We start from the raw sequence: 46,294 nt of genomic DNA, 5'->3' as shown, positions 1-46,294 counted from the left end.
CGCGGTGACGCCGCCGGCGGGCTGAGCGGCGGTGGTACGAGCGCGGGCGGGCGCCGCCCGCGCCGGAGGCGGAGCCCGAGACGGAGCTGGAGCCCGGAGCCCGGAGCCCGGAGCCCCAGCCGAAACCCCAGCCCGAGCCTCAGTCGTGCGTCAGGGCACGGTCCAGCAGTGGGAGCAGCCGGTCCCAGTGCCGCTGGAGCGCGGCGGGGTCGAAGGCGTCGGTGTCGGACATGGTGAAGCCGTGGATGGCGCCGGGATAGGTCTCGACGGTGTGGTCGACGCCCGCGGCGTCCAGGGCCCGGACGAGTTCCTCGCGGTCCTCGGCCGACAGGTCGCCCTCGGCGAGGCCGAAGTGGGCCCGGGCGGTGAGCTGGTGCACGAGCCGGTGGGGGCTGTCGGCGGCGTCGGTGACCAGGAAGCCCGGATGGAAACCGGCGACGGCCGCCACCCGGTCGGGGTGGGCGGTCGCGGTGCGCAGAGCGAGCGCGGCGCCCACGCAGTAGCCGAGCACCCCGACCGGCCCGGCGCCGACCTCGGGCCGGGTGGTGAGGAAGTCGAGATAGGCGTCGGCGTCGCGCAGGACGCGTGCGGTGGTGTGCTCCTCGATCCGGGGCAGCAGCCGGCCGACGAGCTCGGGACGGACGTCCTCGCCGATGTGCTCGGGGAGTTCGACCACCGGTGCCGGACCGTGCCGGTGGAAGAGGTTGGGGACGAGCACGTAGTACCCGTGGTCCGCCAGCTCGTGGGCCCGCTCCCGCAACTCGGACCGCACGCCGAAGATGTCGGTGTACAACAGCACTCCCGGGTGCCGCTCCTCGCGGTCCGGGAAGGCGGCGAAGGCGTCGGCGTGGCCGTCCGGGGTGGGGATACGCAGATTCTCGGTGGGCATCGGTGATCATCCTCGCGCGCTCCGGGCGGACGCACAAGGGCGTCCGCCGAGCGCCCGGACCGAGCGGACGAGCGGCTCTGACCGAGCGTCGCTCAGCCGCCCAGGGCGCGCAGTTGGGCCAGGAACCACTCGCTCGGCGGCAGCGCGGTCGCCGCCGCCGCCAGCCTTTCCGTGCGGGCCGTACGCACCTCCGGACCCATCACCAGCCCCTCGTGCAGCGCCCGCGCGGTGGCCCGTACGTCGTACGGGTTGACCGTGAGCGCGTCCCCGGCCAACTCCACGTGGGCGCCCGCCTCTCGGGAGAGCACCAGCGCGCATCCGGCGTCCGAGACCACCGGCACCTCCTTGGCCACCAGGTTCATGCCGTCCCGGATCGGGTTGACCAGCGCGACGTCCGCGAGCCGGTACGCGGCCAGGGAGCGTGCGAAATCGTCCTGGACGTGCAGCACGACGGGGGTCCAGTCCGGGGTGCCGAAGTCCGCGTTGATCCGCTCCGCCACCCGGCCGACCTCGGCGGTGTAGTCCCGGTAGACGGTCAGGTCCTGGCGGGAGGGGTAGGCCAGCGCCAGGTGCACCACCCGCCCGCGCCACTCGGGCCACTCGGTGAGCAGGCAGCGGTACGCCTCCAGTCCCCGCACGATGTTCTTGGACAGCTCGGTGCGATCCACCCGTACGATCGTGCGGCGCTCGTCGCCTCCGATCTCGGCGCGCAGCCGGGACAACCGGTCGGTGACGTCCGCCCGGTGGGCGCGCTCGCGAAGGAACTCCCCGTCCGCGCCCAGGCCGTGCACGCCGATCCGGGTGGTGCGGCCGGCGTGCCGAATCCGGAACACGTCCTCCGGAGCGTCCGAGGGGTTCGACGGGTCCGGAGCGTCCGGGGAAGGGGTGACCTCCGCGCCGAGCACCTCGGCGCAGCAGGCCGCGAAGGCCGCCGCCCAGCGCCGGGTGAGGAAGGCCGCCCGGTCGGCGCCCAGGATGCCGCGTAGCACGGCCGTGGCGGTGTCGTCCGGGAGCAGCCGGTAGTAGTCCGGGGGCGCCCAGGGCGTATGCGAGAAGTGGCCGATCCGCAGGTCGGGACGGCGCTCCCGGAGCAGCGCCGGGACGAGCGTGAGGTGGTAGTCCTGCACCAGCACGGCCGCGCCCTCGGCCGCCTCCTGGGCGAGCGCCTCGGCGAAGGTGGCGTTGTACGTCTCGTACGCCTCCCACTGCCGCGCGAAGTCGGCGCCGAACGCCGGCTCCAGTGGCGTCTGGTAGAGCAGGTGGTGGACGAACCACAGCACGGAGTTCGCGACGCCTGCGTACGCGTCGTCGAGGACCTCCGCCGGAATGTCCAGCATGCGTACGGCCTGCCCGCCGGTGTCCTGTGGGTCGAGTCGCGGCCCGGCCCGCCCGGCCGCCTCCCGGTCGGCGTCGCCGAGCGCGGCACACGTCCAGACGGCGCCGGCCTCCGGGCCGAGGGCGCTCAGTCCGGACACGAGTCCGCCACCGCCGCGCCGGGCCAGCAGCGCCCCGCCGTCGGTGAAGGAGTGGGCGACGGGGCCCCGGTTGGACGCGATGAGCACCTGTGCGGAACGTTCAGCGGCCATCCCTTGAGCGTAGTCGGACTCCGGCGTACGCGCCGCTGCACGCTCCGGCGCACGCCCCAACGCCCGCGCCCCCGGCGCTCGCACCGGTGCCGTACGCGCCGCCCGGATCGTACGCGCCGCCCTGGGCCGTACGCGCCGGAAAACGCCTGGCCACGCGGGCGGTGGCCGTGCTGGGCTGGCCCGGACAGCTGGCGTACCGCGAGCCGGGACACAGCGAACAGCCACCGCGAACTCCGAAGGGCCTCATGAGCAACAGCGTGCAACTGATCCGGAACGACCAGCTCTCGGACGTCGCCGAGTACGCCTACGCCGCCGCGGTCACCGCGCCGCCCCGCACCGTCTTCACCGCCGGCGCCTGCCCGCTCGACCGGGACGGCGCGACCGTCGCGGTCGGCGACTACGCGGGCCAGGCCCGGCAGGTGATGGCCAACCTGGTGACCGCGCTGGCCGGTGCCGGCGCCGGGCTGGCGGATGTGGCGAAGACCACGGTCTACGTCGCCTCCTCCCGGCAGGCGGACCTGGTCACGGCCTGGGAGGTGATCCGGGACGCCTTCGCGGAGCACGACCACGACCCGCCGAGCACGCTGCTCGGGGTCGCCGTCCTGGGCTATGACGACCAGTTGGTGGAGGTGGAGTCGGTCGCGGTGGTGGGCTGAGCCACCGGTCCCGCCCGCCGTCCGCCTTCGGTCCCGCCCGCCCGTTCAGGCGGCTCGGCGGCGGGCGGTGTACTCCGGTATCTCCCGCATCGGCGGACGCTCCTCGGTGTCCACCGGGTGCGTACGCGCCCGGAACCCGGCCCCGGAAGCCTCGCCGCCGAGACCGGGGCTCCCGGGGTCGTATCCGCCGGCGCCGAGTGGATCGCCCGCGCCCCGCTCGGCGCCGGCGATCCGCTCGAACTGCACCAGCTCCGGCCGTACGAGCTGCCCGCGGGAGAGCCGCGCCTGCGCCGTGCGGTAGATCGTCGCCGCCATCCGCCCGAGCGCCTGCCCGTCCTGGTGCCGATGCCGGCGCACGCCGAGGTCGACCTGGGCCAGCGCGTCCAGCCCGACCGTGTGCAACGCGTCCACCAGCAGCCCCAGCTCCACGCCGTAGCCGACCGGGAACGGCAGCCGCTCCAGCAGCGTGCGGCGGGCCGCGTACTCCCCGCCGAGCGGCTGTACGAAACCGGCGAGCCGGGGCCAGTGCAGGTTGAGCAGCGGCCGGGCGACCAGTTCGGTGACCCGGCCGCCGTCCTGCGGGCGGTCGCCGAGCGGGCGGTCGTACGTGCCCTTGACGAGCTGTAGACCGGGCTCGGTCAGCAGCGGGCCGACGGTCCCGGAGACGAAGTCCGCGGAGAAGTCCCGCAGATCCGCGTCCACGAAGCACACGATGTCGCCGCCGGTCACCAGCAGCGAGCGCCACAACACCTCGCCCTTGCCCGGCAGGGCCGGCAGCCGCGGCAGCACCTGGTCGCGGCGTACGACCCGCGCCCCCGCCTCGGCGGCCACCTCGACCGTACGGTCCGTGGAGCCGGAGTCGAGCACCAGCAGCTCGTCGACCAGCGGCACGGCCGGGGACATCAGTTCTCGGCGGATCACCGAGACGATCTCGCCGACGGTGGCCTCCTCGTTCAGCGCGGGCAGTACGACGCTGACGCTCGTGCCGCCGCGCGGCGGCACGGCCGCGGAGTCGCCGCCGGCCCGCTTCGCCGTGAGCAGCGCGCCGAGGGGGCGATCGGCGGCGCTCCACGAGCGGTTCTCCAGCCAGTGGCCGACCTCGTCCAGCACGTACGCTCCCTACACCCGCTCGCCGACGCGGCACACCGACGGCCCGCGCCACCCATCTCGCCGTTCGGACGCCACTGCTGGCGATCCCGGCCTTCGGTTACAGTCTTGAACAACGAGGCCGGCCACCGCATGTCGGGGTCGGCCCGCGGCGGGCACTCGACAGCCACGGACACGTCCCGGCGCCCGAGTGCCCACGACAACTTCACACCGCTCATCCAGAGGGGCAGAGGGATACGGCCCGAAGAAGCCCCGGCAACCCTCCGGCTGGTCCTGCGTTCCGTGGCGGGGTCCCCAGTTCGGGAAGGTGCCAAGTCCGTCTCGTGGCGAGATACGTCACGAGGAAGATGAGGAGAAAGGACCTCGCCTTCATGGCTGTGCAAACCACCGGGACCTCCCAGCCCACCGCCCCGACGGACTCGACCGCGGGTGTCTCGCTCGGCCCCGCCGTCGCGCTGTCCTGCCGGGAGTGCGGCGAGCGCCTCCCCCTCGGGCCGGTCTTCGCCTGCGCGGAGTGTTTCGGCCCGTTGGAGATCGCGTACGAGCTGCCGGGTGGCGACCCAGAGGCGCTGCGGGCGCGGATCGCGGCCGGGCCGAACAGCATCTGGCGGTACGCCCCGCTGCTGCCCGTGCCGGCCGACGTCACAGACCGGCCCGGCACCAACCCCGGCTTCACCCAGCTGGTCAAGGCGGACAACCTCGCGCGCGAGCTGGGCGTCACCGGCTCGCTGCACATCAAGGACGACTCCGGGAACCCGACGCACTCCTTCAAGGACCGGGTCGTCGCCATCGCGGTGGAGGCCGCGCACGCCTTCGGCTTCACCACGCTCTCCTGCTCCTCCACCGGCAACCTCGCCGGCGCGGTCGGGGCCGCCGCCGCCCGGGCCGGTTTCCGCTCCTGCGTCTTCATCCCGCACGACCTGGAGCAGGGCAAGGTGGTGATGGCGGCCGTCTACGGCGGCGAGCTGGTCGGCATCGAGGGCAACTACGACGAGGTGAACCGGTTCTGCTCGGAGCTGATCGGCGACCCGCTGGGCGAGGGCTGGGGCTTCGTCAACGTCAACCTGCGGCCGTACTACGCCGAGGGCTCCAAGACCCTGGCGTACGAGATCTGCGAGCAGCTCGGCTGGCGGCTGCCGGACCAGCTGGTGGTGCCGATCGCCTCCGGCTCCCAGCTCACCAAGATCGACAAGGGGCTGAAGGAGCTGATCGCGGTCGGCCTGGTGGAGGACCGGCCGTACCGGATATTCGGGGCGCAGGCGGCGGGCTGCTCGCCGGTATCGCGCGCCTACAAGGAGGGCCACGAGGTCGTACGCCCCGTCAAGCCGGACACCATCGCCAAGTCGCTGGCCATCGGAAACCCGGCGGACGGGCCGTACGTCCTGGACATCGCCCGGCGCACGGGCGGTTCGGTGGAGGACGTGACGGACGCGCAGATCGTCGACGCGATCAAGCAACTGGCCCGTACGGAGGGCATCTTCGCGGAGACGGCCGGCGGCGTGACGGTGGGGGTGACCCGGAAGCTGCTGGAGAGTGGCGAGCTGGACCCCTCTCTGAGCACCGTGGTGCTGAACACCGGCGACGGGCTCAAGACCCTGGACGCGGTCGCGCCCACCACCGGACCGACCGCGACCATCCGCCCCAGCCTGGACGCCTTCCGGGCCGCCGGACTGGCGTCCTGAGTTCGTGATCCCTTGATCCCTTGATCCCTTGAGACAGAGCCTGGGACAGGCGGTCGGTCCCGAGTCCGGGGCTGCCGGACTCCGCGATTCCCGAAGGCACGGAACTACTTACGGAAGGTGCAATTCCGCATGAGCGTCAAGGTCCGCATTCCGACCATCCTGCGTACGTACACCGGAGGCGAGAGCGAGGTCACGGCCGAGGGCGGCACGCTCTCCGAGGTGCTGGCCGATCTGGAGCGGAACCACACCGGCATCGGCCCGCGGGTGTTGGACGACACCGGCAAGCTGCGCCGGTTCGTGAACGTCTACGTGAACGACGACGATGTCCGCTTCGAGCAGGGGCTGGAGACACCCACGCCGGACGGCGCGGGTGTCTCGATCATCCCGGCGGTGGCCGGGGGCTGTTGAGGCGCTCGTACGGTCCTGGTGCCCGGCCGCGGGGTGTGGAGCCGCGCGGCCGGGCACCGTCGTGTCCGGGCCGGGGTCCGGGGGTACGGCGGAGCCGGGCTCGGCCGCGGCAAATTCATGTTTAGGAAGAGAGTAGGGTGGGAGGCGACCACCCCACCGCATATGCCGTGGCGCCACGCCATCGGATTACGCGTGTTCGGATTACCGCCGGGATTGCCGGCTTCGCACCTTACGCCCCATGTGGATTGCCCTGATTTGCAGGAATATTGAGGGTTATTGGGTAAATCTCCCGGCTGGAATTTTCGTCGAAATGACCTGTTGCGCACGGCGTTCGGGCAGATACATTCAGCGGCGGTCGACGCGTTCCGGCGCACGCCCCCGGATTATCGGGGGTGAGGTCTGACCCGGGCTCGCGAAGTGCGTGCTCGCGCAGGGCCAGTAATAGGGGAGTTAGGCATGGCTCAGGGCACCGTCAAGTGGTTCAACGCGGAGAAGGGTTACGGCTTCATCGCGGTCGACGGTGGTGCGGACGTGTTCGTCCACTACAGCGCGATCCAGATGGACGGCTACCGCACCCTGGATGAAGGTCAGCGGGTCGAGTTCGAGATCTCGCAGGGTCAGAAGGGGCCACAGGCGGACATGGTCCGCGTGGCCGGCTGAAGCGCCGACCGGAAGACAGTCAGCTGGACGCGGGCCCGGGTCCACCGATCGCCACGGTGGACCCGGGCCCGCGCTGTGCGCGCGTACGGCCGCACCTCCGCTGGTTCTTCCGTCGCGCACCTGACCTCGCGACGGTCCTCGCCGAACCTCCCACCGATCCTCGCCGAGGGTGCTTCCTGTCCCCAGGCGCTTGCACTCGTAGGGGTCGAGTGCTAATCATGGGCGTTAGCACTCACACAGTGAGAGTGACAGAAGGACCGGTTCGGTGAGGTCTGCCGACGGGTGGGTACGAACCCCCGCCAGTCTGCAAGCCGTCCGTCGCGGGCGCCAGCTCGGTCCGGAGAAATCCGCCCCTCGCACCACGTGCCGGGGGTCCCCGACGTCCGGGAGGACCACTTCACATGGCCAAGATGATCGCGTTCGACGAGGACGCTCGGCGCGGCCTCGAGCGCGGGATGAACCAGCTCGCCGACGCCGTCAAGGTCACGCTCGGGCCCAAGGGCCGTAACGTCGTGCTGGAGAAGAAGTGGGGCGCCCCCACCATCACCAACGACGGTGTCTCCATCGCGAAGGAGATCGAGCTCGAGGGCGAGTACGAGAAGATCGGCGCCGAGCTGGTCAAGGAGGTCGCCAAGAAGACGGACGACGTCGCCGGTGACGGCACGACGACCGCGACCGTCCTCGCCCAGGCACTGGTCAAGGAGGGCCTGCGGAACGTCGCCGCGGGCGCCAACCCGATGGCCCTCAAGCGCGGCATCGAGAAGGCCACCGAGGCCGTCTCCGCCGCCCTGCTGGAGCAGGCCAAGGACGTGGAGACGAAGGAGCAGATCGCCTCCACCGCCTCCATCTCCGCCGGCGACAACCAGATCGGCGAGCTGATCGCCGAGGCGATGGACAAGGTCGGCAAGGAAGGCGTCATCACCGTCGAGGAGTCGCAGACCTTCGGGCTCGAGCTGGAGCTCACCGAGGGCATGCGCTTCGACAAGGGCTACATCTCGGCTTACTTCGCCACCGACATGGAGCGGATGGAAGCGGAGCTCGAGGACCCCTACATCCTCATCGTCAACTCCAAGATCAGCAACGTGAAGGACCTCCTTCCGCTGCTGGAGAAGGTCATGCAGTCCGGCAAGCCGCTGCTGATCATCTCCGAGGACGTCGAGGGCGAGGCGCTGTCCACGCTCGTCGTGAACAAGATCCGGGGCACCTTCAAGTCTGTCGCCGTCAAGGCCCCGGGCTTCGGTGACCGTCGCAAGGCCATGCTCGGCGACATCGCCATCCTCACCGGTGGTCAGGTCATCTCCGAGGAGGTCGGCCTCAAGCTGGAGAACGCCGGCCTCGAACTCCTCGGCCGCGCCCGCAAGGTCGTCATCACCAAGGACGAGACCACGATCGTGGACGGCGCCGGCGACACCGACCAGGTGCAGGGCCGCGTCAGCCAGATCCGTGCGGAGATCGAGAACTCCGACTCGGACTACGACCGCGAGAAGCTGCAGGAGCGGCTCGCGAAGCTGGCCGGCGGCGTGGCCGTCATCAAGGCCGGTGCCGCCACCGAGGTGGAGCTGAAGGAGCGCAAGCACCGCATCGAGGACGCGGTGCGGAACGCCAAGGCCGCCGTCGAGGAGGGCATCGTCGCCGGCGGTGGCGTCGCCCTGCTGCAGGCGTCCAGCGTCTTCGACAAGCTGGAGCTGGAGGGCGACGAGGCCACCGGCGCACAGGCCGTGAAGCTCGCCCTGGAGGCCCCGCTCAAGCAGATCGCGGTGAACGCCGGTCTCGAGGGCGGCGTCGTCACGGAGAAGGTGCGCAACCTCGCCACCGGGCACGGCCTGAACGCCGCCACCGGCGAGTACGGCGACATGCTCGCCGAGGGCATCAACGACCCGGCCAAGGTGACGCGTTCCGCCCTGCAGAACGCCGCCTCGATCGCGGCGCTCTTCCTCACCACCGAGGCCGTCATCGCGGACAAGCCGGAGAAGGCCGCCGCCGGCGCGCCGGACCCGACCGGCGGCATGGGCGACATGGGCTTCTGATCCTCGGATCAGCGGCTCCGCCGTATCCGTCGAAGGGCGGCTCCCAGTCGGGGGCCGCCCTTTCGTCGTGCCAGGCCCGCGCCGCTCCTTTCGGGAGCGTGGCGCCGCCGACTCGAACACGCTTGACCTGAAGTCCTGTTGAAGCTCCAGACTCCTGTGCGGAGATCACTCCACCCGCATGACCGGAAGACTGGACGGATGACATGGCCACAGACAGCTGCTTCTACTCGATCATTGACTACACCGTGGACGGCCCGGAGACCCAGACCGAGCTCGTACGTGCTTTCGCCGAGATACAGGAGCAGTGGGTGAACTTCCACCCCGGCTATCTCTCGGCCCGGTTCCACGTGAGTACGGATGGCACCCGGGTGTACAACATCGTGCGTTGGGAGAGCGAGGCCGACTACCGTCGCTTCGTCGAGACCTCCGACACCGACGGTCGGATGGCGGCCATCGAGCGGGCGCTGGCGGGGCTCTCCGGTACGGCGGAGCCGCGCATGAGCGGAAGCCCCACGTACACGGTCGTGCGCGAGGTCGGGCCGCGGGTGACCGAGTAGGCCGACGGTCGCCAGCGGCGACCCGGGCGCCCCGCCGGCCAACGGTCCGCGAGGTCCCGTCCCGACGCCCGGCACGGGACCTCGCGGACCGCGACCCCTACAGCACGTCGCGCCGGCTCAGCAGCCACGCGCCCAGGCCCACGAAGGCGCACAGGTAGCCGGCGACGACCAGCGTCGCCTGTCCGGAACCGGCGAACTCGCCCACTCCGGGCGTACTGCCGGAGGCGCCGAGCGAGGCGGCCAACGAGCCTGCGTTGGCCCCGGGCAGGCCCTGTCGTGCCATGTCGACCCAGTCCAGCAGCGGCGCGGCCAGTGAGATCACGAGGTTCTGCACCACCAACAGCCACACCAGCCCCAGCCCGATCGGCAGGGCCAGCCCACGCAGCACGATCGCCAGCAGCGCCCCCAGCGAGACCCACATCAGGGCGATCAGCCAGCCCGCGCCCAGGCCGGCGGCCAGGTCCGTGGCGGACGGCCACACGACGGGCGCGTCCTTGGCGAGAGCGATCGCCCAGCTGGTGAGCGCCCCCGTGCCGAACATCGTCAGTACGAAGACCAGCGCGCTGCCGGCCAGCGCGCACAACTTCCCAGCGAGGACGATCAGTCGGGAAGGCTGCTGGGTCAGTACGGTCTTCCAGGTGCCCCAGCCGTACTCGCCGCCCAGCGCCAGGGCCCCGACGACGAGAAGGATGGCACCGAGGAACACCGGCAACCCGCCCAGGGAGTTGCCGACCAGCTGGTCCGGCAGGATGGCGTCCAGGCCACGGTCGCTGTTGGGGGCGTCGCCCCCGGCGCCGGACACCCCGGCCAGCGGAATGAAGTAGCCGAAGGTCAGGCTCAGCGCGACGGCGATCCCCAGCAGCCCCCAGTTCGCCGGCCGACGCACCAGCTTGATCAGTTCGGCGACCGTGCTACCCCACATGTGTGGTGACCCCTTCCATGGCTTCCGTGATGTCAGGAGCCTCCGGAGTTTCCGTGGCTCCCGCGCCCCCTGCGCTCGCCGCGGTCGCTGGGGACCCCGTGAGTTCGAAGAAGACCTGTTCCAGGTCGCGTTCCCGTAGGCGAAGCTCGCTGACCGCGACGCCCGCGGTCACCAGCGCGCCGTTGATCTCCGCGGCACGTTCCGACTCCACCGTCAGGTCGAGACCGCCCTCGACCACCCGCACCCGGGCGTCCCCCAGCAGTCCGCGGGCGGGTGCTGGCGGCCAGCTCCAGCGGCTCCGCCACCATCCGCAACACGGTGTCGCCGCGCAGTTCGGCCACGGTGTTCTCGGCGACCAGCCGCCCCCGCGCGATCACCCCCACCCGGTCACAGACCTGCTGTACCTCGCCCAGCAGATGGCTGGAGAGCAGTACCGTGCAGTCGGCGGCGCCCAACCGGCGGATCAGCGCCCGCATATCGGCCATGCCCGCCGGGTCGAGCCCGTTGGTGGGCTCGTCGAGGACCAGCAGCCGTGGGTCCTTGAGCAGGGCCGCGGCCACGCCGAGTCGCTGTTTCATGCCGAGCGAGTAGGTGGCGTAGCGGTCGCCGGACCGCTTCGTGAGCCGCACGGTCTCCAGCACCTCGGTGACCCGGGGGGCCCCGACGCCGGCGTGCCTGGCCAGCACCCGCAGGTTGTCCCGTCCGGACAGGTACGGATAGAAGCCCGGGGACTCGATGAGCGCGCCGACGCCCGTCAGATCGCCCGGCGAACGGCCCAGCAGGCGCACTCCGCCGGAGGTGGGACGTACGAGACCGAGGAGCATGCGCAAGGTGGTCGTCTTCCCGGCGCCGTTCGGTCCCAGGAAGCCGTACACCTCGCCGGGGCGCACGCCGAGGTTCAGACGGTCCACGGCGAGGATCTCGCCGTAGCGCTTGGTGAGTTCGGTGGTCTCGACTGGAACGGTCATGGTGCCAGCGTGGTGCTCGCCGGGCGGCGGGGCGTCCGACACGGAGAGGCTCCCCACCTACCTCGTGGGGAGTACCAGGGGCGCGGTGAGCCTCGGAACGAGGAGGGTGGGAACGCCGACCGATTGGCCGATGATTCGTCGCTTTCATTGCTGTTGGATATGGAAAGACATGGAATGTTCCCTCGCACAGGACAGGAAACCGATGAAGCGAAGCCTTCTCTCCAGATCCCTCCTCACCGGCCTGTTGACGGTCGGTCTGCTCGGTTCCGGCGCCGCCGTGGCCGTGGCCACGGACGCGACGCCGCAACCGCGCGGGCCGCACCACGCCGGTACGCCCGCGAGGACGCTTCCGGCCGACGTCCCGCGGGCCCAGGTGAACTCGGCGCGGATCGACGAGGTCGTGGTGGGACAGTGGCAGGAGTTCCGGGTGACCGGACAGACCGAGAGCGTGCCGGCCGGATACACCGTGCTGTTGCAACAGAAGCGGCAGGGCGAGTGGCACACGCTGCCCACCGCCACGACGGTGCGGCCGGACGGCTCGTACGACCTGCGCGTCCAGCTGGGCGTCACGGGCGTGAACGAGCTGCGTACGGTCACCGGGAAGCACGGGACCGTGACCTCCGAGACCATGCGGGTGCTGGTGCGCTGAGGCCGAACTCCCGCCGCCGGCTGACGGCAAGCACCGGGCCGCCCGTCCCGCGCGGAGGGCGGCCCGCTGCTCGCCGCGGCTCGTACGGCGTCGACTCCCGGACGGTCGCGGTCCGGGTCCGGACGGTTTCCGGTCGTGGTCCGGTCGGTCTGGTCGTGGTCCGGTCGGTCCCGGAGCATCCGGGCCACAGCCTGGGCCCGACCCGGGTCAGCTCCCGACCGGACCCTCGGAGCCTCGCGCGGCCCGCAGCGCGGCCCGGAGGTGACCATGGGACTCGGTCAGCAGCCGTGCGGCCGTGTCCCCGTCCACCTCGCCGAGCAGCGTGAGGATGGCGTGTTTGACCTCGCCGTCGGTCGCCGCGAGCGCCCGCTCGATCTCCTCGTCCTCGGCGCCGGTGGCCAGCGCCACGATCCGGCGGGAGCGGGCCCGCAGCTTGTCGTTGGACGCGCGTACGTCGACCATCAGGTTTCCGTAGGTCTTGCCCAGCCGGATCATGGTGAGGGTGGAGAGCATGTTGAGGACCAACTTCTGCGCGGTGCCGGACTTCAACCTGGTGGAGCCGGTGAGGAGTTCCGGCCCCACCACCACCTCGATGCCGTGTTCGGCGGCGGCGGCCAGCGGCGAGTCCGCGTTGCAGGACAGCCCGATGGTCAACGCGCCCAGCGCGCGAGCGTGTTCGACCGCGCCGACCGCGTACGGCGTACGACCGGAGGCGGAGACGCCGACGACCGTGTCGTCCGGCCCGGTCCGCAGCTCGTCCAGGTCACCGGCGGCCAGCTCCTTGCTGTCCTCCGCCCCCTCCACGGCGCTGATCATGGCGGAGGGGCCGCCGGCGATCAGACCCCGCACCTCGGAGGGCTCCGTGTTGAAGGTGGGCGGACACTCGCTGGCGTCCAGTACGCCCAACCGTCCGGCGGTTCCCGCGCCGGCGTAGACGAGCCGGCCGCCCCGGGCCATCCGTTCGGCGATGTCGTCGATCGCGGCCGCGATCTCCGGCAGTCGGGCGGCCACCGCGGCGGGCACCGTGGCGTCCTCGGCGTTCATCAGCCTGGCGATGTCCAGGGTCGGCAGGCGGTCGATCTCGGACAGCTCGTCGCGGAACGCCTCGGTGGTCAGGGAGTCGAGTTCGGCGCGGAGTCGGCCGTAGGAGGAGTCGGCGGTGGTCATGCTGGGTGGCTCTTTCTGGTGCGTTCGGCGGATGCCGCCGCCGGAGTGGCGGGCGATGCGCTGCGGTGGTCCGGCGGGCGGGCGGGTTGGGTTGGTGTGGCCCGGGGTGGCGGTCCGTGGGCCGGCGGCTGTCGAGCCGTACGGGAGGACCGACGGTTGCCCGGCGGCGTACGGCCGAGGTGGAGGGTAGGCCGGTCGATGCCGTCGACGACCGTACGAGCGTCGGGCGCGCGGGCGGACACACGGCCGGCGGCCGTGGCGGGCCGGACCCGAACGTCTGTCGGAGCGGCGGCAGCGGCCCGGGGCGTGCCGGGTGCTCCACCAGGTCCAGCGGACGCTCGGACGCCCGCAAAGTCGGACGGTCGGCCTCCGGACGGTCGGACACTCGCACGTCGGACGGCCGCTCTCCCGGTGACAACCCGGCGGCTTCGCTGGCGGCGGCTGCCGGGCCGGCAGCTCGGTCGGCGGACTCGATCCGTGCGTGGCCCGATCCGTGGGCGGATCGGTCCGTGGGCGGCCGGAGGTCAGCGCTGACGGGGCGCGTGGCGGTGTGCCAGCGCCTCGTACGACGCGGACAGCGCCGGCGCGGCCGTCTCGTACGTCCGCTGGGCGACCCCGACGAACAGGCAGTCGATGACGAGGAGTTGACTCGTCCGGCTGGACATGGCGGCCGGCCGCAGCTCGCTCTCCCGGGCGGTGGAGGTCGTCAGCAGATGGTCGGCGTACTGCCCGACCTCGGCATCCGGCCGTCCGGTGACCGCGATGGTGGTCGCGCCCCGCTCGAACGCCACCCGCAACGGCTCTATCACGTCGACCGTGCGGCCGGAGTGCGTGATCGCGAGGGCGACGTCGCCGGCCTGCAACTGCACCGCCGTCGTCACCGCGACATGCGGGTCCGGGTGCGAGTGGGCGGAGTATCCGATGCGCAGCAGCTTCTGCGTCATGTCCTGCGCGACGAGCGAGGAAGCCCCCACGCCGTACACGTCCACCCGGCGGGCCGTGGTCAGCGCAGACACGGCGGCTTCCAGGTGGGTGGTGTCCAGCGCGGCCGCGGTGTCGGCGAGCGTCTGCTGTTCGTCGTGCGCGAGCTTGCTGACGACCTCGCTGATCGGGTCGTCCACCGCTATGTCGGCGGTCACGGCTGGCGCGGCGCCGGACTCCTGCTGCGCCGCCAGTCCGGCGAGGGCCAGCCGCAGGTCGCGGTATCCCGGGTATCCGAGCAGCCGCGAGGTGCGTACGACGGTCGCCTCGCTGGTGCCCGTGCGCTCCGCGAGTCCGGTGACCGTCAACCGCGCGCAACCGGCCGGGTCGTGCGCGACGGTCTCCGCGACCCGCTGCATGGAGCGGGTCATGGACGGCGCCATGGTGCGCACCTTCGCGGCCAGTGCTCCGGGCCCGGGCGGGCCGGAGCGCGAACCGGGTCTGCCCGCGACCGAGCGGTTGGCGAAATCTTCCTTCAGCAAGTTCGTCACCGTAGAAAGATATTTTCGGAATCGGCGGTCGGTCAATACCCACGAGTAGGGAAGGTGCGGCGCATCAGCGGCGGGAGGTTTTTGGTGCAATTGACCTATGACGCAGCAACCTGAGACCACGGGCCTCGAACAGGCACTCCATACGGCGCGGGCACGCATCCTGGCCGACCTCAGCGCGGGGGACGTCGCGCAGGCGGACGTCGTGTCGCTGGTCGAGGAAGCGGTCGCACACCGCAGATGGTGGGTCGAACAGTGGCCGGACGGCATGGCGTTCGTGGACGGACTGGTCGCCCAGGACGTCCAGGACTCACTGCTGGAACGCTACGGCCGTTGGCCACTGTGCCCGGTGTGTGGCGGCGCCGACCTGCACGCGCTGGAGATCGAGCCGGAGCTGGGCGAGAACCCGCACTGGGTGTGCGCCAAGACCGCGACCAGCGTGGCCCGGCTCGGCTCGCTCGACACACTCCCGTGACCGTCTACATCGACCCACCCGACTGGCCCGGCCACGGCCGGGTGTGGTCACACCTGATCAGCGACACGTCGTACGCCGAACTGCACGCCTTCGCCGAGACCCTCGGCTGCCCGCACCGGGCCTTCCACCGGGACCACTACGACGTGCCGTCCGAGCGGTACGCGACGGCGGTGCGGCTCGGTGCGGTGCGTACGGACAGCAAGGATCTGGTGCGCCGGCTGGCCGCCGCCGGGCTCCGGCGCCGGGCGGCGGGGGCGGGGGCCGGTGAGCTGGGGGCGTAAGAGAGCCAAGGACCGGCCGGGCCCGTACGGCGGGCGCGGGTCGCCGGCGTTGGCGCGCTGACCGTCCCGCGGAGCCGCCAGCGGTCCCGCCCGGATTCCGCTCAGGCTTGCTCAGCCCCGCTTGGAGCCGTGGCCTCCGACCCGCGTCCCGTGCCGTCGCCGGACACCGCCACCGGCTCGCCGGCCGCGCCGACCGCTCCCGGCTCCCGGGTGTGCTGCCCGCCCCCGCGTACTGCCGTACCGGCGACCAACCGGGTGGGCTCCGCCGCCCGCTGCACCCGGGACGCCACCAGGGTGGCGAGTACCGCGGCGCCGGCCATCGCGGCCCCGACCCAGGCCACCGCCGGATAGCCCCAGCCCGCGCTGATGGCCAGCCCGCCGAGCCAGGGCCCGAGGGTGTTGCCGATGTTGAACGAGGCCGTGGTGGTCGCGCCCGCCAGGGTCGGCGCCGCCCCCGCGACGTTGAACATCCGCGCGTTCAGTGCCGGCCCGGTGGTGAACGCGGTGACGCCCAGCAGAAACGCCAGCACGACCGCCGCCACCGCGCTGTGCGCGACCAGGGCCAGCACCGCCAGCACCACCGTGGACGCCGCTATGCCTCCGTACATCGTGCCGAACAGGTGCGAGTCCGCGATCCGCCCGCCGAGCGCCGTACCGGCCAGCGCACCCAGCCCGAACAGCGCGAGTACGTACGGCACCCAGCGCTCCGCCATCCCGGCCGTGTCCGTCAGCAGCGGCGAGAGGTACGAGAACAGCGCGAAGACGGCGCCGGCGTTCAACGCGATGGTCACCAGCGCCAGCCACACCTGCTTGTCGGCGTAGATCCGCAGCTCCCGGCGCAGCCGTGGCGCCTCCGCGCCGGTCTCCGGTCGGGTACGCGGCACCAGGGTCACCACCCCGACCAGCGCGACCGCGGACAGCGCCGCCACCGCCCAGAACGCCGCGCGCCACCCCGCCTGTTGGCCCAGGAAGGCGCCCGCCGGCACGCCCGCGATGTTCGCGACACTCAGCCCGCCCAACATCACGGCCATCGCCCGGGCCCGCGCGGTCACCGGCACCAGCGACACCGCCACCGCCGCACCCACCGCCCAGAAGCCGGCGCAGGCCAGGGCGCTCACCACCCGCGAGGTGAACAGCACCGGGTAGTTCGGCGCCAACGCCCCGGCTATCTGCCCCAACCCGAAGACGGCCAGCAGCGCGATCAGCGTCGTACGGCGTGGCAGCCGCAGCGTCGCGGCGGCCAGCACCGGCGCGCCCACCACCATCCCGACCGCGAACGCCGAGATCAGCAGCCCGGCCTTCGGGATGGAGACGCCCATGTCCCGGGCGAGTGGTTCGAGCAGGCCGGCCAGCATGAACTCCGAGGTGCCCAGGGCGAACACCGACAGCCCCAGCACGTACACGGCGACGGGCATCCGGGAGCCGGCCGCCGGTCTCGTGGCGTCGGCGTCGCGCACGGCATCAGGCGTACGGGCTGCGTCCGGGGAGGCGGGGGTGGCTGCGGCGGTCTGCTCGATGGGGCTGTCGGAAGTCACGCCAGTGTCGAACTCCCGGCGGCGGCTGACCTATTCCGTACGGGCGGGTCCCGGTTGGGCCCAGCCGACCAGAGGCCCGCGTTACGGCCGCCGGCCGAGGAGCGCCAGCAACCGGTCCTGCGGGCTGGCCGATGACGGCACCTCCACCGGCGGCCCGAAGAGGCCGGGGAGGCCGTCGGCGGGGATCTCCGGCTCGGCCTGCTCGTGGAGTGTCCGGGCCAGCTCGTCCGGGATGATCACCTCGGCCTCGATGCCGCGCGCCAGATCCCAGGCGTGCACGGCCAGGTCCGCCGTCATCTGCCAGCCGTACACCGGGGCCGGCACCTCGCCCCCGGTGACGTGTACGGGCCCGCGCAGCGCGCCCTCCCGGTGGAAGGCCGGATAGGAGGCGGTCGCGGCCCGCTCCCAGGCGAGTACCGGATCGCCGTCCAACACGTCGCCGTCGAAACGGTCGCCAACATCCTCGAGGGTCGCGCCGCCCAGCAGGTGCGGGGCCCACAGATGCTCACTGACCAGGTGGTTGACCAGTTCCCGTACGCTCCAGTCGGCGCAGGGCGTGGCAGCGTGCCACTGGTCGTCGCGGACCTCGTGCACCAGCCGGTCGAACTCGCCGAATGCGGTGTCGAATGCGGTGATCAGCTGCATCGGGTTCCCTTCTCTTATGCGCTCGGTTCGCCTCCGGGCGCTCGTACCCGGTGTCGACTGGTTTTTGCTCGGTTCGCCTCCGGGCGCTCGTACCCGGTGTCGACGCTCCTCGACACTGCACTCGCTCGCAAGCTCGCTCAATTGGTCTCGTCGCTTTCAACACCGGCGCGCTCTTCGGCTCACTCACTGTGCCCACAGAACCGGGAACGGGGTACGGCGGTCCTGGGCCATTCGTGCGGTTCAGGCGTCCAGCAGGTCCAGTTCGCCGCGCAGGTTGTGCCGGGCGGTGCGCTCCCAGCGCCGGTACCCGCCGCTGGTACGGAACAGCCGGGGCAGCCCGAGCAGTTGCCGCAGCACCGCCGCCCGCCCGGCACGGAACCGCTCGTCCGGCACGAAGCCGTACTCCCGCCGTACGGCCGCGGCGTAGTGCGCGTACTCCTCCGGCGATCCCGCCAGAACCGCCAGGTCCGCGTCGCACAGGACCGCGCCGTTGCCGTCCCCGTCCGCCGGGTCGTGGCTCGCGGTGAGCCGCACCAGCCGTACGACCTCCTCGGTACGCCCAGGGGCCAGCCCCGCCTGGGCCAGGGCCCGGCGGGCGAGTCGGGCGCTGCGTTCCTCGTTCGTGCTGCGTTCCGGGCGGTAGACCGCGTCGTGGAACCAGCCGGCGAGGCGTACGGCGTCCGGGTCGTCGGCGTCCGTGGCCAGTTCGTCGATCCGGTCCAGCACGGCGCGCAGGTGAGCGGTGGTGTGGTAGTGCCGCTGCGGCTCGGCCCAGCGGGCGAGCAACTCCGCGCCATAGGGTGCGGGGTCCGCCACCCCGGCGCGGGCGAGCAGGGCGTTCCACCGTGCGAGGAGATCGTCAGGTGTGCTGGCCATACGGTCAATTCTGCGGCCCGGCTACCCAGTCCGCCGGCGGTATGGCAACCTGGAGCACATGTCTAGACCAATCCTTGAGGTTATCGCGCTCGACGCCCAGGACGCGCGCGCGGCCGAGGCCGGGGGAGCGGACCGCCTTGAGCTGGTCACCGACATGGCCGCCGACGGGCTCACGCCTTCCCTGGAGACGTTCGCGGAGATCCGCGCGGCCGTATCGATTCCGCTGCGGGTGATGCTGCGTACGGCGGCGGGCTTCGGCACCGGTGGCGCGCCGGGGCTCGACGCGCTGTGCGAGCGGGCGGGGCGGTTGCGGGCGGCGGGTGCCGACGAGTTCGTGCTCGGCTTCCTGGACACGGTCGGCCAGCCCGACCTGTCGGCCGTCCACGCGCTGACCGACCGGTTGGCCGGTTGTTCCTGGACCTTCCACCGGGCGATCGACCGCGCCGTGGATCGTCCGGAGCTGCGCAGGAGACTGGCCGAGCACGCCGGTCTGGACACCTATCTGACCGCCGGCTCTCCGTTCGGGGTGGACGAGGGCCTGCCGGTGCTGCGGGACGAGGCCGCCCGCGGCGCCAAGGCCGAACCCGGCTACGAACCGCGGCTGATGGCCGGTGGCGGCCTGCGGCTGGACCATGTGCCCGAGCTGCTGGCGGTCGGAGTGAGCGCCTTCCACATCGGCGGTGCCGCGCGCGAGTCGGGCTGGTCGACTCCCGTACGGTCGGCGGCCGTACGCACCTGGCGCGCCGCCCTGGACGCCTGAGCCACGGCCACGGGTCGTACCCCGATACTGGTCACACCTCTTCGATATGCACGCGTGTGCCGCAGAGCTTGGACATGTCGTCATGGTCCGAGGTGAGGATGACGCGCGGGCCGGGTCGGGCGAGCGTGGAGGCGGCGACCACGGCGTCGATGGCGTATTTGTGACCGTGCAGGCCGGCGTCCCGCAGCAGCTCGATGGCGCGCCAGCTGATCTCCTCGGTCACGGGCAGCACGACCAGGCGCGAGACGTACCAGCGGAACCGGGCCATGTTGATGCCGGAGTGCCAGGCTTCGATGAGCGTGAGATCGCTGACCGCGACCACGGCGTCGTGGGACTGGGCTCCTCTGATGAACGCGGTGACCGTCGGGTCCGCACGAACGGCCTTCCCGAGCCCCTCGCTGTCCAGTACGAGGATGCCGCCGCTGCTCACCCTGCTTGGCGACCGCGCCACGACTGCCCTTCCTCGGAGGCGTCACCGGAGTCCGTGGACTCGTCCCGCTCCAGGTCAGCCAGCGTGGTCGCACGCTGGAAAGCCTGGGTCACCCGGTCCGCCACGCCCTGCGGTGCCGGTCCGGCTTCGGCTTCGCTCCGGTCCAGCAGCTCCTCGAGGAGATCCCGCTGGAGCTGGCGCTCCACCGCGGCGCTCACGTAGGCGGAGAAGCCTCGTGCGCCGGCTCGTGCCCGAATCGCGGCGATGCGCTCCGAGGGCATGGAAACGCTGACTTTCTGGGCGACATCGTCGTTGTCCTTGCCGCCGGGAGGGGGTGTACGCACGCCATTCAGAGTAGCAAGAGAAGTAGCAAAGCTGAGGTGTCGGCTCTACTCCCCGTCTGGGCCCGCCGTGCTCGTGCGCGGGTGCAGGGCGGTGCGCAGCACCACGGTCTGCAGTGGCTTGTCGGTCCCCGCGATCCGCTCCTGCAGCAGGCCGGCTGCGGCCACCCCCAGGTCGTACGCGGGCAGTTGCACCGTGCTCAGCGGCGGGCGTACGAGCGAGGCCCAGGGGACGTCGCCGAAGGACAGGACACCGAAGCCGGGCGGCTCCACGCCGGCCTCCCGCAGGGCGCGCAGGGCGCCGACGGCCATCAGGTTGTTCGTGGCGAAGACCGCGTCCGGCGGGGTGCGCAGGGCGAGCAGTTCCCTCATCGCGCCGTGGCCGCCCTCGACGCGGAAGTCGGCGTGCCGGATGTGGGCCCGAATCCAGTCGTCGGGCCGGCCGGCCTCGCGCATCGCGGCGCGGTAGCCGGCGAGGCGTTCCTCCGAGGTGGAGGCGCCGGCCGGGCCGGTGATGCAGGCGACCCGTTCGTAGCCGCGCTCCAGCAGGTGAGCGGTGGCCTCCTCGCTGCCGTGCTGGTTGTCGACCATGGCGGCGTCCACCATCGCCGCGCGTGGCCGCCGGTCGACCGCCACCACCGGCATGCCGCGCTCGGCGAGGGCGGAGAAGTCCGAGCGGCGGCGGGAGGCGGCGGCCACGATGACGCCGGCCATCTGCTCGGCGAGGGCGACCTCGAGGTAGCGCGCCTCCTTCTCGACGTCCTCGTCGGTGTTGCACAACACCACCGAGAGGTTGGTGCGTTGGGAGGCGTCCTCGACGCCTCGGGCGAGCGCGGTGAAGAACGGGTTCTCGATGTCCGGGATCACCAGCCCGATCACGCTGGCACGTTGGGTGCGCAGGGAACGCGCGACCCGGTTGGGGGAGAAGTCGAGTTCCGCCGCGACCCGCCGGACCCGTTCGGTGCGCTCAGCGCTGACCCGGCCTCCGTTGAACACTCGTGACACCGTCGCGGGGGACACCCCGGCGGCCCGTGCCACATCGCTGATCGTTGCCACCGGACTCCTTCACGCGACCTCTTGACACCGCTCCGGGGGAACTCTACGTTCGCGTGAAATGGATTTCAACGGAGTATCGACGGATCTCCGTTGGGGCCGTAAATTCGGCAGTCTCCCACCCTTGTGAAGTTGTTGGGTGCTGTGCGAGTTGCTAAGAAATCGATTTCAAACGATGGAGTGAGCGCACCATGCTCGACGAGCTGGCCAGGCGTACGGACGCCGTCACCCGGTCCGTCAGCCCGGAGAACTTCACCGGGGCCAAGGGCGCGGGCGGCCGAGCCACCGAGGGTACCGGCGCACAGGCCGCGGGCGCACTGGGCCGGGGCTGGAAGATCTCGCCGAGCATCGAGATCGCTCCCGGCGAGACCGCCGAGCTGGCGGACCTCGCCGGGCCCGGGACCGTACGGCACGTCTGGTGCACCACCGCGCCGCACCGCGCCTGGCGCGGCACGCTGCTGCGGGCGTACTGGGACGGCGCCGCCGAGCCGGCGGTCGAGGTGCCGCTGGGCGACTTCTTCTGCAACGGCTGGAACCGCTTCAGCCAGGTCTCCTCCGTGCCGGTGGCGGCCAATCCGAACGGCGGCTTCAACGCGTACTGGGCGATGCCCTTCCGCGAGCGGGCCCGCTTCACCGTGGAGAACCTCTCCGCGGAGACCGTGGTGCTGTACTACCAGATCGACTACGAGCTGGCCGAGGTCCCCGAGGACGCCTGCTACCTGCACGCCCAGTGGCGCCGCAGCCATCCGGTGCCGTGGGGCGAGACGCACACGCTGCTGGAGGGCGTGCGGGGTCGCGGGCAGTACGTCGGCGCGTACCTCGCGTGGGCCACCAACAGTCCCGGCTGGTGGGGCGAGGGCGAGCTGAAGTTCTACCTGGACGGCGACACCGACTTCCCGACGATCTGCGGCACCGGCACCGAGGACTACTTCGGCGGCGCCTGGAACTACGACATCGAGGGCCGGGGATACACCGAGTACACGACGCCGTACCTCGGGCTGAACCAGGTGCTGAAGCCGGACGGGCTGTACGTGAGCCAGCAGCGCTTCGGGATGTACCGCTGGCACGTACAGGACCCGATCCGCTTCTCCGAGGACCTGCGGGTCACCGTCCAGTCGCTGGGCATCGGCCCGGGCAACGGCAACGGCCTGCCCCATCGCTACCGCCCCACCAGCGACGACATCGCCTCCATGACGGTCTTCTACCTCGACGCGCCGGCGACCTCCGCGCGGCCGGCCACCCCCGACCTCCTCGCCCTCGAAGTGGACTAGGAGACAGCACCATGAGAGACGTCAGCAGGCGGAGCCTTCTCGCGGCCGGCGCCGCGGGCGCGGCGGCGGGGAGCGTCGCGCTCAGCGGATGCGGCACCGCCAAGGGCGACGACGGACCGCTGCGGTTCTGGAACTTCTACGGTCCGCAGAACTCCCCCGACCCGGCGGTCCAGGCACAGAGCGACTGGTTCGTCGCCATGGTCGACGAGTGGAACAAGACCCACAAGACCCAGATCGAGCTGACCTACATACCCCAGCCGATCTATCTGAACGGTGCCAAGCTGCCCACCGCCTTCGCCGCGGGCACCGGTCCGGACATCTTCATGGTCAGCCCCGGCGACTTCCTGCGCTACGCCAACGGCGGGATCCTCAAGGACCTCACCGACCACCTGAAGCCCGAGGTGATCGAGGACTTCGGGGACTCGCTGGAGAGCCGGACGATCGACGGCCGGGTGTACGCGCTGCCGATGGAGATCGAGCCGCTGGCGATCTTCTACGACGTCAAGGCGTGGGAGAGGGCCGGGCTCTCCGAGGGGGACATCCCCACCACCTGGGACGCGACGCTGGACGCGGGAGACAAGCTGCGCAGCCCGACCCGGGCCGGGCTGGTGTTCGAGACGAAGCCCGGTTACTACCAGAACTTCACCTGGTACCCCTTCATGTGGCAGGGCGGCGGTGAGGTGCTGGACAAGGAGGGCAACAGCGCCTTCGACTCCAAGGCGGCCCGGCAGGCGCTCGGCTTGTGGCAGGACGCGGTGCGGCACGGTATCGCGCCCACCACGCCACCCGCGGCCAACGACGTCATCAGCGGTTTCAAGGCCGGCAACGTCGGCATGTGGCAGCAGGGCATCTGGCAGGTGGCCAGCTTCAACTCCTACGCTCCCGATTTCGAGTACGGCGTCTTCAAGCTCCCGGTGCCGTCCGGCGGTTCGTACACCACGGGGCTCGGCGGCTGGACCTTCGGCGCGAACACGCAGGGACGTGACCCGGACGGCGCGGCGGAGTTCATCGCCTGGGCCATCGGCTCCATGGAGAAGCACTCCATCCAGCGGATGACCGACTGGTGCGTCAAGGCCAAGACGGACATCGCCCCGCGCAGGACGGCCCTGGAGCTCGGCATCGAACAGGGTGGCTACGACTCGCCGGTCATGAAGAAGTTCAAGGACGAGATCTATCCCGCCGGACGTGCCGAACCGCGCTATCCCCCGGCCGTCTACAAGGCCATCTCGGACGCCATCCAGGGCACCATGCTCGGCGGCGACGGGGTGTCGGGCGCGGTCGACCGGGCGGACCAGTCCATCGAGGCGTATCTCAAGAGCTACAAGGGGGCGGATCTGGTATGAGCAGCGTCGCCACGCCGGAACGCCAACAGGACACGCCGTCCGGGCAGTCCACCGGCGGCCCCTCGGGTCGTACGGGCATGAGCCGCAAGAAGCGGGAGCGGATCGCCGCCGCGCTGTTCCTGCTCCCGGACGGAATCGGGCTGCTGACCTTCGTCGTGATCCCGATGCTGCTGTCCATCGGGCTCGGCTTCTTCCAGATCAGCGGCTTCGGCAGCTACGAGTGGGTGGGCCTGGGCAACTACGAGCGGATGATGTCCGATCCGCTCTTCTGGGACTCGCTGAAGGTCACCGGGATCTACGTGGTGGTGCTGGTGCCCACGCTGTTCATCGTGAGCCTCGGCCTGGGGCTGCTGATGAAGCAGAAGCTTCCCGGCACCGGCATCTACCGCACGCTCTTCTTCATGCCGTACGTCATCAGCCTGGTGGTCGTCGGCCTGCTGTGGCAGTTCATGCTGGACACCCAGAACGGCGTGGTGAACAAGGCCCTGCGCGCGGCCGGGCTGGAGGGGAAGGCGTGGCTCGGGGAACCCAGCCTCGCGCTCGCCTCCGTCATCGCCATCATGGTCTGGGTCATGATGGGGTACTACATGATCATTTTCCTGGCGGGGCTCCAGGAGATCCCCCAGGAGTACTACGAGGCGGCCCGTATCGACGGCGCCGGGCCCTGGACCACCTTCCGCACCATCACCTGGCCGCTGCTGCGCCCGACCAGCTTCTTCGTGCTGCTGATGTCCACCGTCGCGGCGATCACCGGCGGGATCGAGGTCATCTTCGTGCTCACCAGCGGCGGGCCGGCCAACGGCACCTCGCTGGCGATCTTCTATATCTACCAACAGGCGTTCATGTTCGGCGAGTACGGCTACGCGGCGGCGATGGGCTCCTTCCTGGTACTGATCATGGTGCTGTGCTCCGCGGTGGTGTTCAAGGCCACCAAGGGTGGGAGGTTCGACGATGGCGACCAGTGAACTGCGCTCCCCGCAGCACAACCGGATGCCGCTGAGCAGACGGCTGCGCAGCCCGCGCACCGTACTGACCGCGCTGTGCGTGGTGCTGGCCGCCGTGGCGGCCTTCCCGATCCTGTGGATGGTCTCGGCCTCCTTCAAGACCCGGGCCACCGTCAACGACGGCAAGCTGATCCCCAGCGAGATCACCGTCCAGAACTTCGTGTACGTCTTCACCGAAGTGCCGTTCATGAAGTTCCTGTGGAACAGCTTCTTCGTCTCCGCCACCATCACGCTGGTGTCGCTGCTGCTGCACTCGATGGCCGCGTACGCCCTGGCCCGGCTGCGGTTTCCCGGGCGCGAGCCGATCTTCATGGCGATCTTCGGCACGCTGCTGGTCACACCGCCGGTGGTGCTGATTCCCCTGTTCCTGGTGGTGCGCCAGTTGGGCATGCTGGACAGCTACGCGGGCCTGATCATCCCCGCCATCTTCAACGCCTTCGGCATCTTCCTGCTGCGCCAGTTCTACCTGGGCATCCCAAGGGAGTTGGAGGAGGCCGCGATCGTCGACGGCTGCGGCTACTGGCGGGTCTACTGGAACATCGTGCTGCCGCTGTCCCGGCCGATCCTCTCGGCGCTCGCGGTGTTCTTCTTCCTGGCCAACTGGAACTCCTTCATCTGGCCGCAGATCGTCGCTACCGATCCGGACCTGACGGTGGTCCAGGTGGGTATGGCTTCCTTCCAGCAGCAGTACGGCGCCAACTGGAACTACATCCTGGCGGCCGCCGCGGTGGCCGCGCTGCCGATGCTGGTCCTCTTCTTCACCTTCCAACGACAGATCACCGAGTCCATCAAGACCTCCGGGCTCAAGTAACCCGGCGACCCGACAGTCCGCTCACCCGTCGCACCCGCACGCCAGCCAAGACGCACGACACACTGGAGGACCCCCCATGGCCAAGATCGGCCTGCTGCCCATCTCGGACGGCCGGGACTACGTCCGGCGCGACGTCACCGAGCACGTCGACCGAGCCGCGAACCAGCTCGCGACCGTGCTGCGGGACGCCGGACACGAGGTCGTCACCGCTCCCGAGCACGTCAGCAGCAACGCCCTCGCGACCTCGCAGGCCCGCTGGGTGGCCGACCAGCATCCGGACATCACGATCCTGCACCACTCGGTGTGGACGTTCCCGCACTTCACCGCGCTGGCCGCGGACGCCACCCCGGGTCCGCTGCTGCTGGTGGCCAACATCGACCCGAAGTTCCCCGGCATGGTCGGCATGCTGGCCGGCGGCGGCGCCCTGGACCAGATAGGCCGCACCCACGAGCGTGCCTGGGGTGACCTGGACGATCCCGAGGTGCAGCAGCGCATCCTCGCGAAGGTACGGGCCGGCGCCGCCGTACAGGGCCTGCGCGGCTCGACGTTCGGCCGGATCGGCGGCCGGCCCATGGGCATGTACACCGCCACCGCGAACACCGACCAGTGGATGCGGACCTTCGGCGTGGATGTCGAGGAGATCGACCAGTGGGAGGTCGTACGCCGCAGCGAGCACGCCGACCAGACCAGGGTCAGCGCCGCCCGCGCCTGGCTGGAGAAGCACGCCGCCGGGGTGCACTACGACGGCGGCATCCTCACGCCCGAGCTGCTGGAGCGGCAGATCCGCTCGTACTACGCGATGCGTGAGCTGATCGACGAGTGGAACCTCGACTTCTCCGGTATCAAGGGCCAGCCCGAGCTGACCGCCAACTTCTGCACGATGGACGTCGCCGAGGCGTTCCTCAACGACCCCTACGACTGGGAGGGCCCGAAGGAGACCCATGTCACCTCCACCGAGGCGGACATGGACGCGGCCCTGACCATGCAGCTGCTGAAGCTGCTGTCCGGCGATCCGGTGCTGTTCGCCGACGTACGGCACTACCACGCCGACAAGGACGTCTGGGACCTGTGCAACTCCGGCCAGCACGCCACCTGGTACGCCGCGCGCTCCAGTGACCCGGCGGAGAACCTGCGGCACGTCAACCTCTATCCGGAGGACTTCTACTTCCCGGCGGGTGGCGCGTCCGTGCACCACCTCGCCGCCCCGGGCGAGATGACCTTCGCGCGGCTCACCCGGCAGGACTCGGAATACCGGATGCACGTCATGCGGGGCGGGTTCAGGACGTACGACGAGGCCACCAACAAGCAGATGATGGAGGCCAGCAGCTGGATGTGGCCGCATGCCTTCGCCTCGCTGAACTGCACCGCGGAGGAGTTCCTGAGCAGGTTCGGCTCGAACCACATCCACGCCGTGCCGGGTGACTACGTCGCCGAACTCCGGGCCGTCTGCCGGCAGCTCGGCATCCGCTACGACGGCTTCGGGGACGCCGTATGACAGCCCGCCGCGCGGCCACCGGCCGCGCGGTGGAAGGGGGCGCGGCCACCGGCCGCCGGACACGTCCCGGCCCGCACGCCGGCCCGTTGCTCGCGATGCGCGCCATCGCCAAGAGCTTCCCCGGCGTGCGGGCCCTCAGGGGCGCGCGCCTCACCGTGCACGCCGGCGAGGTGGTGGCCCTGCTCGGCGAGAACGGCGCCGGCAAGTCCACCCTGATGAGCATCCTCGCCGGCGTACACACCGACTACGAGGGCACCATCGAGTGCGACGGCGTGCCGGTCACGATCCACTCTCCGAAGGCCGCCCAGGCGCTCGGGATCGGCATGATCCACCAGGAACTCAACCTCGTCCCGGAGCTGACCGCGGCCGAGAACATCTTCCTCGGGCGTGAGCCCCGCACCCCGCGCGGCACGGTGGACTACAGGGCGATGGACCGCCGGGCCGCCGAACTACTGACCCGGCTGGGTCTGGAGGTGCCGCCACGGCGGCCGGTCAAGCACTGTCGGATAGCCGAACAACAGCTGATCGAGGTCGCGAAGGCACTGAACCTCGACGTCAGGCTGCTTGTCATGGACGAGCCGACTTCAGCGCTCGCGGACGCGGAGGTGCGCCGCCTCTTCGAGGTCATCCGGGACCTCACCGCGGACGGCGTCGGCGTCGTCTACATCTCGCACCGGCTTGAGGAGTTGGAGGAGATAGCCGACTCCGTCACCGTGCTCCGGGACGGCGAGTACGTCGGCGAGCGGGCCATGGCGGACACCGACCGCTCGGAGCTGGTACGACTCATGGTGGGCCGCACCATGGACGAGCTGTACCCACGCGGCGGCGAGCAGCGCAGCGAGGGGCCGGTGCGGCTGGAGGTGTCCGGGCTGAGCTGCGTGCCGGAGGGCGGCAGCCGGCTGCACGGCATCGACCTGAGCGTACGGGCCGGCGAGATCGTGGGCCTGGCCGGGCTGATGGGCGCGGGTCGCAGTGAGGTGCTGCAGGCGCTGTTCGGCGCGTACGGGGCCGGCCGGGTCGGCGGAAGCGTCACCCTGGACGGGCAGCCGTACCGACCGCGCAGCCCCAAGCACGCCCTGCGGAAGGGGATGGCGCTGGTCGCGGAGGACCGTAAGGCGCAGTCGCTGGTGCTGGCGAACACCGTGCGGTTCAACACCTCACTGGCCTCCCTGGACCGCTACCGGCGGCCCTGGCACACCGTTGACCGGCGACGGGAACGGGAGGCGGTGGCCGAGCAGGTGGACGGCCTGCGGGTGAAGGCGCCCTCGTTGAACGCGAACGTCGACACGCTGTCCGGTGGCAACCAGCAGAAGGTGGTGCTCGCCAAGTGCCTGCTGGCACGGCCGAGCCTGCTGCTGATGGACGAGCCGACACGTGGCATCGACGTCGGCGCGAAGGCCGAGATCCACGAACTGATGGACCGGCTCGCCCGGCAGGGCACCGGAATCCTCGCCGTCTCCTCCGAACTCCCCGAGCTGATCGGCATGTGTGACCGCGTGCTGGTGCTCTGCGAGGGCCGGTTGACCGGCGAGTTCCACCGCGACGCGGCCAACGGACCGCGCGCCGAGCAGGAGGCGCTGCTCACCGCGGCGATGGCGCGCGAGGACGTGGTGACGGGGACCGGTGGCGGTGACGCGGCCGAACCGACGGCCGGTGACGGCACGACCGACCCGGCTGACCCGACCGACCCGGCCGACCCGACCGACCCGGCTGACCCGACCGACCCGACCGACCCGGACGATCGCCCGGACACCACGGACACGACCGACACGACTGACACCGCCGGCACCGATGACGATGCCGGTACTCCCGGGGGCGACCACAGATGACCGGCACACTCACCGACGCTCCCGACAAGGAGCAAGCCCGCACGCCCTTGGCCAGGGTCGCCCGGCTGCTACCGGTGCTTGGTTCGCTACAGGGCTATATCGGCCTCGTCCTCGTGCTGTTGATCGGCATCGTGACGCAGGGCGACGTCTTCCTGAGCGAGACCAACCTGACCAACGCGGTCGGGGCGTTCTCCTCCCGCGGCATCCTGGCCGTGGGCGTCACGCTGGTGATCCTCACCGCCGGCATCGACCTGTCCGTCGGCTCGCTGATGGGCTTCTGCTCGATGGCCGCGGCGCTGCTGCTGGTCAACGAGCAGATGCCGGTGTGGCAGATCATGCCGTTGTGCATGCTGGCGGGCGCGGCACTCGGCCTGGTGAACGGCATCGGCACCTCGGTGCTGCGCATCCAGTCGTTCGTGATGACACTCGCGATGCTGTCCATCGCGCGCGGACTGGACCGGGAGATGTCCGACAACGTGTCCGTCGGCACCCAGGTCGCCGGCCCGGACGGGACGCTCACCCCCGAGGCCGAGGCCTTCCAGCAGCTCGGCACGCCCGGGCACAACGTCCTGGAGGGCGTCTGGTTGCCCTTCGTCGGCAAGGAGGGCGTCTACTTCCCCGTCCTGGCGTTCGTCGTGGTGTGCGTCGCCTTCCACCTGCTGCTGTCCCGTACGACCTTCGGTCGGCACGTCTACGCGGTCGGCGGCAACCCGACGGCGGCCCGACTGTCCGGCATCAACGTCACCTTCGTCACGATCGCCGTGTTCACCCTCTCCGGCATGCTCGCGGGCATCGCCGGACCGATCGACGCGGCCTACAGCGCCGCGGCCGACCCGCTCGCCGGCACCTCGTACGAACTGGACGCGATCGCCGCCGCGGTCATCGGCGGGGCGTCGCTGCGGGGCGGCAAGGGGACCATCGTCGGCACCTTCATCGGCGCGCTGATCCTCACCCTGCTGGACAACGTGCTGGGGCTGAACGCCGTGAGCGACAACTGGCAGCTCGTGATCAAGGGTTCGATCGTGGTGCTCGCGGTGGTGCTGCAACGTCCGGACCTCTTCCGCCGGAAGGAGAAGGCATGAGGCGGGCGACCCGAGGGTACGCGGCACTCGGTCTCGTCCTCACACTGGCGGTCACCGCCGGCTGCACCTCGAAGGCGCCGACGAACGAGGACGCCGGGGACCGGAACAAGGACGAGTTCGTCATCGGCTACTCGCAGTCCAACAACGCCGAGCCCTATCGCGCGCAGATCAACCTCCAACTGCGCTACTACATGGAGAAGTACCCGAAGCTGAAGCTGCTGCCCATCTCGGACGGTCAACAGAGCAGCGCCACCCAGCTCAGCCAGGTGCAGACGTTCATCGAGAAGGGCGTGGACGTGCTCCTGGTCTCCCCGAACGAACCCGATCCGCTCACCCCCGTGGTGGAGATGGCGTGCGAGGCGAGGATCCCGGTGGTGCTGCTGGACCGTAGCGTCAACACCGACTGCCACACCTCGTTCATCGGTGGCGACAACTACGAGATCGGGAAGAAGGCGGGAGAACGCGCCGTCCGGGAACTGCCGGACGGTGGCCGGGTAGCCGAACTCCGGGGGGTGCTCAGCGCGAAGCCGCAGATCGAGCGGCACAAGGGCTTCATGGACGCCATCAAGGGCCACGACATCAAGGTCGTCGCGCAGCGGGAGGCGAAGTGGCTGCGGGCGGACGCGACCAAGGTGACACAGCAGTGGCTACAGGGCGGCAAGAAGATCGACCTGATCTTCAGCCACAACGATCCGATGGCACTGGGAGCGTTTCTCGCGGCCAAGTCCGCGGGGAAGGCGAAGAAGACGAAATTCCTCGGGATCGACGGCCTGGCCATACCCAGCGGCGGCATTCGCGCGGTGCAGCAGGGCAAGTTGGACGCCACCTACCTGTATCCCACCGGGGCGAAGGAGGCCGCCCGCACGGTCGCGGACATCGTGGCCGGCAGAAAGGTACCGAAGAAACAGACCTTGGAGACCGTGGAGATCAACTCCGAGAACGCGGCCGAGATTTACCAGAAGTACGACATGAGCGGGAAGATCGAATGATGCGCGAAGCGCTGGTCATGGGCATCGACATCGGCACCTCTAGCTCGAAGGGCATCCTCGTGCGCGCCGCGGACGGCGAGGTCGTCGCGAGCGCCGTGCGGGAACACCGTACGGACACGCCTCGGCCCGGCTGGTTCGAGCACGACGCCGAGCGGGTGTGGTGGGCCGACTTCGAGGCGCTGGCACGGGAGTTGCTGGACGGCGCCAGCGACGGCGGCGGGGACAGCAACGGCCATGCCGGCGAAGGCGCCGACCGGCGAGCCGCGCTGGGCGGGGTGTGCGTCAGCGGCATCGGGCCCTGCCTGCTGCCCGCCGACGCCGACGGCCGGCCGCTGCGCCCGGCGATCCTGTACGGCGTGGACACCCGAGCCGGCGAACAGATCGCCGAGCAGACCGAACGGTACGGCGCCGAACGGGTGCTGGAGCGCTGCGGCTCGCCGCTCACCAGCCAGGCCGTCGGCCCGAAGCTGGCCTGGCTGCGGCAGCGGGAACCGGAGACCTACGCCCGAACCCGCCGCTGGTTCATGGCCAGCTCCTGGCTCGCGCACCGGCTGACCGGGGCGTACGTCCTGGACCACCACTCCGCCAGCCAGTGCACCCCGCTGTACGACCTGCGGGAGCGCGGCTGGATCGGCGACTGGTGCGAGGAGGTGGCGCCCGGCCTGGAGTGGCCCGAACTCGTCTGGCCCGCTGACCGGGTGGGCACGGTCACGGACGCCGCGGCCGAGGCGACCGGCATCCCAGCCGGCACCCCGGTGATGGCCGGCACGGTCGACGCCTGGGCCGAGTCGACCGGTGTCGGGGCGACCGGCGAGGGCGACCTGATGTTGATGTACGGCACCACCATGTTCCTGGTGAACGTCGTGCGGCAGCCCGTGCCGGACTCCCGGTTGTGGTCCACCTCCGGAGCCTTCGAGGGGACGTACTGTCTGGCCGGCGGCATGGCCACCTCCGGCGCGGTGACCGGCTGGCTGCGCGACCTCACCGGAGCCGACTACGCGACGCTCACGGCGGAGGCGGGCGCGCTGCCGCCGGGCGCCGAAGGGCTGCTGATGCTGCCGTACTTCGCGGGGGAACGCACGCCGGTCTTCGACCCGGACGCCCGCGGCGTGCTCGCCGGGCTGACGCTCCGGCACGGGCGCGCGCACCTGTATCGGGCGGCCTTGGAGGCCACGGCCTACGGCATCCGGCACAACCTCGCCGCGATGGCCGAGGCCGGCGGTGACCTGCGGCGCCTGGTCGCGGTGGGCGGCGGCGCCCGGGAACTGTGGACGCGGATCGTCTCCGATGTGACCGGGCTGGAGCAGCAGTTGCCACGGCACACCATCGGCGCGGCGTACGGCGACGCCTTCCTGGCCGCCGTGGGAGCCGGGCTGGCCGAGCGCGCGGACATCGAGTCGTGGAACCCGATCGAGTCGACGGTCACCCCGGACCCGGCGCTGGCCGCCGTGTACGACGAGTTGTACGAGCACTACCTCGCGCTGTACCCGGCGACCCGGGAGGTGGCGCACGCGCTGGCACGGCGGCAGCACGCGGACGCGGAGGGGGAGGGGGCCGCCGCTCGGGACGCCTGACCATCCTGCGCGACTTCTTCGAACGGGGCACCGGCGGAGCGGACGCGTGTCCTGGTGACGGATTCGGGAGGGACGCGGCGTCGGCGGAGGCCCCGCTCAGCTGGTGCCCGCCGATGTCCGGCTGTCCGCTTCACGGACGTGTGGGCGGGGTCTGCCGGCAAGCCGCGGTTGTGGGGAGCGACGAACATCGCCAAGACCCTTCCGAGCGATCCGGGACAGCCCCGAGCACGCCGCCTGGATCTCGCGCGTCACCGACAGCCCGCTCCTTCCGGGAACTCGAGACCCCGATGCGGGGTCGCGTGCTCGTCCGGGCTGGCGGGAGATCCTCCTCGGGTGAGGTCGACGATCCCATGGGCCCTCTCGCACGGTTGCCCTTCCCGGCCTGAGACGATCAGCGGGACCGAGCGAACGAACCCGGGGGTGGGAACATGACCGTTCTGCTGATCGCCGTCCTGGCTCTTGCTGTCGGCGGGTGCGTGTGTGTGGTGTGGGCGCAGCGTGGAGGGCCCCGCTGGGTCCGAGCCGTTGCCGCCACGACGTTCGCCGCGGGAAAGATGGCGCGCCGCTCCAGGAGGGTCACGAGTCCGGGCCAGAACCGGAGCACGGATGAGGGCTCGCCGAGTTGACCGGGCTGGACACCCGGGAGGGCTGGCCGCGGGGAACGCGGTCGCAGACGACTCACACCCCTTGCGGGTCCGCTGGAGCCGGGTCGGGCGGACGGCCCCGGTCATCACGCCCTGAGTGCGACGTGAGACACATCACCCTTTTCGGGACTTGCCATCCATCCGTGGTGATGCTTACTGCGACCTTAGGTGTGGTCCGTAGGGTGGCGGTCTATGGCTACGGACACCACCAAGCACGACGAGTCCGCCGACAGCGCTGCGGAAGACGAGCAGCCGGACCTCGAGAAGAAGGCCGACCCGGCGGAGACCCCCCACGACAAGCGCGGCAGCGAGAAGGCCGCCACGTCCGAGCACACCACTGACACGGAGGACCAGCCCGCCGACGAGCCGGTCGAGGATCGGCAGGACGGGCGACCCCTGGACGACCACGACGACGAACTCCCGGACGACTCCCACCTGTACCAGCCCCAGCGGGAGGACGGGCGCGGCGGCTTCATGGCCGGCGCCGCCGCCGTGCTCAGCGTCGGCCTGGGCCTGTGCTCGCTGACCGGCACCTCGTTCACCGAACAGATGCGGGCCCGGGAGGAGATGACCGGCCAGCTCGAGTCCGGCGCCAGCCCCGGCAGCCCGGAGGAGCAGATCGAGGCCATCTACGGCACGCCGTGGGACGCGGTCGCGCTGCTCAACGGCTTCTTCGCGCTGGTGGCGATCGTGCTCGGCGCCACCGTCCTGGTGCTGCTGGCCAAGCGCACCGACGCCCGGGTCTGGGTGCGGGCGCTGGCGCTGGGCGGGCTGGCGCTCGGCGTGATCGGCGCGCTGGTCGCGACCGGCATGTACTTCGACCTGTTCGCGAGCGCCCCCGAGCCTCCGGACATGCCGAGTACGCCGCAGCAGCCGCAGGCACCGCCACCGCAGTAACGCCCCAACGCGGCACGTACGCCCGTACCCCGGTGGCCGGCGGGACCGCCGCCCGGGGTGCGGGCGTACGCGACCGCCCGTCGGGGCCGTCAGTCCATGGCCGGCTGTCGCCCCACAGCCTCGTCGGCCGGCCGAACGCCGGTCAGCAGCTCCGGCATCGGCCCCGCGTGACACACCACCAGGCCGGACACCGCGCGGGTCAGGCAGACGTAGAGCCGGCGCAGGCCGGTGCGTTCGTCCGGCTCGCCGGCCACGATCGCCCCCGGCTCGTCCAGCACCACGTGGTCGTACTCCAACCCCTTGGCCAGCGTCGCCGGCACCAACGTCAGCCGCGTCTCCTCGCTCGTCTCCACCCCCGGCGCGACGTGAGCCAGCCCCGCCGCGTCCAGCGTGCCCGCCAGCTCCGGTACGCGTGCCTCCGCCGCGATCAGCCCCACCGAGCCCTCCCGCTCCAGAGCCTCCCGGCAGGCGGCGAGCACCGTGGCGGACAGTTCGCCGGCCGCGCTGTGGCGTACGGCGAAGTCGCCCGGGGAATCCCGCACCGAGGTCGCCTCCGTCAGCTCCGGCGCGATCGCCGGCAGCAGCCGGGAGGCGTACGCGATGACCTCACGCGGCACCCGGAAGCCCTGCGTCAGCTCCTCCACCCGCGCCTCCGGCTTGCCCAACTGGGCCAGCGCCTCCCGCCAACCAGCCGTCGCCCAGGGCGTCGTGCCCTGCGCGAGGTCGCCCAGCACCGTCGCCGAGCCGGTCGAACAGCGCCGCCCCACCGCCCGATACTGCATCGGCGAGAGGTCCTGCGCCTCGTCCAGCACCACGTGCCCGAGCGAGGGCGTACGGCTGACCAGGTCGTGCGCCTCGTCGATCAGCACCGCGTCCGCCGCCGACCACCGAGCCGACCGGACCCCGCGCGCCGGCTTGCTCCACAGCACGGCTCGCTGCTCCTCCGGCGTCAGGACGCCCTCGGCCTGCTCGGCCAGGAACTCCGCGTCGGACAGCAGCCGCAGCACCAGCTTGGCCGGGTCCACCGTCGGCCAGGACTCCTTCACCACCGCCCTCACCGCGGGATTCCGCGCCACCGCGTCCTGCGTACGGTCGTCCGGTGCCTCGCCCGCCTGCTCCATGCGGACCAGGACGGAGTGCGCGATCCGCTGCGGCAGGGCCTCCCGGGCGGCGCCGTAGCGCTGGTCCCGCTCCAGCAACTCGCCCACGATCTCCTCCAGTTCGTACGCCGGCACCCGCCACCGCCGGGCGCCCCGCTGCACCACGCAGGGCTCGGTCGGCAGCCGCACCCCGGCCCGTACCGCCCGGCGCAGCACCCGCGCCATCCGCGCGTCGCCCTTCACACCGGCGGCCAGCGCCGAGTCGGTGGCGCGTACGGGGACGTGCGCCACCAGCTCCTCCACGGTGGCCTGCCGTACGTCCAACTCGCCCAGGGCGGGCAGGACCTGCTCGATGTAGCGCAGGAAGGAACTGTTCGGGCCGATCACCAGGGTGCCGCTACGGGCGAGGCGTTCCCGATGGGTGTAGAGGAGATAGGCCACCCGGTGCAGGCCCACGGCGGTCTTGCCGGTGCCGGGCGCGCCCTGCACGCACACCGTGCCGTCGACGTCGGCGCGGACGAGGGAGTCCTGCTCGGGCTGGATGGTCGCGACGATGTCCCGCATCGGCCCGACCCGGGGACGTTCGATCTCCCGCTGGAGCAGCGTGCTGACCCGCTGCTCGCCGGGGTCGGTCAGCCGCTCGTCCTCGTACGCGGTCAGTTCGCCCGCGGTGTAGCCGAACCGCCGGCGTAGCTCGACGCCCCGCGGGTCCTTCTTCGACGCCTGGTAGAAGGGCTGCGAGACCGGCGCCCGCCAGTCGATGACCATCGGGTCGCCCTCCGGGTCGTGCACGTGTCGACGGCCGATGTAGAGGGTGTGGAGGGCGGGGCGCTCCTCGTCCGGGGTCGGGCCTGGGGTCGGGTCCGAGGCTGGCTCCGGGTTTGGGCTTGAGGCCGGGGTCGCGTTTGGCGCCGGCACCCGGGGCAGCACGGCGCAGTCCAGCCGGCCGAAGAACAGCGGCGCGTGCGCGAGGTCCGCCAGCTCCCGGACGCGCTGGGCCAGGTCGCCCCGCAGGACCTGGGCACTCACCCAGTTCGGGGCGACGTCGGACAGGTCCAGCGCCTCGGTCTCGGCGCGCATGGCGCGCAGTGCGGTACGGGACGCGGCCAGGTGGGCGCGTTCGCGTTCCAGCGGCGTGAGTGTCGCCGGTGCCGTGGGCGGTGCGGGTGGCGTGGGTGGCGACGGGTCGTACGCGGGCACGGATCTGCCTCCGGTGGGTGGGCGTCGGATCGCGCGTGTGGACGCGTGCCGGCGCGGCCGACGGCGACCACACGGCGTACCGCACGCGCGTGCCGGGGCACGGTGCGTGCGGTGTGGGTACGTGATCGGGTCGCCGGCCGGTTTCCGAGCGGCCGGAGTCCCTCCCCACGGGAGAACCCCGGAGACCCGGAGCGCCGAGTCCTTGCAGCGCCGGGGTCCCGGTACCTGAGGGAGGAAGGCAAGGGGCGGGAGTCTAGGGCAGCGGGGGCCCGTGGCGCGAACGGTTTTCTCTCGGCGGGTTCGCTTCCGACGCGCCGCCCTCGTGCTTTCGGTTCGTGCTGGTTCCCGCCCGGTTCTCGCCCGGTTTCCGTCCGTTCCGGAGTGCGTCGCTACGCCGGTCCGCGTGGCGGCGGCGCATACCGTCGGGGCGACAGGCGGTTCGGCGCCGTGAACCGCGGACAACTCAGCAGCCGAGGGAAGACCATGCGCGTCCGACCACGCCTCCCGTCCCGGTCCGCCGGCTGGGCGCGCCTCGTGCCGCGCCCGCGCTCCGGCCCGTTCTCCGCCCGCTGGTGGCGAAGCCCGCTGCGTGGACTCCGGCTGACCTCGCCGCTCGGGCTGGTGCTGCTGCCGGGGATCGTCCTGCTGCTCGGCACGGGCCTGCTGTCGTACGCCGCCTACAACCCGGATCTCTCGCCGGCCAACGACATGACCCCGGACAAGGGCTGGCTCGGCTTCTACCTCTTCTCCTGGCCGACCGACCCCGACTGGCTGTACCGGCTCACCCAGGGCGTGCACGTCACGCTCGGCATCACGCTGATCCCGGTGCTGCTGGCCAAGCTGTGGTCCGTGATCCCGAAGCTCTTCGCGCTGCCGCCGGCCCGCTCGCTCAGCCACGCCATGGAACGGGTGTCGCTGCTGCTGCTCGTCGGCGGTGGGCTTTTCGTGTTCGGCACGGGCGTGCTGAACGTCCAGCTGGCGTACGTCTTCCCGGGCTCCTTCTACACCCTGCACTTCTACGGCGCCTGGGTCTTCACGGCCGCCTTCGTCGTGCACGTGGCGCTGCGGCTGCCGCGCGCGGTGCGGGCCGTACGGGCGCGCCNCCGCCGGGCGCCCCGCTGCACCACGCAGGGCTCGGTCGGCAGCCGCACCCCGGCCCGTACCGCCCGGCGCAGCACCCGCGCCATCCGCGCGTCGCCCTTCACACCGGCGGCCAGCGCCGAGTCGGTGGCGCGTACGGGGACGTGCGCCACCAGCTCCTCCACGGTGGCCTGCCGTACGTCCAACTCGCCCAGGGCGGGCAGGACCTGCTCGATGTAGCGCAGGAAGGAACTGTTCGGGCCGATCACCAGGGTGCCGCTACGGGCGAGGCGTTCCCGATGGGTGTAGAGGAGATAGGCCACCCGGTGCAGGCCCACGGCGGTCTTGCCGGTGCCGGGCGCGCCCTGCACGCACACCGTGCCGTCGACGTCGGCGCGGACGAGGGAGTCCTGCTCGGGCTGGATGGTCGCGACGATGTCCCGCATCGGCCCGACCCGGGGACGTTCGATCTCCCGCTGGAGCAGCGTGCTGACCCGCTGCTCGCCGGGGTCGGTCAGCCGCTCGTCCTCGTACGCGGTCAGTTCGCCCGCGGTGTAGCCGAACCGCCGGCGTAGCTCGACGCCCCGCGGGTCCTTCTTCGACGCCTGGTAGAAGGGCTGCGAGACCGGCGCCCGCCAGTCGATGACCATCGGGTCGCCCTCCGGGTCGTGCACGTGTCGACGGCCGATGTAGAGGGTGTGGAGGGCGGGGCGCTCCTCGTCCGGGGTCGGGCCTGGGGTCGGGTCCGAGGCTGGCTCCGGGTTTGGGCTTGAGGCCGGGGTCGCGTTTGGCGCCGGCACCCGGGGCAGCACGGCGCAGTCCAGCCGGCCGAAGAACAGCGGCGCGTGCGCGAGGTCCGCCAGCTCCCGGACGCGCTGGGCCAGGTCGCCCCGCAGGACCTGGGCACTCACCCAGTTCGGGGCGACGTCGGACAGGTCCAGCGCCTCGGTCTCGGCGCGCATGGCGCGCAGTGCGGTACGGGACGCGGCCAGGTGGGCGCGTTCGCGTTCCAGCGGCGTGAGTGTCGCCGGTGCCGTGGGCGGTGCGGGTGGCGTGGGTGGCGACGGGTCGTACGCGGGCACGGATCTGCCTCCGGTGGGTGGGCGTCGGATCGCGCGTGTGGACGCGTGCCGGCGCGGCCGACGGCGACCACACGGCGTACCGCACGCGCGTGCCGGGGCACGGTGCGTGCGGTGTGGGTACGTGATCGGGTCGCCGGCCGGTTTCCGAGCGGCCGGAGTCCCTCCCCACGGGAGAACCCCGGAGACCCGGAGCGCCGAGTCCTTGCAGCGCCGGGGTCCCGGTACCTGAGGGAGGAAGGCAAGGGGCGGGAGTCTAGGGCAGCGGGGGCCCGTGGCGCGAACGGTTTTCTCTCGGCGGGTTCGCTTCCGACGCGCCGCCCTCGTGCTTTCGGTTCGTGCTGGTTCCCGCCCGGTTCTCGCCCGGTTTCCGTCCGTTCCGGAGTGCGTCGCTACGCCGGTCCGCGTGGCGGCGGCGCATACCGTCGGGGCGACAGGCGGTTCGGCGCCGTGAACCGCGGACAACTCAGCAGCCGAGGGAAGACCATGCGCGTCCGACCACGCCTCCCGTCCCGGTCCGCCGGCTGGGCGCGCCTCGTGCCGCGCCCGCGCTCCGGCCCGTTCTCCGCCCGCTGGTGGCGAAGCCCGCTGCGTGGACTCCGGCTGACCTCGCCGCTCGGGCTGGTGCTGCTGCCGGGGATCGTCCTGCTGCTCGGCACGGGCCTGCTGTCGTACGCCGCCTACAACCCGGATCTCTCGCCGGCCAACGACATGACCCCGGACAAGGGCTGGCTCGGCTTCTACCTCTTCTCCTGGCCGACCGACCCCGACTGGCTGTACCGGCTCACCCAGGGCGTGCACGTCACGCTCGGCATCACGCTGATCCCGGTGCTGCTGGCCAAGCTGTGGTCCGTGATCCCGAAGCTCTTCGCGCTGCCGCCGGCCCGCTCGCTCAGCCACGCCATGGAACGGGTGTCGCTGCTGCTGCTCGTCGGCGGTGGGCTTTTCGTGTTCGGCACGGGCGTGCTGAACGTCCAGCTGGCGTACGTCTTCCCGGGCTCCTTCTACACCCTGCACTTCTACGGCGCCTGGGTCTTCACGGCCGCCTTCGTCGTGCACGTGGCGCTGCGGCTGCCGCGCGCGGTGCGGGCCGTACGGGCGCGCCGGACCGTACGGGCGGGGAGCGCGGGCGCGGAGGAGAGCGAGCGGGAGCGTGCGGAGGAGGCGGACGCGCGGCTGCGCCCCCCGCACCCCGTGGAGCCGACGCTCTCCCGGCGGGGCGCGCTGGGCATGGTCGGGGGCGGCTCGCTGTTGCTGCTGGCCACCACGGTCGGCCAGAACTTCGACGGGCTGCGGCGTACGGCCCTGTTCGCACCGCACGGCGGCAGCGATCCGGGAGCCGGACCGAACGGCTTCCAGATCAACAAGACCGCCGCGCACGTCGGCGTCACCCCGGAGCGTACGGGCCCGGAGTGGCGGCTCGCGCTCCACGGCAGGGGGCGCGAACTCCGGCTGTCCCGCGCCATGCTGCTGGAGCTGCCGCAGCACAGCGTGGCGCTGCCGATCGCCTGCGTGGAGGGCTGGTCCACCTCGGACCAGTGGTGGCGGGGGGTACGGCTGCTCGACCTGGCCGCCCTGGTCGGCCACCGGCGACAGCCGCCCGACCTGTTCGTGGTGTCCGTACAGCCGAGTGGGTCGTTCCGGGCAGCGGCGCTGCGGGACAACCAGGTGCGCGACCCGCGATCGCTGCTCGCGCTGTACGTCAACGGCGAACCGCTGTCCCTCGACCACGGCTACCCGGCGCGGATCATCGTGCCGGCCGCGCCGGGGGTGCTGAACACCAAGTGGGTGGGACGGATGACGTTCGGCGCGCTGTCGTGAGGCGGCACGACGGCCGGCGGGGCGGCTGGCGGAACGGTCGGCGGGACCGCTGGTTCGGCCACGGCCCGCTACGGCCGACACTGCTCCTCACCTCGTTCGTCCTCACCGGCTATGCCGGCGTGCGGCTGCTGGCCGGCGACTGGCTGTGGGTCACGGCGTGGTTCGTCGGTGCCGCGCTGGTGCACGACCTGGTGCTGCTGCCGTTGTACGCGCTCGCCGACCGGGCTCTGCGGGCGGCGGTACCGGCCGGTCGGCACCGCCGGACGGTGCTGAACTGCGTCCGGGTGCCGGCCGTGCTGTCCGGCCTCCTGCTGCTGGTCTGGTTCCCACTGATCACCCGGCAGGTGGCGGCGTACGAGGCGATCACCGGGCTGTCCGCCGAGGTGTATCTGGGGCGCTGGCTGCTGGTCACCGCCGTGCTCTTCGCGGGCTCGGGCGGCTGGCTGGCGTACCGGCTGAGCACCGATCGGCGTCGGGAGGTGGACGCGCCCTCGGCGGAGTAGGGGGCCAACACCCAAGGATCGCCCCCGGGTTGACCCGGAGGGGTCTCAGGGGCGCGGTGCGCCCACGGGAGCAGCCGTCCGTAACCCCCGGGAGGGATCTGGCCCCGCGGGGAAATGAGGCCCGGGACCGATGCCATGACCAGGAAACAAGGAGCACTCTGGGGGTATGAGTACCGCATCCGTTCAGCATTCCGCGCCGGCCGCCCCGGTGCGCGGCGCGACCGCGCTGGGGGCGGTCGGCGACGGCCGGTCGCCGTACCGTCATCCCCGGCACGTGTTCGGGGACGCGCTGCGGGCGATTCGGGTGTTCGCCGAGGCCACCTTCAGCGTCGCCGTGCTCGGGCAGTACGAGGGCGTGGTCGGTCAGCCAGCGAGTCAGCCAGCCCGGCAGCCTCCCGACCAGCGATCCCACCAGCGACCCGGGCAGTAACCACCCGACGACCCGGACCCAACCGAAACGATCCATGATTCCCTGAATTCAGCATCCCGTGTACTGTAGCGGTGTGCTGACCGTCGCCCCTGACATCGAGGTGCTGGCCCGGTTCGGCCGCGCGCTCGCCGACCCGATCCGCTGCCGCATCCTGCTCGCCCTGCGCGAAGCCCCCGCCTACCCCGCCGACCTCGCGGACACGTTGGGCGTTTCTCGTACGAGACTGTCGAACCACCTCGCGTGCCTGCGTGACTGCGGGCTGGTCCGCACCGCCCCGGACGGCCGCCGTACCCGCTACGAGCTGGCCGACGAACGTCTCGGCCACGCACTGGACGACCTGCGTACCGCCGTGTTGGCCGTCCAGACCGAGCGCACCTGCCCGGACGCCGAGACGAAGGGCTGCTGCTGATCATGACCGCCGAGACGTCGCTGTCGCTCGGTTCTTCGCCGGCCCGCCGTGACGCGCTCACCCGCCGGATACGCCTGCTGGTCGCGGCCACGGTCGCCTACAACCTCGTGGAAGCGGTCGTCGCCCTCACCGCCGGCACACTGGCCTCGTCCACCGCGCTGATCGGCTTCGGTCTCGACTCGGTCATCGAGGTGTCCTCCGCCGCCGCGGTCGCCTGGCAGTTCTCCGCCCGCGACCACGCCGTACGAGAAGCCCGCGAACAGCGGGCCCTGCGGATCATCGCGGTGTCGTTCCTCGCGCTCGCCGCCTACGTCGCCCTCGACGCCGTCCGTACGCTGACCGGCACCCGGGAGGCGGACCCGTCGATCCCCGGCATCGTCATCGCCGCCCTGTCGTTGGCGATCATGCCCTTCCTGTCCGCCGCCCAGCGCAGGGCCGGGCGCGAGCTCGGTTCCGCCTCCGCCGTCGCCGACTCCAAGCAGACGCTGCTGTGCACGTATCTGTCCGCCGTCCTCCTGCTGGGTCTGGTCCTGAACGCCACTCTCGGTTGGTCCTGGTCCGACCCCCTGGCCGCCCTGGTCATCGCCGGCCTCGCCGTCAAGGAAGGCCGCGACGCCTGGAGGGGCAAGGGCTGTTGCGCCCCCGCCGCTCCGGCGGTCCGGGACGGTGCGGAGGTCCCCGCCGCCCATCCCGAGGCGGACGCGTGCGGCTGCCGGCCCGACTGTGTCTGCCGCGACCAGCCGAGCGGCACGCACTGAGGGCCCGACGGGCCGCGCCGAGCGCGCGGGCCGCCCTCCCGGCGAGAGCCACGCCGTGGCGAAGCCGCGGACTCAGTCGTCGGCGAACAGGTCCGTCGCGTCCACGATGCGGTACGCGTACCCCTGCTCGGCGAGAAAGCGCTGTCGGTGCGCGGCGAAGTCCTGGTCGAGGGTGTCCCGGGCGACCACCGAGTAGAACCGCGCCTCGTGCCCGTCCGCCTTCGGCCGCAGCACGCGGCCCAGCCGCTGCGCCTCCTCCTGCCGGGAACCGAAGGTCCCGGAGACCTGGATCGCGACCGTCGCCTCCGGCAGGTCGACGGAGAAGTTCGCCACCTTGGAGACCACCAGCACGTGCAGCTCGCCCCGGCGGAAGGCGTCGAACAGCTTCTCCCGCTGGGCGTTGCTCGTGTCGCCCTTGATGACCGGGGCGCCGATGTGCTCGCCCAACTCGTCCAGCTGGTCGATGTACTGCCCGATCACCAGGGTCTGTTCGCCCTCGTGCCGGCGCACCAGGGCCTCGGTCACCCGGCGCTTGGAGTCGGTGGTGGCACAGAAGCGGTACTTCTCCTCGGTCTCCGCGGTGGCGTAGGCCAGGCGCTCGGAGTCGGTGAGGTTGACCCGCACCTCCACGCAGTTCGCGGGGGCGATGTAGCCCTGCGCCTCGATCTCCTTCCAGGGCGCGTCGAAGCGTTTGGGGCCGATGAGCGAGAAGACGTCCGACTCGCGCCCGTCCTCCCGTACGAGCGTCGCGGTCAGGCCCAGCCGCCGCCGGGCCTGGAGGTCGGCGGTGAACTTGAACACCGGAGCCGGCAGCAGGTGCACCTCGTCGTAGACGATCAGGCCCCAGTCCCGCGAGTCGAACAGCTCCAGATGCGGATAGACGCCCTTCCGCTTGGTGGTCAGCACCTGGTACGTCGCGATGGTGACCGGTCGGATCTCCTTGCGGGTGCCGCTGTACTCCCCGATCTCCTCCTCGCTCAGCGAGGTCCGGCGCACCAGTTCGTGCTTCCACTGCCGGGCCGCGACCGTGTTCGTGACCAGGATCAGCGTGGTGGCCTGCGCCCGCGCCATCGCGCCGGCGCCGACCAGCGTCTTGCCCGCACCGCAGGGCAGCACGACCACGCCGGAGCCGCCGTGCCAGAAGCCCTCGACCGCCTGCGTCTGGTACGGCCGCAGCGACCAGCCGGCCTCCTCCAGCGCGACGGGATGCGCCTCGCCGTCCACGTAGCCCGCCAGGTCCTCGGCGGGCCAACCCAGCTTGAGCAGCGTCTGCTTGATCTGGCCCCGCTCCGAGGGGTGCACGACGACGGTGGCCTCGTCGATCCGGTCGCCCACCAGCGGCTGGACCTTCTTGGACCGCAGGACCTCCTCCAGCACCGGCTTGTCGCTGCTCTCCAGCACCAGGCCGTGGCTCGGGTGCTTCAGCAGCCGCAGCCGGCCGTACCGCGCCATCGTCTCGGCGACGTCCACGAGCAGCGAGTGCGGTACCGGATAGCGCGAGTGCGCCACCAGCGCGTCCACCACCTGCTCCGCGTCATGCCCGGCGGCCCGGGCGTTCCACAGGCCGAGCGGTGTCACCCGGTAGGTGTGGATGTGCTCGGGCGCCCGCTCCAGTTCGGCGAAGGGCGCGATAGCCCGCCGGCACTCGTCGGCCTGCTCGTGGTCCGTCTCGAGCAGCAGGGTCTTGTCGCTCTGCACGATGAGTGGGCCTGCACCGGTCACGCGGTCCTCGCCTTCCGCCACGGGGCTGGGTCGGGTTCGCCGCCGTCGGCCCGGCTCGGTGGGTTCCGGTTCCGTTTCGCTGGCGCGCCGGGCGACGAAGGGCAAGCCTCCAGTGTCCCGCATCGTCGTGCGAAGCGACGAGGAGCCGTGCTCACCTCGCCGTACGCACGCTGGCCCTGCCCGGCTGAACGGCGCGCGTGGCGGGCGGTGAGCGCGGCCACACATGGCGTACGGGCCGTACGCTGTGCCGTGGCGTGATCGACGGCTGAGTGAAGGGGGAACCGCCGTGCGGCTGTTGAGGGGCGGACCACCCAGGGGCGTACGACGAATGCTGCTGCGCGCGCCGATCCTCGCGTTTCGGGCCGGTCTCGGCGGCCTGTTCGGCGAGCGGCTGCTCTGCCTCACGCATATCGGCCGGGTCAGCGGGCGACCGCGTCAGGTCGTGCTGGAGGTCGTCGACCGGGGCGATGAACCGGACAGTTTCGTCGTCGCCTCCGCCTACGCCCGCCGCTCGCAGTGGATGCGCAACGTCCTGGCGCGGCCGGCGGTCCGCTACCAGGTCGGCCGGCGTACGTACCACGGCACCGCCGTCCCGCTGCCGTCCGCCGACTCCGGCCGCCGGCTCGCCGACTACGCGCGACGGCATCCGCTCACGGCCGAGGAGCTGATGCGCTCGCTCGGCCACGCGCCGCGGGACAGCGCGGACTACGAGGCCCTGGGGGCGGACTCCGAGCACGGTGTGCCACTGGTGCTGCTCCGCCCGGACGACGAGGCGCGGGGCGGCGCGGAGGACTGAGCGGCGCGGCGGAACGGCGGGCTCGTGCCGGACGGGGTCGGTGTGGACCACCGGGTGGCCTGTCCGTGGTGTCCGTTCGGGGTGTCCGTTGGTACGGCCCGGGCGGCCGGCGACACGCGTCAGTCGGCCGCGAGTTCGGCGACGCCGGTGATCCGGTGCAGCGGATACGTCCGTACCTCGTCCGCCGTGTGGTCGTACGCCGTGACGAAGCCGCCCTCCACCCGCACCGGTGCGATGACCCGCTGGCTGGCGGCGCCGTCCGCGTTGACGTAGCCGATCCACAGGACCGCGCCGGACAGGGTCGCCGTCTGCATGGTGGCGAGGGTGTCGGCCGCGGCGCTGCGCGGCAGTTCGCCACCGGGCGTCGGCGTACGGGTGCCGGCCGGCGGCCTGGACACGGCGGTCGCGGCGTGATCGCCGGCACGGATGGCGCGTACGGCCGCGGTCAGCAGGGCGTGGTCCGGTCGGGGCGGACCGTCCGGTACCGGTTCCGGTGCGGTGCGGCGGGGGCTCCGGCGCGCGTCGGGGCGGGCCACCAGCACCGCCCCGTCCGCGGACTCGGCCGCCGGGGCGTAGCCCAACTCGCGGAGCCGGGCCAGGAGTTGCTCGGCGGGTGTGGCCGAGACCAACACGGTGGGAGCGAGCCGGCGCAACCGCAGGGCGGCCGTCCGCTTGTCCGCCAGGATCTGCGCCAGCAGCGCGTCGTCATCGCAGCGCAGATAGGCGGAAGCAGCGCCGACCCGCAACTGGCCGTGCCGCCGGGCGACATCGTCGACGAGGTACGACAGCGGCTGCGGCACCGGCGTACGGGAGTGGGCGGCCAGGAAGGCGTGCAGTTCGCTCGCGGTCCATCCGGAGTCCAGGGCACGGCGTACGGACCCCGGGGCGAACCGGTAGACCGTGGCGCCACCCTTGGACTCGACGTCGGCCAACATCGCCAGCTGGGCGCCCAGTCGGCGCTCCAGCGGGCCCGGCGCGACGGCGGTGAGGTCAGCCTGGAGCAACACGTGGTCGACCGGTTCNGCGAGGGGCGGGAGGTGGCCGGCGCGAACACCTCGCGGGCGGTCCGTACGAGCCGCAGCCGGTCGTCCGCCCCCCACAGCAGGGCACGGGCACGCAGGGTGTCGAGTGCCCGCGGCAGCCGCGCGTCGACCGCCGCGCGCTCCGCCGGCTCGGGGGCGGCGCCGGTCAACAGCGCACGCAGCTCCTCGTACGGGCACGGGTCGCTGGCCACCGCCAGCGCCTCGGCGGTCTGTAGCGCGAAGCAGTCGAGGCGTTCTACGGTGCGTACCACCGAGGCCCGAGTGCCCGCGC

At 71.6% G+C, this 46,294-nt stretch carries 43 protein-coding genes, 2 pseudogenes and 1 riboswitch; of the genes and pseudogenes, 28 read left to right on the top strand and 17 right to left on the bottom strand.

Annotated elements, in window-relative coordinates; genetic code table 11:
* Nucleotides 1–139: 139 nt before the first annotated feature.
* Complete coding sequence (locus AN216_RS04940) at nucleotides 140–889, bottom strand: dienelactone hydrolase family protein (RefSeq protein ID WP_070195352.1); 750 nt, start codon at nucleotides 887–889, stop codon at nucleotides 140–142.
* 92 nt (nucleotides 890–981) lie between these two features.
* Complete coding sequence (locus AN216_RS04935) at nucleotides 982–2,475, bottom strand: alpha,alpha-trehalose-phosphate synthase (UDP-forming) (protein WP_070195351.1); 1,494 nt, start codon at nucleotides 2,473–2,475, stop codon at nucleotides 982–984.
* Between the two features lie 245 nt (nucleotides 2,476–2,720).
* On the opposite strand from AN216_RS04935, the gene AN216_RS04930 reads away from it, so the two are divergent.
* Nucleotides 2,721–3,131, top strand: a complete 411-nt coding sequence (locus AN216_RS04930) for a RidA family protein (RefSeq protein WP_070195389.1) — start codon at nucleotides 2,721–2,723, stop codon at nucleotides 3,129–3,131.
* Between the two features lie 45 nt (nucleotides 3,132–3,176).
* Here AN216_RS04930 and AN216_RS04925 read toward each other — a convergent pair whose 3' ends face one another.
* A complete protein-coding gene (locus AN216_RS04925) occupies nucleotides 3,177–4,241 on the bottom strand; it encodes a glucosyl-3-phosphoglycerate synthase (RefSeq protein ID WP_070195350.1) in 1,065 nt (354 codons plus the stop codon).
* Between the two features lie 208 nt (nucleotides 4,242–4,449).
* Nucleotides 4,450–4,592, top strand: a riboswitch (SAM riboswitch).
* A 17-nt stretch (nucleotides 4,593–4,609) separates the two neighbouring features.
* On the opposite strand from AN216_RS04925, the gene thrC reads away from it, so the two are divergent.
* The 5 genes from thrC to AN216_RS04900 all read left to right on the top strand — a co-directional run bounded on the left by thrC (nucleotide 4,610) and on the right by AN216_RS04900 (nucleotide 9,572).
* A complete protein-coding gene (gene thrC, locus AN216_RS04920; RefSeq protein ID WP_070195349.1) occupies nucleotides 4,610–5,920 on the top strand; it encodes a threonine synthase in 1,311 nt (436 codons plus the stop codon).
* Nucleotides 5,921–6,049: 129 nt separating this feature from the next.
* Nucleotides 6,050–6,328, top strand: a complete 279-nt coding sequence (locus tag AN216_RS04915) for a MoaD/ThiS family protein (protein WP_070195348.1) — start codon at nucleotides 6,050–6,052, stop codon at nucleotides 6,326–6,328.
* Between the two features lie 456 nt (nucleotides 6,329–6,784).
* A complete protein-coding gene (locus AN216_RS04910; protein ID WP_070195347.1) occupies nucleotides 6,785–6,988 on the top strand; it encodes a cold-shock protein in 204 nt (67 codons plus the stop codon).
* 401 nt (nucleotides 6,989–7,389) lie between these two features.
* Entirely contained in the window at nucleotides 7,390–9,015 is a 1,626-nt protein-coding gene (gene groL, locus AN216_RS04905; protein ID WP_070195346.1) for a chaperonin GroEL, read from the top strand.
* 203 nt (nucleotides 9,016–9,218) lie between these two features.
* On the top strand, nucleotides 9,219–9,572 hold the full coding sequence (locus AN216_RS04900) for an antibiotic biosynthesis monooxygenase family protein (RefSeq protein ID WP_070195345.1): 354 nt from the start codon (nucleotides 9,219–9,221) through the stop codon (nucleotides 9,570–9,572).
* A gap of 97 nt (nucleotides 9,573–9,669) precedes the next feature.
* Here AN216_RS04900 and AN216_RS04895 read toward each other — a convergent pair whose 3' ends face one another.
* Nucleotides 9,670–10,494 (bottom strand): ABC transporter permease, encoded by an 825-nt coding sequence (locus AN216_RS04895; protein WP_070195344.1) that lies wholly within the window; start codon nucleotides 10,492–10,494, stop codon nucleotides 9,670–9,672.
* Nucleotides 10,495–10,526: 32 nt separating this feature from the next.
* Complete coding sequence (locus AN216_RS04890) at nucleotides 10,527–11,462, bottom strand: ABC transporter ATP-binding protein (protein ID WP_212732671.1); 936 nt, start codon at nucleotides 11,460–11,462, stop codon at nucleotides 10,527–10,529.
* A gap of 202 nt (nucleotides 11,463–11,664) precedes the next feature.
* On the opposite strand from AN216_RS04890, the gene AN216_RS04885 reads away from it, so the two are divergent.
* The gene (locus tag AN216_RS04885; RefSeq protein ID WP_070195343.1) at nucleotides 11,665–12,111 is read left to right on the top strand and encodes a hypothetical protein; all 447 of its coding nucleotides are present in this window, start codon (nucleotides 11,665–11,667) and stop codon (nucleotides 12,109–12,111) included.
* Nucleotides 12,112–12,318: 207 nt separating this feature from the next.
* Here AN216_RS04885 and murQ read toward each other — a convergent pair whose 3' ends face one another.
* Both murQ and AN216_RS04875 read right to left on the bottom strand, forming a co-directional pair.
* Nucleotides 12,319–13,278, bottom strand: a complete 960-nt coding sequence (gene murQ, locus AN216_RS04880; RefSeq protein ID WP_070195342.1) for an N-acetylmuramic acid 6-phosphate etherase — start codon at nucleotides 13,276–13,278, stop codon at nucleotides 12,319–12,321.
* Between the two features lie 524 nt (nucleotides 13,279–13,802).
* On the bottom strand, nucleotides 13,803–14,750 hold the full coding sequence (locus tag AN216_RS04875) for a MurR/RpiR family transcriptional regulator (protein ID WP_079166266.1): 948 nt from the start codon (nucleotides 14,748–14,750) through the stop codon (nucleotides 13,803–13,805).
* A gap of 97 nt (nucleotides 14,751–14,847) precedes the next feature.
* Here AN216_RS04875 and AN216_RS04870 point away from each other — a divergent pair, with 97 nt between their 5' ends.
* Nucleotides 14,848–15,222 (top strand): hypothetical protein, encoded by a 375-nt coding sequence (locus tag AN216_RS04870; RefSeq protein ID WP_070195341.1) that lies wholly within the window; start codon nucleotides 14,848–14,850, stop codon nucleotides 15,220–15,222.
* Nucleotides 15,219–15,503 carry a DUF4031 domain-containing protein gene (locus AN216_RS04865; RefSeq protein WP_070195340.1) on the top strand — a complete coding sequence of 95 codons (285 nt, stop codon included), beginning with the start codon at nucleotides 15,219–15,221 and terminating at the stop codon, nucleotides 15,501–15,503. The genes AN216_RS04870 and AN216_RS04865 overlap by 4 nt, the downstream gene beginning before the upstream one ends.
* A 101-nt stretch (nucleotides 15,504–15,604) precedes the next feature.
* On the opposite strand, the gene AN216_RS04860 is transcribed toward AN216_RS04865, so the two are convergent.
* The 3 genes from AN216_RS04860 to AN216_RS04850 all read right to left on the bottom strand — a co-directional run bounded on the left by AN216_RS04860 (nucleotide 15,605) and on the right by AN216_RS04850 (nucleotide 18,559).
* Entirely contained in the window at nucleotides 15,605–16,918 is a 1,314-nt protein-coding gene (locus tag AN216_RS04860) for a Cmx/CmrA family chloramphenicol efflux MFS transporter (RefSeq protein ID WP_079166275.1), read from the bottom strand.
* Between the two features lie 201 nt (nucleotides 16,919–17,119).
* On the bottom strand, nucleotides 17,120–17,683 hold the full coding sequence (locus tag AN216_RS04855) for a TIGR03086 family metal-binding protein (protein ID WP_070195339.1): 564 nt from the start codon (nucleotides 17,681–17,683) through the stop codon (nucleotides 17,120–17,122).
* A gap of 240 nt (nucleotides 17,684–17,923) precedes the next feature.
* Nucleotides 17,924–18,559 (bottom strand): HD domain-containing protein, encoded by a 636-nt coding sequence (locus AN216_RS04850; protein WP_070195338.1) that lies wholly within the window; start codon nucleotides 18,557–18,559, stop codon nucleotides 17,924–17,926.
* Nucleotides 18,560–18,617: 58 nt separating this feature from the next.
* On the opposite strand from AN216_RS04850, the gene AN216_RS04845 reads away from it, so the two are divergent.
* Entirely contained in the window at nucleotides 18,618–19,319 is a 702-nt protein-coding gene (locus AN216_RS04845; protein ID WP_070195387.1) for a copper homeostasis protein CutC, read from the top strand.
* 31 nt (nucleotides 19,320–19,350) lie between these two features.
* On the opposite strand, the gene AN216_RS04840 is transcribed toward AN216_RS04845, so the two are convergent.
* From AN216_RS04840 to AN216_RS04830, 3 genes are read right to left on the bottom strand one after another with little or no spacing between them, the layout of a single operon-like run.
* Nucleotides 19,351–19,770, bottom strand: a complete 420-nt coding sequence (locus AN216_RS04840) for a PIN domain-containing protein (protein WP_070195337.1) — start codon at nucleotides 19,768–19,770, stop codon at nucleotides 19,351–19,353.
* On the bottom strand, nucleotides 19,746–20,093 hold the full coding sequence (locus AN216_RS29570) for a hypothetical protein (RefSeq protein WP_212732670.1): 348 nt from the start codon (nucleotides 20,091–20,093) through the stop codon (nucleotides 19,746–19,748). Before AN216_RS29570 ends, AN216_RS04840 begins: the two co-directional genes overlap by 25 nt.
* A 45-nt stretch (nucleotides 20,094–20,138) precedes the next feature.
* Nucleotides 20,139–21,146: a LacI family DNA-binding transcriptional regulator gene (locus AN216_RS04830; protein WP_070195335.1), complete on the bottom strand. Its 1,008-nt coding sequence runs from the start codon at nucleotides 21,144–21,146 to the stop codon at nucleotides 20,139–20,141.
* Nucleotides 21,147–21,334: 188 nt separating this feature from the next.
* On the opposite strand from AN216_RS04830, the gene AN216_RS04825 reads away from it, so the two are divergent.
* The 11 genes from AN216_RS04825 to AN216_RS04780 all read left to right on the top strand — a co-directional run bounded on the left by AN216_RS04825 (nucleotide 21,335) and on the right by AN216_RS04780 (nucleotide 34,082).
* Entirely contained in the window at nucleotides 21,335–22,414 is a 1,080-nt protein-coding gene (locus AN216_RS04825; protein ID WP_070195334.1) for a glycoside hydrolase family 172 protein, read from the top strand.
* A gap of 11 nt (nucleotides 22,415–22,425) precedes the next feature.
* Complete coding sequence (locus AN216_RS04820; RefSeq protein WP_070195333.1) at nucleotides 22,426–23,757, top strand: ABC transporter substrate-binding protein; 1,332 nt, start codon at nucleotides 22,426–22,428, stop codon at nucleotides 23,755–23,757.
* Complete coding sequence (locus AN216_RS04815; RefSeq protein WP_079166265.1) at nucleotides 23,754–24,722, top strand: carbohydrate ABC transporter permease; 969 nt, start codon at nucleotides 23,754–23,756, stop codon at nucleotides 24,720–24,722. Before AN216_RS04820 ends, AN216_RS04815 begins: the two co-directional genes overlap by 4 nt.
* Nucleotides 24,709–25,572, top strand: coding sequence for a carbohydrate ABC transporter permease (locus AN216_RS04810; RefSeq protein WP_079166264.1), 864 nt, complete (start codon nucleotides 24,709–24,711; stop codon nucleotides 25,570–25,572). The genes AN216_RS04815 and AN216_RS04810 overlap by 14 nt, the downstream gene beginning before the upstream one ends.
* 76 nt (nucleotides 25,573–25,648) lie before the next feature.
* The gene (locus tag AN216_RS04805) at nucleotides 25,649–27,067 is read left to right on the top strand and encodes an L-fucose/L-arabinose isomerase family protein (protein ID WP_070195332.1); all 1,419 of its coding nucleotides are present in this window, start codon (nucleotides 25,649–25,651) and stop codon (nucleotides 27,065–27,067) included.
* On the top strand, nucleotides 27,064–28,896 hold the full coding sequence (locus AN216_RS04800; protein ID WP_212732669.1) for a sugar ABC transporter ATP-binding protein: 1,833 nt from the start codon (nucleotides 27,064–27,066) through the stop codon (nucleotides 28,894–28,896). The genes AN216_RS04805 and AN216_RS04800 overlap by 4 nt, the downstream gene beginning before the upstream one ends.
* A complete protein-coding gene (locus AN216_RS04795; RefSeq protein WP_070195331.1) occupies nucleotides 28,893–29,978 on the top strand; it encodes an ABC transporter permease in 1,086 nt (361 codons plus the stop codon). Before AN216_RS04800 ends, AN216_RS04795 begins: the two co-directional genes overlap by 4 nt.
* The gene (locus AN216_RS04790; RefSeq protein WP_070195330.1) at nucleotides 29,975–30,967 is read left to right on the top strand and encodes a substrate-binding domain-containing protein; all 993 of its coding nucleotides are present in this window, start codon (nucleotides 29,975–29,977) and stop codon (nucleotides 30,965–30,967) included. Before AN216_RS04795 ends, AN216_RS04790 begins: the two co-directional genes overlap by 4 nt.
* Entirely contained in the window at nucleotides 30,967–32,541 is a 1,575-nt protein-coding gene (locus tag AN216_RS04785; RefSeq protein WP_070195384.1) for an FGGY-family carbohydrate kinase, read from the top strand. Before AN216_RS04790 ends, AN216_RS04785 begins: the two co-directional genes overlap by 1 nt.
* A gap of 428 nt (nucleotides 32,542–32,969) precedes the next feature.
* Nucleotides 32,970–33,167 (top strand): hypothetical protein, encoded by a 198-nt coding sequence (locus tag AN216_RS29955; RefSeq protein WP_079166263.1) that lies wholly within the window; start codon nucleotides 32,970–32,972, stop codon nucleotides 33,165–33,167.
* Nucleotides 33,168–33,377: 210 nt separating this feature from the next.
* Nucleotides 33,378–34,082, top strand: coding sequence for a hypothetical protein (locus AN216_RS04780; protein WP_070195329.1), 705 nt, complete (start codon nucleotides 33,378–33,380; stop codon nucleotides 34,080–34,082).
* Nucleotides 34,083–34,171: 89 nt separating this feature from the next.
* On the opposite strand, the gene AN216_RS04775 is transcribed toward AN216_RS04780, so the two are convergent.
* Nucleotides 34,172–36,382: a HelD family protein gene (locus AN216_RS04775; RefSeq protein WP_070195328.1), complete on the bottom strand. Its 2,211-nt coding sequence runs from the start codon at nucleotides 36,380–36,382 to the stop codon at nucleotides 34,172–34,174.
* Nucleotides 36,383–36,865: 483 nt separating this feature from the next.
* On the opposite strand from AN216_RS04775, the pseudogene AN216_RS26465 reads away from it, so the two are divergent.
* Nucleotides 36,866–37,477 (top strand): annotated as a pseudogene (locus AN216_RS26465) (molybdopterin-dependent oxidoreductase); the annotation flags it as partial.
* Nucleotides 37,478–37,479: 2 nt separating this feature from the next.
* Here AN216_RS26465 and AN216_RS04770 read toward each other — a convergent pair.
* A pseudogene (locus tag AN216_RS04770) lies at nucleotides 37,480–38,544 on the bottom strand (helicase domain-containing protein); the annotation flags it as partial.
* Nucleotides 38,545–39,027: 483 nt separating this feature from the next.
* Here AN216_RS04770 and AN216_RS04765 point away from each other — a divergent pair.
* The 5 genes from AN216_RS04765 (at nucleotide 39,028) to AN216_RS04745 (ending at nucleotide 42,462) form a co-directional block, all read left to right on the top strand.
* Nucleotides 39,028–40,362 carry a molybdopterin-dependent oxidoreductase gene (locus AN216_RS04765; protein ID WP_079166262.1) on the top strand — a complete coding sequence of 445 codons (1,335 nt, stop codon included), beginning with the start codon at nucleotides 39,028–39,030 and terminating at the stop codon, nucleotides 40,360–40,362.
* Complete coding sequence (locus AN216_RS04760) at nucleotides 40,359–40,865, top strand: hypothetical protein (protein ID WP_070195327.1); 507 nt, start codon at nucleotides 40,359–40,361, stop codon at nucleotides 40,863–40,865. Before AN216_RS04765 ends, AN216_RS04760 begins: the two co-directional genes overlap by 4 nt.
* Nucleotides 40,866–41,031: 166 nt before the next feature.
* The gene (locus AN216_RS04755; RefSeq protein WP_070195326.1) at nucleotides 41,032–41,295 is read left to right on the top strand and encodes a hypothetical protein; all 264 of its coding nucleotides are present in this window, start codon (nucleotides 41,032–41,034) and stop codon (nucleotides 41,293–41,295) included.
* A 73-nt stretch (nucleotides 41,296–41,368) separates the two neighbouring features.
* Nucleotides 41,369–41,704 carry an ArsR/SmtB family transcription factor gene (locus AN216_RS04750; protein ID WP_070195382.1) on the top strand — a complete coding sequence of 112 codons (336 nt, stop codon included), beginning with the start codon at nucleotides 41,369–41,371 and terminating at the stop codon, nucleotides 41,702–41,704.
* Between the two features lie 2 nt (nucleotides 41,705–41,706).
* A complete protein-coding gene (locus AN216_RS04745; RefSeq protein ID WP_070195325.1) occupies nucleotides 41,707–42,462 on the top strand; it encodes a cation efflux transmembrane domain-containing protein in 756 nt (251 codons plus the stop codon).
* 72 nt (nucleotides 42,463–42,534) lie between these two features.
* On the opposite strand, the gene AN216_RS04740 is transcribed toward AN216_RS04745, so the two are convergent.
* Nucleotides 42,535–44,184: a DNA repair helicase XPB gene (locus tag AN216_RS04740; protein WP_070195381.1), complete on the bottom strand. Its 1,650-nt coding sequence runs from the start codon at nucleotides 44,182–44,184 to the stop codon at nucleotides 42,535–42,537.
* A gap of 286 nt (nucleotides 44,185–44,470) precedes the next feature.
* On the opposite strand from AN216_RS04740, the gene AN216_RS04735 reads away from it, so the two are divergent.
* Nucleotides 44,471–44,980 carry a nitroreductase family deazaflavin-dependent oxidoreductase gene (locus AN216_RS04735; RefSeq protein WP_212732667.1) on the top strand — a complete coding sequence of 170 codons (510 nt, stop codon included), beginning with the start codon at nucleotides 44,471–44,473 and terminating at the stop codon, nucleotides 44,978–44,980.
* Between the two features lie 119 nt (nucleotides 44,981–45,099).
* Here AN216_RS04735 and AN216_RS04730 read toward each other — a convergent pair.
* Nucleotides 45,100–46,294: helicase-associated domain-containing protein (locus tag AN216_RS04730; RefSeq protein ID WP_170843028.1), on the bottom strand; the 1,195-nt coding region annotated here is incomplete at its 5' end.

This window comes from Streptomyces oceani (assembly GCF_001751245.1).
Classification (GTDB): domain Bacteria; phylum Actinomycetota; class Actinomycetes; order Streptomycetales; family Streptomycetaceae; genus Streptomyces; species Streptomyces oceani.
This window is presented reverse-complemented; position numbering and strand designations above follow the sequence as displayed.

Bases quoted from the DNA above. Each gene is read 5' to 3' on its own strand.
- AN216_RS04940 (WP_070195352.1), bottom strand. From the start codon at position 889: ATGCCCACCGAGAATCTGCGTATCCCCACCCCGGACGGCCACGCCGAC.
- AN216_RS04935 (WP_070195351.1), bottom strand. From the start codon at position 2,475: ATGGCCGCTGAACGTTCCGCACAGGTGCTCATCGCGTCCAACCGGGGC.
- AN216_RS04930 (WP_070195389.1), top strand. From the start codon at position 2,721: ATGAGCAACAGCGTGCAACTGATCCGGAACGACCAGCTCTCGGACGTC.
- thrC (WP_070195349.1), top strand. From the start codon at position 4,610: ATGGCTGTGCAAACCACCGGGACCTCCCAGCCCACCGCCCCGACGGAC.
- AN216_RS04915 (WP_070195348.1), top strand. From the start codon at position 6,050: ATGAGCGTCAAGGTCCGCATTCCGACCATCCTGCGTACGTACACCGGA.
- AN216_RS04910 (WP_070195347.1), top strand. From the start codon at position 6,785: ATGGCTCAGGGCACCGTCAAGTGGTTCAACGCGGAGAAGGGTTACGGC.
- groL (WP_070195346.1), top strand. From the start codon at position 7,390: ATGGCCAAGATGATCGCGTTCGACGAGGACGCTCGGCGCGGCCTCGAG.
- AN216_RS04900 (WP_070195345.1), top strand. From the start codon at position 9,219: ATGGCCACAGACAGCTGCTTCTACTCGATCATTGACTACACCGTGGAC.
- AN216_RS04895 (WP_070195344.1), bottom strand. From the start codon at position 10,494: ATGTGGGGTAGCACGGTCGCCGAACTGATCAAGCTGGTGCGTCGGCCG.
- AN216_RS04890 (WP_212732671.1), bottom strand. From the start codon at position 11,462: ATGACCGTTCCAGTCGAGACCACCGAACTCACCAAGCGCTACGGCGAG.
- AN216_RS04885 (WP_070195343.1), top strand. From the start codon at position 11,665: ATGAAGCGAAGCCTTCTCTCCAGATCCCTCCTCACCGGCCTGTTGACG.
- murQ (WP_070195342.1), bottom strand. From the start codon at position 13,278: ATGACCACCGCCGACTCCTCCTACGGCCGACTCCGCGCCGAACTCGAC.
- AN216_RS04870 (WP_070195341.1), top strand. From the start codon at position 14,848: ATGACGCAGCAACCTGAGACCACGGGCCTCGAACAGGCACTCCATACG.
- AN216_RS04860 (WP_079166275.1), bottom strand. From the start codon at position 16,918: ATGCCCGTCGCCGTGTACGTGCTGGGGCTGTCGGTGTTCGCCCTGGGC.
- AN216_RS04855 (WP_070195339.1), bottom strand. From the start codon at position 17,683: ATGCAGCTGATCACCGCATTCGACACCGCATTCGGCGAGTTCGACCGG.
- AN216_RS04850 (WP_070195338.1), bottom strand. From the start codon at position 18,559: ATGGCCAGCACACCTGACGATCTCCTCGCACGGTGGAACGCCCTGCTC.
- AN216_RS04845 (WP_070195387.1), top strand. From the start codon at position 18,618: ATGTCTAGACCAATCCTTGAGGTTATCGCGCTCGACGCCCAGGACGCG.
- AN216_RS04825 (WP_070195334.1), top strand. From the start codon at position 21,335: ATGCTCGACGAGCTGGCCAGGCGTACGGACGCCGTCACCCGGTCCGTC.
- AN216_RS04820 (WP_070195333.1), top strand. From the start codon at position 22,426: ATGAGAGACGTCAGCAGGCGGAGCCTTCTCGCGGCCGGCGCCGCGGGC.
- AN216_RS04815 (WP_079166265.1), top strand. From the start codon at position 23,754: ATGAGCAGCGTCGCCACGCCGGAACGCCAACAGGACACGCCGTCCGGG.
- AN216_RS04810 (WP_079166264.1), top strand. From the start codon at position 24,709: ATGGCGACCAGTGAACTGCGCTCCCCGCAGCACAACCGGATGCCGCTG.
- AN216_RS04805 (WP_070195332.1), top strand. From the start codon at position 25,649: ATGGCCAAGATCGGCCTGCTGCCCATCTCGGACGGCCGGGACTACGTC.
- AN216_RS04800 (WP_212732669.1), top strand. From the start codon at position 27,064: ATGACAGCCCGCCGCGCGGCCACCGGCCGCGCGGTGGAAGGGGGCGCG.
- AN216_RS04795 (WP_070195331.1), top strand. From the start codon at position 28,893: ATGACCGGCACACTCACCGACGCTCCCGACAAGGAGCAAGCCCGCACG.
- AN216_RS04790 (WP_070195330.1), top strand. From the start codon at position 29,975: ATGAGGCGGGCGACCCGAGGGTACGCGGCACTCGGTCTCGTCCTCACA.
- AN216_RS04785 (WP_070195384.1), top strand. From the start codon at position 30,967: ATGCGCGAAGCGCTGGTCATGGGCATCGACATCGGCACCTCTAGCTCG.
- AN216_RS29955 (WP_079166263.1), top strand. From the start codon at position 32,970: ATGACCGTTCTGCTGATCGCCGTCCTGGCTCTTGCTGTCGGCGGGTGC.
- AN216_RS04780 (WP_070195329.1), top strand. From the start codon at position 33,378: ATGGCTACGGACACCACCAAGCACGACGAGTCCGCCGACAGCGCTGCG.
- AN216_RS04765 (WP_079166262.1), top strand. From the start codon at position 39,028: ATGCGCGTCCGACCACGCCTCCCGTCCCGGTCCGCCGGCTGGGCGCGC.
- AN216_RS04755 (WP_070195326.1), top strand. From the start codon at position 41,032: ATGAGTACCGCATCCGTTCAGCATTCCGCGCCGGCCGCCCCGGTGCGC.
- AN216_RS04745 (WP_070195325.1), top strand. From the start codon at position 41,707: ATGACCGCCGAGACGTCGCTGTCGCTCGGTTCTTCGCCGGCCCGCCGT.